Origin of the sequence: Bacillus sp. LNXM12-1, from assembly GCF_003004375.1 — a bacterium.
GTDB lineage: Bacteria > Bacillota > Bacilli > Bacillales > Bacillaceae > Bacillus.
In genome coordinates this window covers 865072-920686 of the sequence record NZ_PVWX01000002.1, presented here as the reverse complement: position 1 = coordinate 920686, position 55615 = coordinate 865072, and the positions used below count along the sequence as shown (strand labels likewise).

Annotated in this window: 66 protein-coding genes, 1 tRNA gene and 3 pseudogenes (2 of these 70 running past the window's edge); 11 read left to right on the top strand and 59 right to left on the bottom strand. The window is 41.7% G+C overall.

The annotated features are described in order from the left end of the window. Positions 1-825: the 3' portion of a rod shape-determining protein RodA gene (gene rodA / locus C6Y07_RS12205; protein WP_060597122.1), read on the top strand. It extends 330 nt beyond the left edge of the window; 825 of the gene's 1155 nt are visible here — the last part of the coding sequence; its start codon lies beyond the left edge, outside the window; the stop codon is at positions 823-825. A gap of 5 nt (positions 826-830) precedes the next feature. Further along, positions 831-1964 (top strand): putative lipid II flippase FtsW, encoded by a 1134-nt coding sequence (ftsW, locus tag C6Y07_RS12200; RefSeq protein ID WP_106156759.1) that lies wholly within the window; start codon positions 831-833, stop codon positions 1962-1964. Positions 1965-2194: 230 nt separating this feature from the next. On the opposite strand, the gene floT is transcribed toward ftsW, so the two are convergent. Together floT and C6Y07_RS12185 are read right to left on the bottom strand one after the other, a co-directional pair. Beyond that, positions 2195-3742 (bottom strand): flotillin lipid rafts scaffold protein FloT, encoded by a 1548-nt coding sequence (gene floT, locus C6Y07_RS12190; RefSeq protein ID WP_060597126.1) that lies wholly within the window; start codon positions 3740-3742, stop codon positions 2195-2197. An 11-nt stretch (positions 3743-3753) separates the two neighbouring features. Further along, positions 3754-4284 carry an NfeD family membrane protein gene (locus tag C6Y07_RS12185; RefSeq protein ID WP_060597128.1) on the bottom strand — a complete coding sequence of 177 codons (531 nt, stop codon included), beginning with the start codon at positions 4282-4284 and terminating at the stop codon, positions 3754-3756. Positions 4285-4488: 204 nt separating this feature from the next. Here C6Y07_RS12185 and C6Y07_RS12180 point away from each other — a divergent pair, with 204 nt between their 5' ends. Then, on the top strand, positions 4489-4968 hold the full coding sequence (locus C6Y07_RS12180; protein WP_189318369.1) for a DinB family protein: 480 nt from the start codon (positions 4489-4491) through the stop codon (positions 4966-4968). Between the two features lie 40 nt (positions 4969-5008). On the opposite strand, the gene gbsB is transcribed toward C6Y07_RS12180, so the two are convergent. Both gbsB and betB read right to left on the bottom strand, forming a co-directional pair. Next, positions 5009-6217, bottom strand: a complete 1209-nt coding sequence (gene gbsB / locus C6Y07_RS12175; protein WP_034659709.1) for a choline dehydrogenase — start codon at positions 6215-6217, stop codon at positions 5009-5011. A gap of 27 nt (positions 6218-6244) precedes the next feature. Then, positions 6245-7714 (bottom strand): betaine-aldehyde dehydrogenase, encoded by a 1470-nt coding sequence (gene betB / locus C6Y07_RS12170; RefSeq protein ID WP_060597130.1) that lies wholly within the window; start codon positions 7712-7714, stop codon positions 6245-6247. A 206-nt stretch (positions 7715-7920) separates the two neighbouring features. On the opposite strand from betB, the gene gbsR reads away from it, so the two are divergent. Then, positions 7921-8478 carry a transcriptional regulator GbsR gene (gene gbsR / locus C6Y07_RS12165; RefSeq protein WP_034659712.1) on the top strand — a complete coding sequence of 186 codons (558 nt, stop codon included), beginning with the start codon at positions 7921-7923 and terminating at the stop codon, positions 8476-8478. Positions 8479-8550: 72 nt separating this feature from the next. Beyond that, a tRNA-Ala gene (locus C6Y07_RS12160) sits at positions 8551-8623 on the top strand. A gap of 52 nt (positions 8624-8675) precedes the next feature. On the opposite strand, the gene C6Y07_RS12155 is transcribed toward C6Y07_RS12160, so the two are convergent. The 20 genes from C6Y07_RS12155 to C6Y07_RS12060 form a co-directional block, all read right to left on the bottom strand. After that, a complete protein-coding gene (locus C6Y07_RS12155) occupies positions 8676-8864 on the bottom strand; it encodes a hypothetical protein (protein ID WP_060597132.1) in 189 nt (62 codons plus the stop codon). Between the two features lie 112 nt (positions 8865-8976). After that, positions 8977-9786, bottom strand: coding sequence for a peptidoglycan recognition protein family protein (locus C6Y07_RS12150; RefSeq protein ID WP_106156747.1), 810 nt, complete (start codon positions 9784-9786; stop codon positions 8977-8979). A gap of 19 nt (positions 9787-9805) precedes the next feature. Further along, positions 9806-10069, bottom strand: coding sequence for a phage holin (locus tag C6Y07_RS12145; protein ID WP_034659731.1), 264 nt, complete (start codon positions 10067-10069; stop codon positions 9806-9808). A 12-nt stretch (positions 10070-10081) separates the two neighbouring features. Then, positions 10082-10294, bottom strand: coding sequence for a BhlA/UviB family holin-like peptide (locus C6Y07_RS12140; RefSeq protein WP_034659732.1), 213 nt, complete (start codon positions 10292-10294; stop codon positions 10082-10084). 36 nt (positions 10295-10330) lie between these two features. After that, positions 10331-10474, bottom strand: coding sequence for an XkdX family protein (locus C6Y07_RS12135; protein ID WP_060597134.1), 144 nt, complete (start codon positions 10472-10474; stop codon positions 10331-10333). Further along, entirely contained in the window at positions 10471-10791 is a 321-nt protein-coding gene (locus C6Y07_RS12130) for a hypothetical protein (protein WP_106030402.1), read from the bottom strand. The genes C6Y07_RS12135 and C6Y07_RS12130 overlap by 4 nt, the downstream gene beginning before the upstream one ends. Positions 10792-10804: 13 nt before the next feature. Then, positions 10805-12190 (bottom strand): hypothetical protein, encoded by a 1386-nt coding sequence (locus C6Y07_RS12125; RefSeq protein ID WP_106156746.1) that lies wholly within the window; start codon positions 12188-12190, stop codon positions 10805-10807. A gap of 7 nt (positions 12191-12197) precedes the next feature. Beyond that, positions 12198-12371, bottom strand: a complete 174-nt coding sequence (locus C6Y07_RS12120; protein ID WP_095285864.1) for an XkdX family protein — start codon at positions 12369-12371, stop codon at positions 12198-12200. Beyond that, positions 12368-12697 carry an XkdW family protein gene (locus C6Y07_RS12115; protein ID WP_095285863.1) on the bottom strand — a complete coding sequence of 110 codons (330 nt, stop codon included), beginning with the start codon at positions 12695-12697 and terminating at the stop codon, positions 12368-12370. The genes C6Y07_RS12120 and C6Y07_RS12115 overlap by 4 nt, the downstream gene beginning before the upstream one ends. 10 nt (positions 12698-12707) lie before the next feature. Beyond that, positions 12708-13586, bottom strand: coding sequence for a hypothetical protein (locus C6Y07_RS12110; RefSeq protein ID WP_106048276.1), 879 nt, complete (start codon positions 13584-13586; stop codon positions 12708-12710). 15 nt (positions 13587-13601) lie between these two features. Next, on the bottom strand, positions 13602-13985 hold the full coding sequence (locus C6Y07_RS12105) for a phage tail-collar fiber domain-containing protein (RefSeq protein WP_003212666.1): 384 nt from the start codon (positions 13983-13985) through the stop codon (positions 13602-13604). Positions 13986-13996: 11 nt separating this feature from the next. Further along, positions 13997-14920 (bottom strand): YmfQ family protein, encoded by a 924-nt coding sequence (locus C6Y07_RS12100; protein ID WP_106156744.1) that lies wholly within the window; start codon positions 14918-14920, stop codon positions 13997-13999. After that, positions 14904-15953: a baseplate J/gp47 family protein gene (locus C6Y07_RS12095; RefSeq protein WP_106156742.1), complete on the bottom strand. Its 1050-nt coding sequence runs from the start codon at positions 15951-15953 to the stop codon at positions 14904-14906. Before C6Y07_RS12095 ends, C6Y07_RS12100 begins: the two co-directional genes overlap by 17 nt. Further along, complete coding sequence (locus tag C6Y07_RS12090; RefSeq protein WP_060597150.1) at positions 15946-16368, bottom strand: DUF2634 domain-containing protein; 423 nt, start codon at positions 16366-16368, stop codon at positions 15946-15948. The genes C6Y07_RS12095 and C6Y07_RS12090 overlap by 8 nt, the downstream gene beginning before the upstream one ends. Positions 16369-16382: 14 nt before the next feature. Further along, entirely contained in the window at positions 16383-16649 is a 267-nt protein-coding gene (locus C6Y07_RS12085; RefSeq protein WP_106156740.1) for a DUF2577 family protein, read from the bottom strand. Then, the gene (locus C6Y07_RS12080; protein WP_106156738.1) at positions 16646-17656 is read right to left on the bottom strand and encodes an XkdQ/YqbQ family protein; all 1011 of its coding nucleotides are present in this window, start codon (positions 17654-17656) and stop codon (positions 16646-16648) included. Before C6Y07_RS12080 ends, C6Y07_RS12085 begins: the two co-directional genes overlap by 4 nt. A gap of 11 nt (positions 17657-17667) precedes the next feature. Continuing rightward, positions 17668-18336 carry a LysM peptidoglycan-binding domain-containing protein gene (locus C6Y07_RS12075; protein ID WP_106156736.1) on the bottom strand — a complete coding sequence of 223 codons (669 nt, stop codon included), beginning with the start codon at positions 18334-18336 and terminating at the stop codon, positions 17668-17670. Then, positions 18329-22438 carry a transglycosylase SLT domain-containing protein gene (locus tag C6Y07_RS12070; RefSeq protein WP_223254144.1) on the bottom strand — a complete coding sequence of 1370 codons (4110 nt, stop codon included), beginning with the start codon at positions 22436-22438 and terminating at the stop codon, positions 18329-18331. The genes C6Y07_RS12075 and C6Y07_RS12070 overlap by 8 nt, the downstream gene beginning before the upstream one ends. Beyond that, positions 22439-22576, bottom strand: coding sequence for a hypothetical protein (locus C6Y07_RS12065; RefSeq protein ID WP_095285871.1), 138 nt, complete (start codon positions 22574-22576; stop codon positions 22439-22441). 41 nt (positions 22577-22617) lie between these two features. Further along, complete coding sequence (locus C6Y07_RS12060; RefSeq protein WP_008344099.1) at positions 22618-23058, bottom strand: phage tail assembly chaperone; 441 nt, start codon at positions 23056-23058, stop codon at positions 22618-22620. A 152-nt stretch (positions 23059-23210) separates the two neighbouring features. Here C6Y07_RS12060 and C6Y07_RS12055 point away from each other — a divergent pair, with 152 nt between their 5' ends. Continuing rightward, positions 23211-23300 (top strand): putative holin-like toxin, encoded by a 90-nt coding sequence (locus tag C6Y07_RS12055; RefSeq protein ID WP_081311383.1) that lies wholly within the window; start codon positions 23211-23213, stop codon positions 23298-23300. A gap of 292 nt (positions 23301-23592) precedes the next feature. Here C6Y07_RS12055 and C6Y07_RS12050 read toward each other — a convergent pair whose 3' ends face one another. From C6Y07_RS12050 to C6Y07_RS11970, 18 genes are all read right to left on the bottom strand, one after another. Beyond that, positions 23593-24036: a phage tail tube protein gene (locus tag C6Y07_RS12050; protein ID WP_003213309.1), complete on the bottom strand. Its 444-nt coding sequence runs from the start codon at positions 24034-24036 to the stop codon at positions 23593-23595. 1 nt (position 24037) lies between these two features. Further along, complete coding sequence (locus C6Y07_RS12045) at positions 24038-25384, bottom strand: phage tail sheath family protein (RefSeq protein ID WP_060597153.1); 1347 nt, start codon at positions 25382-25384, stop codon at positions 24038-24040. A gap of 3 nt (positions 25385-25387) precedes the next feature. Continuing rightward, entirely contained in the window at positions 25388-25600 is a 213-nt protein-coding gene (locus C6Y07_RS12040) for a YqzN/YkzM domain-containing protein (RefSeq protein ID WP_106156734.1), read from the bottom strand. After that, a complete protein-coding gene (locus C6Y07_RS12035) occupies positions 25587-26042 on the bottom strand; it encodes a phage tail terminator family protein (protein WP_066030489.1) in 456 nt (151 codons plus the stop codon). The genes C6Y07_RS12040 and C6Y07_RS12035 overlap by 14 nt, the downstream gene beginning before the upstream one ends. 4 nt (positions 26043-26046) lie before the next feature. Further along, a complete protein-coding gene (locus C6Y07_RS12030; protein WP_106156733.1) occupies positions 26047-26544 on the bottom strand; it encodes an HK97 gp10 family phage protein in 498 nt (165 codons plus the stop codon). After that, on the bottom strand, positions 26541-26897 hold the full coding sequence (locus tag C6Y07_RS12025; protein ID WP_034659744.1) for a YqbH/XkdH family protein: 357 nt from the start codon (positions 26895-26897) through the stop codon (positions 26541-26543). The genes C6Y07_RS12030 and C6Y07_RS12025 overlap by 4 nt, the downstream gene beginning before the upstream one ends. Then, positions 26894-27277: a protein YqbG gene (gene yqbG / locus C6Y07_RS12020; RefSeq protein WP_060597160.1), complete on the bottom strand. Its 384-nt coding sequence runs from the start codon at positions 27275-27277 to the stop codon at positions 26894-26896. Before yqbG ends, C6Y07_RS12025 begins: the two co-directional genes overlap by 4 nt. A 13-nt stretch (positions 27278-27290) precedes the next feature. Next, positions 27291-28214: a phage major capsid protein gene (locus C6Y07_RS12015; RefSeq protein ID WP_106156731.1), complete on the bottom strand. Its 924-nt coding sequence runs from the start codon at positions 28212-28214 to the stop codon at positions 27291-27293. Between the two features lie 22 nt (positions 28215-28236). After that, complete coding sequence (locus tag C6Y07_RS12010) at positions 28237-29325, bottom strand: XkdF-like putative serine protease domain-containing protein (RefSeq protein ID WP_066030487.1); 1089 nt, start codon at positions 29323-29325, stop codon at positions 28237-28239. 38 nt (positions 29326-29363) lie between these two features. Further along, positions 29364-30821: a phage portal protein gene (locus C6Y07_RS12005; RefSeq protein WP_106156729.1), complete on the bottom strand. Its 1458-nt coding sequence runs from the start codon at positions 30819-30821 to the stop codon at positions 29364-29366. Next, complete coding sequence (locus tag C6Y07_RS12000) at positions 30818-32119, bottom strand: PBSX family phage terminase large subunit (protein WP_164847197.1); 1302 nt, start codon at positions 32117-32119, stop codon at positions 30818-30820. The genes C6Y07_RS12005 and C6Y07_RS12000 overlap by 4 nt, the downstream gene beginning before the upstream one ends. Positions 32120-32127: 8 nt before the next feature. After that, on the bottom strand, positions 32128-32772 hold the full coding sequence (gene terS, locus C6Y07_RS11995) for a phage terminase small subunit (RefSeq protein WP_060597166.1): 645 nt from the start codon (positions 32770-32772) through the stop codon (positions 32128-32130). 152 nt (positions 32773-32924) lie between these two features. Then, positions 32925-33443: a sigma-70 family RNA polymerase sigma factor gene (locus tag C6Y07_RS11990; protein WP_106071471.1), complete on the bottom strand. Its 519-nt coding sequence runs from the start codon at positions 33441-33443 to the stop codon at positions 32925-32927. Positions 33444-33569: 126 nt separating this feature from the next. After that, entirely contained in the window at positions 33570-33776 is a 207-nt protein-coding gene (locus tag C6Y07_RS11985; RefSeq protein ID WP_066030484.1) for an XtrA/YqaO family protein, read from the bottom strand. Continuing rightward, positions 33773-34171, bottom strand: a complete 399-nt coding sequence (locus C6Y07_RS11980) for a RusA family crossover junction endodeoxyribonuclease (protein WP_034659754.1) — start codon at positions 34169-34171, stop codon at positions 33773-33775. The genes C6Y07_RS11985 and C6Y07_RS11980 overlap by 4 nt, the downstream gene beginning before the upstream one ends. Before the next feature lie 50 nt (positions 34172-34221). Continuing rightward, positions 34222-34464: a hypothetical protein gene (locus C6Y07_RS11975; protein WP_081311382.1), complete on the bottom strand. Its 243-nt coding sequence runs from the start codon at positions 34462-34464 to the stop codon at positions 34222-34224. Next, positions 34442-34594, bottom strand: coding sequence for a hypothetical protein (locus tag C6Y07_RS18955; protein ID WP_164847178.1), 153 nt, complete (start codon positions 34592-34594; stop codon positions 34442-34444). The genes C6Y07_RS11975 and C6Y07_RS18955 overlap by 23 nt, the downstream gene beginning before the upstream one ends. Then, entirely contained in the window at positions 34591-34854 is a 264-nt protein-coding gene (locus C6Y07_RS11970; RefSeq protein WP_034659755.1) for a helix-turn-helix transcriptional regulator, read from the bottom strand. Before C6Y07_RS11970 ends, C6Y07_RS18955 begins: the two co-directional genes overlap by 4 nt. 158 nt (positions 34855-35012) lie before the next feature. Here C6Y07_RS11970 and C6Y07_RS11965 point away from each other — a divergent pair, with 158 nt between their 5' ends. The 3 genes from C6Y07_RS11965 to bioB all read left to right on the top strand — a co-directional run bounded on the left by C6Y07_RS11965 (position 35013) and on the right by bioB (position 37094). Further along, positions 35013-35390: a helix-turn-helix domain-containing protein gene (locus C6Y07_RS11965; protein ID WP_060597175.1), complete on the top strand. Its 378-nt coding sequence runs from the start codon at positions 35013-35015 to the stop codon at positions 35388-35390. Between the two features lie 196 nt (positions 35391-35586). Beyond that, positions 35587-35937, top strand: a complete 351-nt coding sequence (locus C6Y07_RS11960) for a hypothetical protein (RefSeq protein WP_034659757.1) — start codon at positions 35587-35589, stop codon at positions 35935-35937. 161 nt (positions 35938-36098) lie between these two features. Further along, positions 36099-37094: a biotin synthase BioB gene (gene bioB / locus C6Y07_RS11955; RefSeq protein WP_034659758.1), complete on the top strand. Its 996-nt coding sequence runs from the start codon at positions 36099-36101 to the stop codon at positions 37092-37094. Between the two features lie 41 nt (positions 37095-37135). Here bioB and C6Y07_RS11950 read toward each other — a convergent pair whose 3' ends face one another. From C6Y07_RS11950 to C6Y07_RS11935, 4 genes are all read right to left on the bottom strand, one after another. Then, positions 37136-37609, bottom strand: a complete 474-nt coding sequence (locus C6Y07_RS11950; RefSeq protein WP_060597177.1) for a hypothetical protein — start codon at positions 37607-37609, stop codon at positions 37136-37138. A gap of 377 nt (positions 37610-37986) precedes the next feature. Continuing rightward, entirely contained in the window at positions 37987-38820 is an 834-nt protein-coding gene (locus C6Y07_RS11945; RefSeq protein WP_106156756.1) for an undecaprenyl-diphosphate phosphatase, read from the bottom strand. Positions 38821-38947: 127 nt separating this feature from the next. Next, positions 38948-40090 carry an AI-2E family transporter gene (locus C6Y07_RS11940; protein ID WP_106048260.1) on the bottom strand — a complete coding sequence of 381 codons (1143 nt, stop codon included), beginning with the start codon at positions 40088-40090 and terminating at the stop codon, positions 38948-38950. A 65-nt stretch (positions 40091-40155) separates the two neighbouring features. Continuing rightward, a complete protein-coding gene (locus tag C6Y07_RS11935) occupies positions 40156-40548 on the bottom strand; it encodes a DoxX family protein (protein ID WP_106071469.1) in 393 nt (130 codons plus the stop codon). A 201-nt stretch (positions 40549-40749) separates the two neighbouring features. Here C6Y07_RS11935 and C6Y07_RS11930 point away from each other — a divergent pair, with 201 nt between their 5' ends. Then, on the top strand, positions 40750-41754 hold the full coding sequence (locus C6Y07_RS11930; RefSeq protein ID WP_106156726.1) for a Gfo/Idh/MocA family protein: 1005 nt from the start codon (positions 40750-40752) through the stop codon (positions 41752-41754). A gap of 61 nt (positions 41755-41815) precedes the next feature. On the opposite strand, the gene C6Y07_RS11925 is transcribed toward C6Y07_RS11930, so the two are convergent. The 8 genes and pseudogenes from C6Y07_RS11925 to C6Y07_RS19290 form a co-directional block, all read right to left on the bottom strand. Continuing rightward, on the bottom strand, positions 41816-42340 hold the full coding sequence (locus tag C6Y07_RS11925; RefSeq protein WP_060597185.1) for a type 1 glutamine amidotransferase domain-containing protein: 525 nt from the start codon (positions 42338-42340) through the stop codon (positions 41816-41818). A 90-nt stretch (positions 42341-42430) separates the two neighbouring features. Beyond that, positions 42431-43384 carry a methyl-accepting chemotaxis protein gene (locus C6Y07_RS19325; protein ID WP_374955726.1) on the bottom strand — a complete coding sequence of 318 codons (954 nt, stop codon included), beginning with the start codon at positions 43382-43384 and terminating at the stop codon, positions 42431-42433. Continuing rightward, positions 43376-44419 (bottom strand): annotated as a pseudogene (locus C6Y07_RS19320) (HAMP domain-containing protein); the annotation flags it as partial. The gene C6Y07_RS19325 and the pseudogene C6Y07_RS19320, both read right to left, overlap by 9 nt. A 165-nt stretch (positions 44420-44584) precedes the next feature. Continuing rightward, positions 44585-46561, bottom strand: a complete 1977-nt coding sequence (locus C6Y07_RS19395) for a methyl-accepting chemotaxis protein (protein ID WP_106039135.1) — start codon at positions 46559-46561, stop codon at positions 44585-44587. A gap of 176 nt (positions 46562-46737) precedes the next feature. Continuing rightward, positions 46738-47688 carry a methyl-accepting chemotaxis protein gene (locus C6Y07_RS19305; protein WP_374955724.1) on the bottom strand — a complete coding sequence of 317 codons (951 nt, stop codon included), beginning with the start codon at positions 47686-47688 and terminating at the stop codon, positions 46738-46740. Then, positions 47683-48573, bottom strand: a pseudogene (locus tag C6Y07_RS19300) (cache domain-containing protein); the annotation flags it as partial. The gene C6Y07_RS19305 and the pseudogene C6Y07_RS19300, both read right to left, overlap by 6 nt. Before the next feature lie 280 nt (positions 48574-48853). Then, a complete protein-coding gene (locus C6Y07_RS19295) occupies positions 48854-49681 on the bottom strand; it encodes a methyl-accepting chemotaxis protein (protein ID WP_407060619.1) in 828 nt (275 codons plus the stop codon). A 114-nt stretch (positions 49682-49795) separates the two neighbouring features. Then, positions 49796-50662: pseudogene (locus C6Y07_RS19290) on the bottom strand (cache domain-containing protein); the annotation flags it as partial. Positions 50663-51001: 339 nt separating this feature from the next. Between C6Y07_RS19290 and C6Y07_RS11900 the strand changes: the two are divergent. Further along, a complete protein-coding gene (locus tag C6Y07_RS11900) occupies positions 51002-51742 on the top strand; it encodes a protein-glutamine gamma-glutamyltransferase (protein WP_060597195.1) in 741 nt (246 codons plus the stop codon). 21 nt (positions 51743-51763) lie between these two features. Here the strand turns inward: C6Y07_RS11900 and C6Y07_RS11895 are convergent, their stop codons facing one another. The 5 genes from C6Y07_RS11895 to C6Y07_RS11875 form a co-directional block, all read right to left on the bottom strand. Next, the gene (locus tag C6Y07_RS11895; RefSeq protein WP_060597196.1) at positions 51764-52012 is read right to left on the bottom strand and encodes a hypothetical protein; all 249 of its coding nucleotides are present in this window, start codon (positions 52010-52012) and stop codon (positions 51764-51766) included. A 24-nt stretch (positions 52013-52036) separates the two neighbouring features. Beyond that, positions 52037-53068 carry a nitronate monooxygenase gene (locus tag C6Y07_RS11890; RefSeq protein WP_106156725.1) on the bottom strand — a complete coding sequence of 344 codons (1032 nt, stop codon included), beginning with the start codon at positions 53066-53068 and terminating at the stop codon, positions 52037-52039. 16 nt (positions 53069-53084) lie between these two features. Next, entirely contained in the window at positions 53085-53486 is a 402-nt protein-coding gene (locus C6Y07_RS11885; RefSeq protein ID WP_060597198.1) for a secondary thiamine-phosphate synthase enzyme YjbQ, read from the bottom strand. Positions 53487-53621: 135 nt separating this feature from the next. Then, on the bottom strand, positions 53622-54914 hold the full coding sequence (locus C6Y07_RS11880; RefSeq protein ID WP_034659775.1) for a hemolysin family protein: 1293 nt from the start codon (positions 54912-54914) through the stop codon (positions 53622-53624). 48 nt (positions 54915-54962) lie between these two features. Beyond that, a protein-coding gene (locus C6Y07_RS11875; protein WP_060597215.1) for a zinc metallopeptidase crosses the window boundary here: on the bottom strand, positions 54963-55615 show its 3' portion. It continues 22 nt past the right edge of the window; the window shows 653 of its 675 coding nt (coding positions 23-675); its start codon lies beyond the right edge, outside the window; it ends in the stop codon at positions 54963-54965.

Here is a 55615-nt window from a genome sequence, read left to right as displayed (position 1 = left end):
TTCATGAAAATTTTTGTGATCCTGCTGCTAGCGGCTGTCTTGAACCAATACAAGCATCAGCGATTTTCGTTTAAAGAAAGCATCATTCCTACAAGTAAAGTCGTTTGCTGGACCGTTGTCCCTTTTTTCCTCATCTTAATTCAGCCTGATTTAGGGACAGCGCTCGTGATATTATCCATCGCCTTTACACTGATGCTTGTGTCAGGGATTTCTAGCAAGATGATGGCCGCATTAATGGCTACTTTTCTTACACTTCTTGCATTTTTGGTCTACTTGCACAATGAACACTTTGAGCATTTTACAAAAATCATTAAGCCTCATCAGCTTGATCGCATTTATGGCTGGCTCTCTCCTGATGAATTTGATTCAACATACGGGTATCAGCTGAAACAATCGATGCTCGGCATTGGATCAGGTCAATTATCTGGAAGCGGTTTTACACAGGGGCATCAAGTACAAGGAGGTAATATCCCTGAAGCTCATACGGATTTTATATTTGCCGTTATTGGTGAGGAGTTTGGTTTTATCGGTGCCTCCCTTTTGATGTGTTTGTACTTAATGATGATTTACCGAATCATTCATGTGGCTATGCATGCTAATACGCTTTATGGATTGTACATATGTGCGGGAGTCGTTGGGCTGATCGTGTTTCAAGTTTTCCAAAACGTAGGGATGACAGTCGGTTTAATGCCTGTGACGGGACTCGCGCTTCCTTTTATCAGCTATGGGGGCAGTGCGCTTTTGACCAACATGATCGCCATTGGCCTCGTGTTTAGCGTCAATCTTAGGTCATCATCCTATATGTTTGGGCGCAATTGGAATTGAAGATGATGACATTTCTTCTATCTCATCTCAAAAGAGTCGACCGCATTCTTGTTGGAACGATTGTGTTCCTCTGTTTATTTGGTTTACTGATGGTTTACAGTGCGAGTTATCCTTTAGGAGAAGTGAAGTATGAAAAGGGTAGCTATTTCTTCATCAAACAATGGCAATGGCTCCTGATTGGGGGATTCTTTTTCTTCATTGCCGCTCTGTTCCCTTATCAGATTTATCGTAAATGGATTCGGTGGCTTGTTATGCTGTCATTGTTATGCCTGATCCTAGTCCTGCTTCCTGGAATCGGTGTTGTCAAAAACAATTCCCAGCGCTGGGTTCAGTTGGGCTCTCTCATGCTCCAACCTTCTGAAGCTGTGAAACTAGTGATGGTGATCTATTTTGCCTATGTGTACGCGAAAAAACAGGCGTACATTACATCTTTTAAAAAAGGCGTACTGCCGCCACTCATTCTTTTAGGTCTTGTTTTTTTGTTGATCTTAAAGCAGCCTGATTTAGGCACAGCTGTGTCTATTTTATTAAGCTGCGGCATCATTTTATTATGCGCTGGGCTGAAAACGCACCATCTCATTTTGCTAGGATCGACTGCGGCAGCAGGTATCACATTTTTTGCAGTGACAGCTCCTTATCGTTTGAAGCGGCTGACTTCTTTTCGTGATCCTTTTCAGTATGAAGATGGAGATGGATATCAGCTGATTCATTCGTATCTCGCAATGAATTCAGGCGGGCTGACAGGGAATGGCTTAGGCGGGAGCATTCAAAAGCTAGGCTTTCTTCCTGAAGCCCATACGGATTTTATCATGGCCATCATCAGTGAAGAGCTGGGAATCATGGGGATTTTGTTTGTGATTGGTGCATATCTACTCATCATGTATCGCGCTATGCGAATTGTGCAGGCTTTACACGACCCTTTTGGAAAGCTGTTAACGATCGGGCTCACGTTTCAAATCATGCTCCAAGCAGTCTTTAATTTAGGCGCTGTCTTTGGTCTTCTTCCAATCACAGGCATTCCGCTTCCCTTTATTAGTTATGGCGGCTCCTCCCTAGTGTTCATGATGATATCTGCTGGTATTCTCGTGAATCTTTCTTCATATGTAAAGAGGAATCCATATCAGGCGCATGCCAAATAGACACCTTCTGATGGAAGGTGTCTCTGGTTGTTGACAAAGGGCTAAAATGGGTTTTATTTTAGCCCTTTGTCTTCTATTCAGCGTGATAGAAAACCTTTAAAGTCTAGGAAGGACGAGTACTGGCGCGGAGCGAATTAGACATTCGTGAGCACCAGCGCGCAGGACTGACAACGAATGCAAGGGTTTGTCTACACGCTGAGACACCTTCTGATGGAAGGTGTCTATTATGTTTATTCTTCTATTTGATGATCAGCGATCTCTTTTTTTCTTGGCTGTTTGATTTCATTCGTTAGTTCCTGAATGCTTTGTTTCACATTGCCTTTACCGGAAAAGTTCTCAATAATTTCTTTGACATCAATTCCAGAGGATGCTTTCAGGCTTTCTTGCAGACTGGACATGAGGTTTGTAGCATAGCCAGTGACTTTATTGGCACCGCTGCCTTCGCCGTTACCTCCCGTATCCACAACAGTAATTTTATCAATGTTAGAAAGTGGTGCAGATACTTGCTTCGCATATTCAGGAAGCATTTTCACAATCATATCAAGGATCGCTGCCTGACCATACTGTTCGAATGCTTCAGCGATTTTCTCTTTGGCTTCGGCTTCCGCAAGTCCTTTCAGTCTAATGACTTCTGCTTCGGTTTCCCCTTTCGCACGATCAGCTTCCGCTTTGGCAAGCCCGTCAATTCGGACTTTCTCAGCTTCTGCCTTTGCCATTGCTTCAATGCTGTATTTCTTGGCATCTGCTTCAGCGAGGCGTTTCGCTTTTTCCGCCGCAGCTGACTGCTCAACAGCATAACGATCCGCATCTGCTTTCTTTTTCACTTCAGAATCGTATTGACGCTCACGACGCTGGATCTCTTTTTCTTCTAATTCAATTTGCTTCTGACGTTCAATGATTTTCACTTGCATTTCTTGTTCAGTTACGTGCTGACGGTTACGAGCTGTTTCAAGATCGTACGCTTGGTCGGCACTTGCTTTCGCTGTATCCTGTTCACGTCTGAATTCTGCTCTTTTCAGCTCATTGACCTTTTCTGCTTCAGCGATTTCAGTAGCACGCTCAAGCTCAGATTTCTTCGCATCTTTATCTGCTTCGGCACGTTTGATACGTGTTTCCTTATCCGCTTCAGCTGTTGCAATATCTGCATCGCGTTTCACTTGGGCAATTCTCGGTTTACCTAGTGATTCTAAATAGCCATTTTTATCACGGACATCTTTGATCGTGAACGACACAATGACGAGGCCCATTTTCGCTAAATCTTGAGAAGCGACACGCTGTACTTCTTGAGAAAATTTTTCTCTGTTTTTATAAATCTCTTCGACTGTCATTGATCCTAAGATGGAGCGAAGGTGTCCTTCTAGTACTTCTCTCGCTTCGTTTTCGCGGTCTTCTTTTGTTTTACCTAAAAATTGCTCTGCAGCAGTAGCAATTTCTTCAATCGATCCGCCAATTTTAATGATGGCCGTTCCGTCCGCCATGACCGGTACACCTTGTTCGGTATAGACTTCAGGCGTTGAAACATCTAGCTTGCTAGATAGTAAGCTGAGCGGCTCTGCTTGTTGAAAAACAGGGAGCACAAAGGTACCTCCGCCTCTTACAATCTTAATCTTGTTTCCACCTTCATCCACGTGGACATTTTTACTTCCTAGGTAACTTCCTGTGACAATTAACGCTTCATCTGGACCTGCTGTCCGGTATTTCGAAACAAATACACCAATAAGTGCAATAAGAATCACAAGCACAATTCCAATGATAATCAAAATGGTTGTTCCTGGCATAGCATTCCCTCCTAGATTTCTTCATTTGGTATAACTGATAAGACGCCTTTGTTCACTTCGACGACCAGCACCCGGGTTCCATATGGAATCTCCTCTTCGTCGAAACTGACGGCAGGCTTTGAGATTTTCCCGCTATTACTAATTAACAGCACTTCTCCAAACCCGTCTTTTGGAACAGATACAATGATCTCCCCAGTTCTTCCTTTTAAGTCGGCCTCTGTATATGAAAGAGATTCTTCAGCAGAGGAAAGCGGGACTAAGACAAATACATTCAAACAGGTCACAAGGACCACTGCGAGGATGGCAGATAATACTGCGCCAAGTCCACTCCCTACAATTGCTGTTTTTTCAGAGATAAACCCTCCAGCCGAGAAAAAGGTAAGAAATGCGAGGATCAATGTTGGTTGAAGGAATGAAACAGGAATCGCTTCAAACAATCCATCAAATACATCGCCGAAAAAGACGAAAACTAGTGTCAGGATTCCTGATATCATCAATATGTATAAATACAGCGTCTCAAGCGGCAGCCCGAACACATCCATCTTCCTCACCCTTTCTTCATGAAATGAACAGCCTTTGTTTCATTTAGACCATGCTCACCTCCAATGTATTCCTTCTAACAGGTAATACGAACCACTTTTGTAAAGGTTTCAAATTTCCTCACAATTCTTCACAGGAATTCCCCGATAGCTCAAGAATGATTGTCATGTACCACTATGTTAAAATTTGATCTTGAGGTGATGAAAATGAGTTTATTACATGAGGCAAGACAAGAATTGTGGCAAAAGCTGCAAGGTTTGAACGAAGAACAATTGAATCAAAAATTATCTGATGATACTTGGAGTATTCAAGAGGTGGCAGATCACTTAAAGAAGATGGACCTCATGGCAGCAAAACATCTAGCTGCTGAGGGAAAAAAAGCACCGATCAAGGAATATGAGCCAAAGCCGGTGGAAATGGCAGAGGACCGTTCTAGAAAAGCCACTGCGCCTAGAATTGTTGAGCCTGAACGCAAGCATGTGACACCTACACATTTAAAGGATGAGCTCGATACAGCACGTGAACAGCTCAATCAAATTTTATCAACGTTTACTGAGGAAGATTTCAAACGTGTCATTGCGCACCCGGTGTTTGAAGAGTTATCCCTTAAGCAATATCTTGATTTTATCGGCGCACACGAAAAACGTCATATTCATCGAATCAAAGAAATTAAAGAACAGCTATAAGACATAAAGAAGACTCCCTTTTGGGAGCCTTTTTTCATTGTTACACTGTTTTCGGTGTTAGATCAAAACAGCGAGCATAAATCCAGTTGTACGCTTTTTCATTTAGATCTCTTGGGTTTCCAATTGTTTGCGGATCTTTCATGGCTTCTTTAGATAAACGGTCAATCATATCTTTTGATACACCTTGTTCTTCTAATGAAGGAACTTCTAGATCTTCCACTAAATCATACATCCAGTTCACAGCAGCTTTTGCTGCTTCCTCTGTAGACATTCTGCTTGTATCAATGCCGAACGCTTGCGCAATACGAGCGAATTTTTCCGGATACCCTTTCCAGTTATACTCCATCACCGGTCCCATCATTGCTGCTACACACTGGCCATGCGCTACAGGAATAATACCTCCGAGTGTTTGACTCATCGCATGCGCAGCTCCAGCTGACTCGCTTCCATAAGAAAGCCCGGCAAGCATTGCAGCTTGTGCCATTCCATATCTAGCTTCTAGGTCCTCACCATCAGCAAAAGCACGGCGGATATAATGAGCAGCATATTCAATGGCCATGAGCGCTACCGCATCTGTAATAGGCTGAGCAAATTTCATCGTATAGCATTCGATAGCGTGAGCAAGCGCATCAATTCCAGTCATTGCTGTCACATGAGGAGGCATAGATACATGAAGCTCTGGGTCAATCACTGTGAGGTGAGCTGCAATGAGTGGTCCACCTGTGTTGAATTTAAATTCTCTTTCTTCATCCGTAATTACTGCCCACTGCGTAACTTCTGAACCTGTACCAGCCGTGGTCGGAATGGTGGTTAAAGGTGGGATTCTGTTTTCAAGCGGTTTTTTTCCCTCTGCCGCTTCGTAATCAAGGACTGAGCCTTTATGAGTCACCTCTACTCCGATTGCCTTCGCTGTATCCATTGAGCTTCCGCCACCTACAGCGACTAATCCATTACAGCCTTCTTTTTCATATAACGCAGATCCTTCATTCACTAAACGGACTGGCGGGTTTGGCTCTACTTTATCAAATAGGATCACATCGATTTGTGCTTCTTTTAATGAAGCAACCACTGGGTCTACTACGCCCGCTTGATAAATACCAGGGTCTGTTACAAGCAATACCTTCGAGACACCGTATGCTTTCACTTCTTCCCCAACATGTTTCACTGCACCGATGCCATGTTTGATGACAGTCGGGATTTCAAATGTGTGGAATTTCTGCATGCTTTCAATTTTCATATTTAATGTCATATAGAATCTCCTCCAAATGTGTGATGTTTATTTAAACCAATGAACCGCTTCAGGTTTCGTATTTCGATATACATGCTTCAGTTCCGTATATTCCTCAAGTCCGGTGCGTCCTAATTCACGTCCAAGACCTGACTGCTTATATCCACCCCAAGGTGCTTGAGCGAAATAAGGATGGAAATCATTGATCCAAACTGTGCCTAATCTTAATTGACGAGCCACTCTTTCGGCTTTTCCAATATCAGAAGACCACACAGCTCCTGCTAATCCATAAATCGTATCATTTGCCAGCTCGATCACTTCTTCCTCTGTTCGGAAGGATTCGACTGTCAATACTGGTCCAAAGACTTCTTCTTGGACAATCCGCATCTCTGACGTACAGCCTGAGAAAATCGTTGGCAAGTAGAAGAACCCATTTGAAAGCTCCTCTGCGTCAGGTCTTTTTCCGCCTGTTTCTAATCTTGCGCCTTCATCTAACCCAATGCTGACGTATTTCTCTACTTTTTCTCGATGCTCAGCTGAGATGAGCGGCCCGCTTTGGGTTTCTTCATCAAAGCCGTTGCCTAGCTTGATTTTTTTCGTACGCTTCACCAGTTCTTCTAAAAATTCATCATGAATGGATTCTTCCACTAGCAAACGTGAACCTGCTGAACATACTTGCCCTGCATGGAAAAACACAGCATTCATTGCCTGGTCAACCGCTACGTCTAAATCAGCATCTTGAAACACAATATTCGGATTTTTCCCGCCGAGCTCAAGGGCGATTTTCTTCACATTCCCACTGGCTCCCTGCATGATTTTCTTGCCTGTTTCAATACCGCCTGTAAATGAAATCAAATCTACATGTTCATTCACAGCAAGCTCATCGCCAACCGTTGCCCCTGGTCCAAGGACTAGGTTTGCAACTCCTGCTGGAATGCCTGCTTCTTCCATGAGTTGGAATATTTTGATCGTGGTGAGTGGTGTAATTTCACTTGGTTTTAAAACGATTGTGTTCCCTGCTGCAAGAGCAGGAGCGATTTTCCAGCTTGCTTGAAGCAATGGATAGTTCCAAGGAGTGATTTGCCCGCATACACCGACTGGCTCTCTGACTAATTCACTTTTTGAGTTCGGGATTGGTGACGCAATGATTTCCCCGCCATCTTTGTCAGCCAGACCTGCGTAATATTGGAACACGTTCGCAATATCGTCCATATCTGCTTTGCTTTCCTCTAATGTTTTACCAGTATCAAGCGATTCCAATTTGGCTAGTTCATCAAGATCACGTCTAATCAACTCAGCAATCTTAAACACCATATTTCCTCTTTCAAGTCCAGGCTGATTTGCCCAGTCCCCTTGATCGAAGGCTTTTCTCGCTGCTTTGATGGCTAGCTGCGCATCATTTCTTGATCCTTCGCTGACTGTCGCGATCACTTCTTGATTAAATGGATTGATGATATCCCGTGTGTCGCCACTTTTGGCGCCAACCCATTGTCCATCTATAAATAGTGTTTGACTCATAGAAGGAACCTCCTCTGATTCTCTTTGGTAAGTTTGTTAAATAAAAATTTAACGTTTTGAACATAATTAACTTATCATGTTCAAATTTTTCTGTCAAAGGGAGATAGGCTTCATTTATTTTGACATTTTGTATTCTTTCGTTAACATATAGTCCATAAAGATTTTTTTGAACGTATTGAATTCTCTTAATAGAAAGCAGGGACAAGATGAAAAAGCAGGAACAGCCACAAGCAGAAGATCGTATTTTAGCTGCTAAAGATCTAGTCATTGATTCCATAGCTGAAACGATGGATCTCTATGGCATTACACGAAGTGCAGGTATTCTCTATGGGACCATGTATTTAAATGAGGAAATGACGCTTGATGAAATGCGTGAAGAGCTGCAAATGAGCAAGCCAAGTATGAGTACGGGTGTGAAAAAACTGCAAGACATGAATATTGTCAAAAAGACGTTTCACCGAGGCCGAAGAAAACACAGCTTTGTTGCTGAAAAAGACTTCTTTAAGTTTTTCACGAACTTCTTTCCGCAAAAATGGGAACGAGAGGTCGAGGTCAATTTAGCGGCGATTGAAGAAGCGCAAGAGCGGCTTCAAGAGGTTGCTAGTGATGATCAGTTGGAGGAACATGTAAGAGAGGAAGCGCAGCAGCTTCTTGAACAGCTTGAAAGCTCGAAAGCCTATTATGACTGGCTGAGACGCTTAGCGGACTCTGTACAATCAGGGGAGATCTTCGACTATATTCCGATTGATCAGAAAGATAAATAGGCGATATGTTTGCGTTTTACAGCTTGAATTTTACAGGAGGATTGATTATAATAAATTATGTCGTCATACTTCGGGGCATTAGCTCAGCTGGGAGAGCGCTACGCTGGCAGCGTAGAGGTCAGCGGTTCGATCCCGCTATGCTCCATCCGAAAAACCATTCTTGAGAGATCAAGGATGGTTTTTTATGTATATATTTCTTAAAGTTGTGTTTGTTCTTTGTTTTTTCTTAACCTTATTATCTTTATGATTCGGTACATGATCACAGAGACATAAGCCGTGATGAGAATGATTGTGTAAGACACAGGAAAATCGCTCGTCATTCCGTGATAAACGAAATAGATGAGCAGCACTGACAGCATGATGACTTGGAACAGTTCCTTTTTCATTTTACTCTCCCCTTATGATAGATTCGGTCGATTATATCACAAATGATGTCATTTTTTATTAGCTATCAGCAAGGAAAAATCCCTTCACCTGCTGATAGCACTTTATGAATGATCACTTTTTCAGCAATTGTTCCATTTTGTTCTTCGTCTTTGGTCCGTATATCCCGTCTGCCGCTAAGCCGTTCATGAGCTGAAACCGCTTGACCGCATTCGCCGTTTTCGGTCCATAATAGCCATCAATCCCATTGTTTTTTGCTCCTTTGTCTGGGTAAAAATAGAGGGAAGATAAGGCTTTTTGCACGGCTGTCACTTGAGATCCTTTTGTCAAGGGCTTGGTTATTTTTAAAATGCCAGATGGCAAATTTGACGATTTCTGTTTGGTCACGGGTACTTTGTCTTTGTGGCTCAGGCTCTCTGTTCGGACTGGCTTTCTTGTGCTTTTGCTGTCGGTATGAGCTGTGGCTATTCCAGCTTTAAATTGATCCCATCGTCCGAGCAATTTCCTTGGACATTCTTTCCCACTCCAATGTTTATGGGGCACTACATTTGATAAAGGAATCCCCAAATCGCCCATCAGTTTCCGAATGAGCCATTGAGCATTTTCGACTGCTTGTTCAAAGTTGCCGTCTGTATTTTCACAAATTTCAATTCCGATTGATTTCATATTGCCATCGCCTCTGCCATCCCCTGCGTGCCAGCCGTTCTCGTTTAATGGTAAATGCTGATAAATGACCTGATCGTCGACAGTGTAATGCCAGCTGACCCCAGTACTTGAACGTGCAACAAACGCAGCGTGACTCCCCGCATTTGCACCTTTTGCAGTATTAGAGGTATTATGCACCGTAATATAGAGCGGCTTCATCCTATTTCCTGGTCTGTTGCGGTTGTGTTTTGGAATGTAGGCTTGAATGATATTGACCATATTGTTTCTCCTTCAACTATTATTTTGTTAGCCCTCTTTGTTTCAGGGTATCTTTTTGTAATTGACCTTTGTAGGTCACATAATTGTTTTTAAACCAAGCGATAACGGCTGTAACCATCGTAAAAATGGTGGAACCTGCTACATATAGTGCCTCACCGGCGGTTTGTACTTGCTCCTCACTAATCGGCAGTACCGTCTGTCCAAACATGACAAGCGTTTGATTGATGAGAGCAATAAAAAGAAGCACTGTGCGAATCACAGTGCCTTTGTCGAATGTTTTCATAATTTTTTCCTCCTATTTTAAATTCCGTTCAATTTTATCGAGTTTGTCGATCACGACGTCATACTTCTCACTAAACTTTGCTAACACTTCATTTTGCGCCTCGATTTGCTCATTGAGTTTACTTTCTCTTTCTTTTGTTGTATTAAGAACATAAAACAGAATCCAGCAAAAGAGAACGGCAAACGGGCCTTGTGTCATTAAGTTTTGGACGACATCTACTTCCATTGGAATCACCTTCTTTCTGGAAAAAAAATAAAGCCATTAGGCTTCGTATTTTTCTCCTGTTATGTCTTGATAGTCATCTGCCGAGATCCAGCCAATGCTTACATAAAATGCAATGTCCTCTGGACCGTAACACTGCCAGTCCCAAAATTTTTTAATATCTGCTACAGTTGGAAAGATCATTCTGAAGCCCCCCCTTTTTGCATAGTCAATAGCTGCGTTAATTGTTTTGATAATAAAGCATTTTGTTTCTTTAAAAGTTCTATATCACTTGGCGGGAGAGGGGCTGGTTTTAGGCTATCTATATACTCCTGTGTCGCTGATTCATACCATTGCTGTTTTTCCACATCAAATGCAGCTTTATAAAAAGAAGGATTATTGGGTGGTGCAATTGTTGTGCATTGATCTGGAATAACATAATTTCCTTCATCATCCCTCTCGAACACTTCTATAGGTCTGACCAATTCATATTTATGGTTGTATTCATAGGCTTGTATCATTTTTATCACTTCCTTAATTTAATGGGATGACTGTGTCTAAATAGTAGCCAGTTACCGCACTGTCATTTGCTGCTAGTAACCCAGTTAACTTTAGCTCTCCTGTCTTATATATAAGTAATTTACTATGACCCGTTGTACCTGATACTGGAACTGATACTACAAGACCTTTCTCCGGTAAACCCGCAGCTGGAATCCATCCACAAATGACTTCTCTATTTGCTTTTAGGTGGCCTCTCAGCAATAATAAATTTCCCCATTTCACATATTCAACTGCTCTATCCCCTATAGATGAACTTTTATCTAAGGTAACACTAAGCCACGTGACATTTTCAAACTCAGCATTTGTCATTAGCTGTTTCCATCCTCTGAAAACCCCATCTGTATGAGTAGTTCCGTACCAATGGCTATTATCGTAGCTTCGACTAACATGAAATGTTTTGCGGTTATTTCCCGTTTCTATAATATCTACATTAAACCACGAAGCATCGGTTGTTGATGGCATATTCACTGCGTTCGTTCCAGAGACATAATAAAAGCCAGATGGCAGCGTTAATATATCTGTACCAGTAGGGATAAGCATTCTATTTCCATTCGCCTTCAATAACGAATGCTCATTCAACCTCTTCCATCCGCTCCATTCTTGCTGAGTACCGGTAACATCTGTCGTGGATCGATTGATGTACACATCACCTGTATTGTTTGCCCCAATAATCCAGCCATAGGTATTTTCACTAAAGACTGATAAAGCTCTCATAGAACTTCTTGTGGGCAAATCAGGATGTGCTTCGTGGATATACCAAGAATGCACGCCCGGTAATTTGATGAGTTTATCTAAAATACTAGGATCGTTTGCATTAATTCTTTCGTATGCTTTTCCATCGTCAGCGGTAATTTTAGATAATTGCCCTGCGTCCCATTTATTTTTTTCATTTTGAGTAGGCATTTGCAGCCAATTGATCGCAATGTCATTCTCATGATAGGAAAAACAAAATACATTGCTTGATGTGTCAATTGCGATTCCTACGCCGATATTATTTTGACCTACTAGCTGAAAGCCTCTTAATGCAGCATTACCTATAGCAGGAGAATCGACTACTCCAGAACCCCCTGGGGCATAGAAAGAGCAGGCACCCAACGATTTAATCCCGTTATAAATGCTGCCGCCAGCTGGGATATTGATTAACTGGGATCCGTTATCATTTGTCAATTTATATAGCTGGGCTTGATTCCATTTCTTCTTTTCTGTTTCAGATGCATGTGCTCTCGCATCATTTGTATGTTTTAAGAACTGCTCTAATAATCCATGATCATTTTCAAGAAGTACTTTGACCATGTCATTAAATAAATCGGCATGTGCTTTATCATTTATCTTAAAAGGTTTGGGTTCTTTTATTTCCATTTAGTTTTCACTCCCTTTCTTTGAAGCTTGGTTTAATTTCTTGCAGCTGCTCTAGAGTGAGCATCCTTTGCTCGTATCCTGTATTTAGATCTTCCATTGAACAATCACCTAGTTCCACTGCTTGTTTGACCAATTCAGGGGTCACCCATTGAAAATATAATGCCATTACCCAATAATTCATGATTCACTCTCTCCTTTATATAAAAGGATCTCATTTTTTAACGCTTTTAGTTCGTTTGTTAGATGATCACATTGATGTTCAAGCTGTTTTCTCATTAGCTTTTCTTTGGCTACTTCTTGTGCTAGATAATCTAGCGGAAGAGGTGGTTGATACCTTGGATTGATTTGAGATTCCTCCCACCATTCTTTCAATTCTTCTGCCGTTGGCTTTGGCACATCTAAATGCCACTCGTTGATATACGAACCGTCGCCGTCATTTCTAAGTTCAAAATCCTTTTGCGGGTCCGCATCGGGGTATTTATACTTAATGGCTTCATATAAAATCATCAAAACCCTCCTACACTCTCAAGAAATTTCTGCCGCCTATTTCTGTGATGTCGAAATAGTTATACCAGCCTGAATTTTCAGATACATAACGGCTAACATCTCCGTCATATCCTACATATAGGTACATTTCTAAATAGTCCCCTTTATTAGCCGGTACATTGGCAGTACCATAAAGTCCCATACTTAAGCTCAACGTATCAGATGGGCTTGTTGGACTTTGTCTTTCATGTGCAATATTTTTATATCTTCTTCCATTTAAGTAGATCGATAATTCAAAGTTTGCGTATCGTTGAAAGCTTTCAATATAAACACCTGCATTCACTGAATACATTCCGCTCTCAGGGCAGATGAAACGATTATTTTTGATATCAAAATTGTTATGACTGTCTTTTATTTTTCGATTAAAAAGGACTTTTTGATACTCTCCTTTGGTTAATAACTGCTTCCCAGTTGTACCTATGTTGGCATGACAGAACCCAGAGATTTTGTGCCATTCAGTCCAGCCAGACCCCGTCCACCAATGACGGCACCACGTACCTGTGCTATCAAAATAACTGCCTGCTTCGTTTCCAGTCCCATAATAATATTGAACAAATCGAAAGTTACTATATTTTTCATTTTTCACAAAGCCAAATCTCGTAGGATATCCGGTATCATTCGCTTGTCCAATATCCATGAACGTAATGCCATTTGGATATTCCTCACCGCTGACTGATGCATCTTGAATGGCCTGATCGCCTGTTAGCTTAAATAAGCTTTCATTGGTGATTCCTTCTATCTGTCGGCTGAGCGCATTGTCATTCTCTACAAGTGTGTCGACCATCCGGTTAAATAAGTTGGCATGTGCTTTGTCAGAGGTTTCAAACGGTAAAGGTGATTTGATGTCCATTTCATTTCCCCTCCATTAATAAATATCATCAATCTCAAAAACAAATTCGATGTCGCCGTCTTTTTGTTTGTCTGTCATGGTGCGGATGGCGGTGAATTTGCCGGCTTCGTCGACAAGTGCTAGTTCGTTGATGACTTCTCCTGCAAGTTCTCCTTCGGCGATCGTGCAGGTGTAGCGGATTTTTGCTGGTTCCATGAAGGTAAACGAATCAATCTCTTTTTGGACGAGTTCTTTTTTCAGTTTTTGTTCAGTGCCGTCTAGTGAGATCGGTTTGCCATCCTTCGTCCCGCCGTTTCCAAATGCCATTTTGACGACTTTTGTGAGTTTTGTTCCCTCTGCTCTTGCCTTTGCCATTTGTTGACGTGCATATAATGTTGTTACGGTTAATTGATCAGCCATTGTGATCCTCCTTATAGCTCTATTTTTTGAGAAGTAGCTGCTAGCAATTTTGATCCGTCAAGCGGAACAGACCCATCGAGAATCCAGTAATGATCCTTGATCAGTAAGCTGCCGCCCTGTTCAGTTTGGACATGTACTGGCAATCGGAACGTCATCTTCTTTTTGGTTTGATGTGCCAGCTGGTTCTTTGTGCGTAAAGTCAGTGCCGCTTTTTGCCCTGTTTCATGTACCGCTCCAGTGATGACATAATTCATGCGATATGTGGTTTCTGACTTATGCTGAAGCGGCATTCTCATCTTCAACGAATGCCGAAAACGAGCAGGTACATCGGTTGAACCTCTTGTCCCGCTAAGATAAAACGTACCATTTAATACAAATTCACCATTCAGTAAAATCGGGATATGATCGAAAAAACCCACTCTGCTTCGCAGTGTGAGCCTCCCGTGATGATCATTTTTTTCATGTACATCGGTATGATGAAATGCAGTGAACGTATAAGCCAAATGAGCCGGCTTTAACGTTTCAAGTATTTCTACAATATATCTAGTGTTTTGCAGGTCATCTAGGTTCACACGTAAGGCGAAATGATAGCGATTGGTGGTGAGACGGATGATGGCACTTGGATTTTTGAGAAAGCGATTCACCGATTTCTCTAATGAAAGATACGTGATCGGTGGAATGTTTGACATCATATTGAGTAAGCGTGCCCTGCGAAGTTCAATGGAGTCACCTGATTCTCGCTGCACCTTCAGCATTCTTTCCCATCTATTCAATCCCCATGTCGCAGTTAAAGGGAAGAACTGATCCGTTAAATCGAAAATGGATTCATCCAATTGCTCAAACTCCGGTGCTTCTGTTTTGAGTAGATGATCTACTTCATAAATCTCTGTAAAATATGGCGGCAAGTAGTTTTTCATTTCATCCTGTTTGCTCAATAACCTTCACCTGCCTCAGACGCGGTATCTCAATGTCCTGTAACACTAAGTTTTTCGATTCCCCATTCAATAACACGTTTGCATAATCTGATACACTTTCTGAATGGTACAGAATGTCATTTAAGGCGGACATTCGAATGGTACTCTTTTCAAATGCGATTGATTTCAACAGCGCTTTGACCTTTTCTTCTATTTCTTTCTGCGCTCCTTCAAGGGTCCAGTCCATTTGAAGTTCGACGGCTACTTCTATGTCAATATCCAGCCATTTGGCGCTTTCGACGGTTGCTTTTGAACCGATAGGCGCTTGTCCTTCTCCTTCGCCTGGCTCAGGGTCGATATATTCCTGTACTCTTTTAACAAGCAGATCTGATGCAACATCTAGATTGCCGTCTGTGATGACAATTTTGACCGTCCCTTCTCCGTTCCAAAGCGGGAATACTTTCGCTCTGCCAACCCCTGTCACTTCCTCAGCCCATTTTTTATAATGCGCCTTGTTGGCACTGACAGCCTCCCGCCTAGCACGTATTAAGTAGCGATCATATAACGAAGCGTCATCTTCTTCTTCTTGTCCCGGTATCACCAAATCTTTCATGATAATCGATTCAAGCCCTGGGATTGTATCAAGTGAAAGCAGCGGCTGATCTGTTAATTGACCATTGCCGACCTTGCCAGGTGTCTCGCATTCTAGCGTGCCATCGTTCGAATATTGGAAATAGACATCTTCAATAAAAAACCGTGAACCAGCTGGGATGTTGATATCCTCCGGCTGAATAGCTGCGGACCATACCGCTTTAGTCGCTGGTTTTCTTTCAATTCCTACTTCAGCAGCCCGCCGATCTAGAAACTCTCCTTGTGCTGTATCTGCAAAGACCAGCTCGAATACTTGATCAAGCCAAATATAGGACTGGGCTAATTCAGCGGCAGCAGGTGCCAAGACATTCCAAATGACGCTGTTTTCTCTTTTATCTATGTCATCTGGCAGTCTGTCTAGCATTCTTTCCATTAATGCTTCGTACGTTTGTTCCTCAAACATCGCTCTCCATCACCTCCTCTATTTCTAATGTGCCTTCATCTGTGACAATAGCTAGCTTGACATGAAACGAGTCATTTTGCTTTGTGACCTCTAATTCTTCAATATGATCAATCCGTTCGTCCACAATCAATGCTTCCTCTAGCAGCCTCGGAATCTCCATTTCTTTGTATTCATCCGTGGCTTCTGTATCCGTCAAGAGCTCCTGAATTTCAGTGCCAATGTCGTGGCTGTAGATAGGATATGCATACCGCTCTGTCCTGAGTGTCATATAAACGAATTGACGAATTGCTTCAATGCCTGAAATGGTTTCACCTGTCAGTCTGCCAGTTTCAACATCTATTCGATACGTCGTCGAGGTTTCCACCTCTTCCTCTTCTTCTATTTCCTCGATTTCTTCCTCTGGTGAAAGTGCCACATTCATCACCTCCCTTACAATTTGTCGATGATGTAGAAGGACTGCCCTCCTGCCATTGCCAGCACCATAATGCTGTCTCCCCTTTTCAGTTCATCATCCTCACCCTTATTTAGGCGCTTTGGCCAAATCAGTAATTCTTCCGGAATGACTAGCTTATGGTTTTCATTTAACCGGATGCTTACAGGACAAACTGCCGTGACTTCTCCAACCACCAGATCAATTGGAGAGGCGGCATCTACAGCATTCACTGCTAATCGTTTAATCGCTTCACTTAATCTCACGCTTGATCACCCTTTGGGATGGAATTTTTCTCAACGACATCAATTGTCATGGTGTGTTTCACCCCACTGAATTCATGTTTGTCTTGATCGATCCAGTAGGTTTTTTTCACGTTGATTTCAGGGATTTTTAAATAGATTGGAAGACCGCTTTGCAGATCAGGAATGCCTAGCGCTTGTATGCTTTTGATTTCTTGCTTGACGCCTTTTTTCTCTGCCAGCCGTACTTTGGCTCTTTTTTGTAGCTGCGGCTGGTTGATTTGCCCTGTAACTGTCTCAACATGCTGTAAAATACCGTATTTACTCTGACCTGCTTTATCCTGTTCGACCACCACAATCTCTGATTTGCTGCCTTTTTTCTTATTCTTTCCCTGTTCATCTGCAGACGTGCGCAGTTTGACACGAGTGGCTGTCTCTTCAATCGAGGTGCTGTACTGATAACCAATGAGATTGACGCCTGATTCAATGACCCATACGTCCTCTTGATCTGGCCAAGCTCTCAGCCCCATCTTTCCTTTAGCAGAATAGATTTGATAGTTTCTACCAGTTTGACGCTTTGTTTCTTTTAACGCTTTCAGAATCATGTCATACAAACTCGTATCATTTTTAAACACTAGCGATTTTATGACATGACCGGTATTGGCGATGGAGGTCATGGGAATTTGAAAGTCAGCCCCAATCCGTCTCAAGATTTGATCTGCTCTCTGTTTTGAAAAAACATAGACATCTTGGTTTTTCACCAAATATTGAAGCATGTCGTATGCGGTAAAGGTCAGCTTCCCTTCAACAGGCGTACGGGAAAACACAATGCCTCTGAACAGCTCTTTTCCTTTCCATTTAAAAAGAACCGTGTCCCCTTCTGAGACACGGTAATATGTTTGACTGCCTTGTTTAGTGATAATATTTGCCTGAATAGAGCGAGGGGCTTGATACCTTTGCCCCTGAAGTGTCACACTCTCTGTGACAAGCTCATACATGGTGCCGCTTCTGATGGCAAAAAGCTCGATCAATGCAAGCCCCCCTATTGTGGTATTTTTAACCTTTGTCCAGGGAAAATCCAATACCCCGGCTGCTTAATATTGCGTTTGCTACGTTTAATCATCGCTAATTTATTGGCATTCCAAATACGCCGCCATTTTGTACTGTCGCCATAAAACCTGCCTGAAATGGCCCATAGCGTATCTCCTTTTTTGACAGTGTACATTTTTGGCGGTGTTTTTGAAGGCCTTTTCTTTTTCGTTTGTTTTGCTTTTTTCTTTCGTTTAATTTTCCTAGGCGATGCGGTTTTGTATTCCTTTAACTCGATCGTAAATTCACGATCGCCAATATCATATGACCCTTCTTTATGGGTGAAGCTTTCAATGCTGCACGTCATATTAATTTTTGTCCCCGTTACAATGAGCCGCACCGACTTCTTTGAACGCATCATTCGTTCTATTTTCGCTATCGCATTCTCTGGTGATGGAATGCTTTTATATTCAGCAATTGGTGAATATTTCTTAGGAAATAATGAAGTGAATGATACTTGCTTAGCCGATGGGACATCAATAAAGGTCAGTTCTCCAAAAGAGGCGACCTTTACCGTTTCATTTTGTACGTTATTTGTGATTTCAAGTTCGGATGGAAGGACAGGGAATCGCAACTTGTCCTTTCCTTGGGAAATCCACAATTGATACACTGATTTACCCATCGATCACGACCCCCTTCGTTCCTGTATGAAGCTCTACTTCCAGTTCATCTACGAGCATTTGTCTAATTTTTTCGACAAGCGATTGCTGATCTTGTCCATTATGGAAATGCTGATCCCCATTGAATTGAATGGTGATTTGCTTATTACTTGACGATGCTGTACGACTAGAAGACTGAGCTGAGGTGACTTGCTGCATTTGTGATTCTGGTAAAGGAGCAGACGCATTTGCTGGGTCATATACTTGCATCCCAAGTGCTTTGGCTGCCTGCGTTAATAAATATCTCCCTCGAATCCCTCTTTCTTCAGGAATAATCCATTCGCGTTTGTTTCCTTCTCCGACTCTAGCAACCTGCTCCTGAGTAATCAGTCCACCATTTGCGTAGCCTTTATAAGGCCCGCCTCTTCTCATACTTCGTAATCCCGGTGTATTGAAGACTGTTCCATATCTGCCCTTAATGTAGTTAATGGCGGCTACAGCATTATGAATTGGGTTCCAAATGTCATTCATACCTTTGCCTTTATTGGAGTTAAACGTCGGTCCAATGGTTTGCATTAAGCCTTTAGAAGGCGTTCCCTTTTTAGCGTTGGAATCCCATAAGTTGATTGCTCTCGGATTTCCATTCGATTCATGCTGTGCAATGGTCATAAGACCTGGAAGCCAGTTCATCGATGTGCCAGTTGCCATGAGAGCTGCCATGAGCCATTGCTGAACACTAAGACCTGAAACCCCCATACCACTGAAAGCTCCGATTAATGAACCAGCCTGATTTTCAGCAAACTTTTTCACATCCACTGAGTCGAGCCCTTTAACGACACCGATCGATGCAAATTTCCCAAGACTCATCATGACGCGTGAAGGGGAATGAATGTCTAATTCCTCTCTAAACGCCTGCTCTACTTTCTTCGCCATTTCTTTGGCAGCTTGTGTGACTTCACTTGCTTTTGAACGCATGCCGTTGTTAAAGGCATCCATCATTCCTGAGCCCCAGCCTGGTGATTCTTGTTTTGCTTGTAGGAATGGTTGTTTGATGTGCTGATCTACGTATTGGCTAGTACCAACTGATGTGGCATTTTGACCTGTGGCAAAACCATTAACTGTTCCAGAACCCCAAGTTGGTGATGCTGTCATCACTTGTTGGTATGGTGCTTTTACACGACTTTGCAAAAAGCTGTCTGTTCCTGTGGGTGTCACCTGCTGACCATTCGCAAAAGCAGCAACTGTTTGCTGACCATACTTACCTGAGTCTGAGGTCAATTGAGCAAAAGGTTGCTGAATATTCTTTTGCTTCCATTGATCAAGTGTAATCACTTTTTGATTTAATCCTTGTTCAAAATCCTTATTAAATTGCTCGCCTATGCTGGAGGCTTGAATGTTCCCAGTCATCGAGACAGATCCGTCTATTGAACCGACAGAAGATGATGAAGCTACTGCTGTAGGAGCTGGAGAGCTTGATACTTGATTTCCAGCTGCTCCGCTTGGCATAACAGACATTCCAAGATGAGAAGCAGCCTGAGCAAGCAGCATCTTCCCGCGTCCTCGGTTATTTTGAGTTGGAATAACAAATTCGTTACCTGCTTCTCCGACCCATGATAAGGTTGGCTGGGTGATATAGCCGCCTGTGGCATTGTTATCGGGTTTTTTCTTCCCAACAATCCAATTTATGACTACATCTACAATACCGCCTGCTTTGTCAAAAATCTTTTTAACCCAACCAAATGCTGCAGAAAACCCATCACTAATAGCTTCTGCTACTTTTACAATCGGCTTTTGAATGTTGTCCTCAAACCATTTGGATAATCCATCCCATATATCTGTCACGACTTTATACGCTTCTTCAAACTTTTTACCGAAACTATCTTTAATGGTTCCTACCGTATCTACAAGTGGGTTCCATACATTTTCCATAAACCATGACGATACAGCTCCAAAGATTGATTGTATCGTTTTCCATGCATTTGATAATGCTGTCCAAATCCCTGTAGCGACTGTAACGACTGTGCTGCTTAGCGGTGTCCAAACGTTTTCAATAAACCAACCCGCTACTGCACTGAACGTTTCTTGAATCCATGTCCAGGCATTCACTAAACTTGACCAGATGGTCGTTGCTACCGTAACAACTGTGTCGCTGAGAGGTGTCCAAACGTTTTCGATAAACCAGCCTGCTACGGCACTAAATGTTTCTTGAATCCATGTCCAGGCATTAACTAGACTTGTCCATATGGTCGTTGCTACTGTGACGACTGTATCGCTTAGCGGTGTCCATACATTTTCAATAAACCAGCCTGCAACTGCACTGAAGGTTTCTTGTATCCATGTCCATGCATTGACTAAACTTGACCAAATGGATGACGCTACTGTGACAACCGTATTGCTTAATGGTGTCCATACATTTTCTGTGAACCAAGCCGCAACTGTTGACCAAACTTCGACAATTTGATTTTTGATTTCAATGGCTTTTTGGCCAATCTTTTCAAATCCGCCGCCATCAAACCATTTTCCAATTGTTTCACCGATAGATTCTCCACCCATACTTCCAGCGATGCCGCCTACTAGACCGCCGATGGCTGTACCTACCCCTGGAACTACGCTTCCAATAGCTGCACCTGCTGCAGCACCTGCCATCCCGCCAGCGATTCCGCCTCCAGTCGTACCAATCTTTTCACCAGCATTCTCTTTGTTCATACCGATTAGATTTGTTGCACTAAGTACACTTCCTAGAATAGGTACTTTCTTTAATAACTTGCCGCTCCCTTTACCTATACTCTTCATCGCATTCCCTAATCCACTTAACCCCTTGCTACCTTTCACTAAACCCGTAAGTCCGCCAACTGAAGCTGCGATACCCGCACCTTTCTTTAGTCCACTAGGAATTTTTCCAAATAATTTACCTGCATTTGTTTTAAGTTTCCCTAATCTACTTGGAGGTCTTCTATTCATTTCGGTTCTTGTTGTGGCATTTGGGTTTGTGGATTGTCTTGGTGATTGACCATTTCTATTTTTAGTTTTAGTAGATCCTCCCCTGCTTAAACCTCTTGCACAACAGGGGCAACAACTATTGCGAAACAAGCCTTTTCCACCTCGCGGCTGAGGTTTCGTTTTGGGAGCTGGATTTGATGGTGTTGATGTTGGTGCTGTTGTTGGTACTGTTGTTGGTGCTGGAGTGGCACTTTCACTTGATTGATCACTTGCACCAAAGAGACGATCTAATCCAGTCTTCACCAATTGATCTAGTTTTTCTTCAGGATTAAATTTAATCTTCTCTTTAATTCTTCCGATCACATCTTGTTTGTAATCTTCCATTTTATTTTCAACCCAAGGAAGTGCTTTTTCATCCCAAAACTTTCTAGGACTCAATTTTTCCTTCACTTTGTCTGCAACGTCACCTGCATATTTTTGAATTTCATTTAATCCTTTATTGGCAAGGTTTTGAAGCCAACTCTGTTTAGATTCATCTGTTTTCACTGATGGACTAACAGCCTCAGGCTCTTTTTTTATGTTTTGTTCTTTCACAATCGACTCAGCCTGATCTCGTTTTTTCAACTTACTCTTTGCATTGTCTTGAACAGACACTCTGATTTCGTGTTTAGACATCGTCAAGCTTTTGAGTGTCTTTTTGATTCGTTGAATTGCAGCGGTGGCTTGGTCAACCATGTTTAATCTCATATAATACGTTCTGTTCATGAGCTGAAGGATAGATTTTTTGATCGATGACATTTTACCTGACAATTGATCGTTTAGTTTAAACGTCAGCAGAATGGGGCTTGTTCCCGCTTGTTTTAAACGGTTTATGCTGTATTTAATGACATCTAGTCCTTTCGCTTGAATGGATATGACCAGATGATTTGGGAGCATATTTAACTGATTGTTTAATGCTTTTAAATCACGATAGATTCCCTTATCCAGTCTCATGGAAAATACTGAAATTTTCCGAAGCGATAAACTGAAGTTTCTTAACTTCTTTTCATCTATTTCCAGGTTTATTTTCACTGGTTTTCTAAATGGTTTTAGCTGCTTCTCAAACGTTTGAAATCGTTTTTGAATGCGCATAAGCTTCTTCGATACTTTGTCTTCTAATTCAAATCGTGCAGTGAGTTTCGCCAATTATTTCCCTCCTTTCTTTGCTTCTTTTTCTAGCATGTCTAGTTTGTAGCTGATGAGTCCGAATAGGAATGCTTTGAACGGTCTTGGTGATTCGTATAAATCTAGGAGTTCAGATGGGGAGTAGTGAAGCTCGTGCATGGCGTAATATAAAAACACGGCTTCTTTATCCCCATCTTTTATTAGTTTTTTGCTGCGTCTTCTAAATCTTCAATTTCGTCTTCGAATCCGTTGATTTCAATGGCTTTGTTTAACCAGTTCGCATATTCACCGCCAACTGACAGGACGCGTTTTGCTACTTCAACTGGATCTTGTGTGCTGTAGGCTTCCCTTAATTCCTTTGAGCGGAAATCTGGATAAATGGTCGATTCAATCGCAATTCGTGCGTAGAAGCGCTGACTGTCTAAGTCCTTTACGCGGCCTCTGCCTTTGACATTTTTGAAGGTCGTATTTTCTTTTTCCAGTTCATCAATGCGTTCAGTTGTAATGGCTTTAAAGACAAAAGGAATGACATTCCCTTTTTTATCAACAAAACGCTTAGAAATCGGTACTTTGACCTCTTCCGCTTCTACTGTTTGTCCTGGCATAAAAAATGAAAGATCAAATGTTTGTTTTTCGCTCATGTTTAAAAACTCCCTTTGTTATGTTTTTTTGAATGCAAAAAAGCACATCCATTTTTTGAATGTGCTTTCCAATCTTTTCATGTATAATTTAATTTGTACAATTGAATGGCTTGCTCAAGGGTGTCTGGCTCATCCCCGATAGGAAGGGGGTGATGCTCATGTCAACATTTCAAGCGCTTATGTTAATGCTTGCATTCGGGTCATTTATCGTTGCCCTGTTGACGTATATAGACAAAAAATAGACTCCCCTTGAGCTTTGGACGGTTGAAGGGAAAGTCTATCCTTAAAACTATCTAATTGATTAGCCAGCCCCTTGAGGGCCTCATTGTACATTGCCGGGATGTTGACGCATCCTGGCTTCTTTTTATTTTATGCAAAGTTCTTTGCATGTAAACATATTTCTAAGAAACTTTTTGAGGTTACACAGTAACTCTTTTGTAGCTACTCTGTAACTATGAAAAATTATACCATATCGTTGAATAAAATAAAAATAACATATATTTTCGTCATTCGTAATGCCTTTTTCAATTGTAATTAGAAAGAATTCTTCAGCTTTTCAGGAAGATCAAAGTCCTCGAACGTAAACGGAACTTCTTCTTCAAGCGCCTCTGAATCAACATCCAGTCCAGCGATTTTAGCTGAATCAAAGTTGACATCAAATAATGTCACACGCTCAGTGCCTCGGCCTGATGACTTATCGTCAATTACAGCCTGAAGAGTGAAATATGGGTCTTCCCCTTTTTTCACATAGTTGAGCATTAATTGAACGAAACGTGACGTGACTTTATAGAATGTTGCCGTTCCTGTTCCGTTTGCCCCTGTTGTTTTATGACCAGTCATTCGGCGGCCCATCACATTGACTTCTGATTTGTTTTTCTCCACGTTTGCTTCAAACGTTTTGATAAAGGCAAGCTCCTCACCTTCTAAGAAAAGACGACCTTCTTTACCTGAAATTGTATTTTGCGCTTTAAAAGCCATCTTACTTCACCTCCACATTGAAATAGAATTTTTCTGCTGCATCTACTGGTTGAACCGCTAGATCGATGATAAATCCATCACGATCTTCATTGAGACCGATCACGATATCTGTTTCTGAGTTAAAGCCTGTAATGCCGCTGCCATCTTGAAGCTGTGTGAGATACTGAGTAATCAGTGTTTTCACAAGCTGCACCCCATCATCTGATGCTGGAATGTCATTGCCATTGGCTTTGCGTAATTTAATCAGATTTTTTAATTCGAACGTCAAATCATTGTTGATCGCATCAAGCACACGAATGATTTTGTTTTTCGCCATTTGCTGGTTCTTTTCAGCTGTAAAGCTTGTCAAGGAGTTAATATCTTTTTCAACACTCACGGTACGATCTCTCGCATCAAAGGTGAACAGGAACTCCCCTTGTGATAATCGGTATTCTACTTGATCATTATCAAGGCGTTCTAATGTATCCACTGCTCCTTCGTATTCTACAAAGGTCAGTGACTGATTGAAGTTTGCACCTGCACTTGCACCTGCGACCCATGCTGTTGCTTGAGCAGGCGTTAGTTCTGTTCCATCTTCCAGCACAACACCGCTTGTCACATTGATGATGCCTTCTTGGTCAGCTGCATAGTTGGCCACAACTCCTTGCACCTTACGTCCTTGCTTATCACGTAAACGCTCGATAAATGAAGCGAAGGTCGCTTTTAATTGCTCACTATTATCGATCGGGAGAGCAATAACATCAAAGTATTCTGTTTCTGCTGCTTCTAGGAAAGCTGTATAATCTGCGACACTTGCCACACCATTTTTCCCGCCGCTTAGTGCCACACCAGCCGTGATGACGGCTTCACCTTCACCAGAAAATTGAACATATTTGTTTTTCACAAGATCTTTGACATCCGTGACAACCTGCTTATCCACAATATCTGTTCCAAGATAAGTGATGACGTCACGCTTTGTGCTATCAAGTACATTTTCTGCCACTTGTACAGTGATCTCATTTCCTTTTAGACCGCCATAATTGGCTGTGACCACAAAGTTTTCTGCGATTTCAGCTTTGGCCGTCTCCCCTTCATTTAGGCGGTAAAGCAAGACCGTTTGTGCTTTTTTCTTTGCTTCACGGAAAAGAAGAAGTGACTTGTCATCAATGTTGAGTCCAACCTTTTTATTTAAGTCTTCCATATTGGAAACGGAAATAAAGGTTTTTGGTTCTCCCCAGCTCATCACAAGAGGAAGTGCCACCGTACCTCGATCGCCTAAAGTAATTCGCTGCTCTGCTGTTGTTTTAAAATTAAAGTAAATGCCAGGACGCTTTTTCTCTGTACCTGGTGTAAATGTGCCTCCGTTCATCCTTTAAACCTCCTTGGACAAAAAAGCATCAATGTGCTTTTTCGCTTCTGTTTTTGGAATTGGTTGATGTTTGATATAAAAAAGAGCACCTTCAAGGATTTCTGGTTTAACCCCAAAAAGATCCTTACTGTGCTCCTTTAAGGCTTCAAATGAAAAGCCAAATTCTTTTTCTTCGCCAGCTGTTTGAGCGGGCTCTGCTTTTTTAGTCTTGCTCACGTTTGATCACTCCATCTGAAAAGTTGATATCTTCAAGGCTTGCTTGTTTGTCTCGGTTGTACCAATAACTGCTATCCCACGTCAGGACAATCGCTGCTACGCCTTGATCTATCATTCTGGTTTCCACTCTTTTTATGCGGACATAATCATCAAGCACCTCTCCATCTTCACTCATCATCTGAATCATTTGACGATCAGCAAGCAATGCATCAACAATTGTTTCTGCCGCGTCATGCGCTTTTCCTGTATCCATATGAAACACTTTTACTTGCAGCGAATAAGATTTCATAAACGTAGATACCGTATCTGGACCGCTGATGACTGTTACGGGCGGCACATAAACGGATGGCACTTGAAAACGCTCTGGCAAAAGTCGATCATACATTGTCACAGGAAAGTGTGTGTAAATATAATGCATGATTGCCCCGACTTCTTGATTCATTTCATCACCTCCCAAAATGTCGATCGAACCAGCTTTGAAGCTTTCGATCCAGCGACTGTTCAAACATTTGCTCATAGAGCATGACAGCATGATCCCAGTAGCCATTTCCATCTATCCATTGAGAGGCAAGCATCATTCCTGTCTTTGCATTCGGATCATATTCAAAGCGGCTGCCAGCCCATCTGCCAGGCACCCAACTTCGCTCTCCACTTGAAGAAGTAGCATGTCCGTCATTAACATAGGAGGCATATTCAAGCTGCGTTCCCACTTCAAGCGTGAGACCACCTTTTGACATAAGAAAATGATTCTCCTTGTCTCCTTGCGTAAAGGAGCTTAGAAGCCGGCCTGTATCGACAGCATTCTCCTTGATTAGCTCATCCTGAATGATGTCCAAAAGCTCTAGGCCCATGTCTTGCAACAAATCTTGATATTCTGCTTTTAAGCCGCTGGCACACGCTGTTTCCAGCTGTGAAAGCAGCCGGTCAAGTCCATCAATTTTCATAGATTTTCCTTCCTGACTGCCATCACTTCAATGTGATGATTTTTCACTATTTTGGGCTGCTGCAACTTAAGTGAGACGCCGTTCCACACCATTTTGTCATGCAGGCGAATATCACTTGCTAAAGGGAAATGGACAAGATAGGACTGATAAATAACTGTATTCGGCTCTTCTTGCACAAGGGACTGATTCTTTTCTATGACATAACAAGCCAGATCTGTCAGGCTAGGAGCATCGGGATAGGAAAGAGTCATTTGTAAGTCATCAGCTGGAACCCCGAATTTTCCTCGGGAAGCCTCCTGATGTTCAAGGTGAAAAAGATCACAGCGGTCTGTTAATAAAGAGTGATAACTCATAATGATCTCACCTTTAATTTGGTACTGCCGCCAGTTAATGATGGTTCAATGTAATCGACAAGCAGGGCATATACATAAGGTTTGCCTTTCACTTGATCAGCTGCCTTCGCATATGAATAATCACCCATTTTTTCTGACGTAAAGCCTTTCATCATAGATTCGTCATCATTCAGCATGGCAAAATATTGGGCCATTTTTAATAATGCGATTCTTGCTTTTTCAGGAAGGGGCTGATATTTTTCGCTTGAGAAATCATGACCTACGATCTGAAATACCGCAGCTTCGGCTTCGATAATATCTGCTGTCAGTCTTTCTACAGATCGATTTTTCACACGCTCAAATACAGAATAGGCTTGCAGTTCTTCAGGAGAAATAATCATGGCCTGCCGTCACCTACTCTTTCACTTTCATCACTTTTGCTACAGCATCCTCTTCCTCAAATTTGCTGTCTAGCTTCGCTGTCAGGACAATAATAAATTTACGGCTGCGAATATCTTTTTCTACTTCAATTCGAATATTACGAGAAAAACCTACGATAATATTTTTAGGGTGTGTCAGCAAAATATCTGATACGTCTGTTCCCGCTTCGTCATATGGCTGCATATTGGCAAGACCTTTGACTGGCACACCGAATGCAGAAGAAAGTCCGCCTTGAATGACCGCATCTCCGAGATTTGTCTGACGGTTTGCTACTTGATCCTTCCACTCAACCTCTAAACTTGGGGATGTGTAGAAACGGAAATCCTGAGGTACACGTAAATATTTTGACGGCATCGCTTTATAGGCTTGTTTAAACATTTGGCGGCTAATTTCCGCTCCATTTGCATCAACAATATGAGATTCTGCTTGTTTTCTCACGCCATCCATTTGGGCTAAAAATGGATCTGATGAAGTCGTATCCCCATTGACGATGAGCTCTTCAATATCGACCGCCGCTCGTTCAGCCAGCATTTGCATAATTGTCTGCTGGATTCCGTCTTTTTCAATATTGTTTTCAATACTGTCGTAGGTCATGTGAATCTCTGCAATGACCTCTTTCGCATTTAGCTGGACAGTGCTTGTCGCTGGGACAACACGGTCTTTTGCATCAAGCGCTTGGCCTTCTTCTGCTGGGCGCAAAATACGCTGGCCAAAGCCGATTTTTTCGATTTTTTGTGAATCACTTTCCATCGGAATGATGCGTGCATCATTTAAAACGGTTGGTGTGTTTTGCATCATTCTAATGAATGTGTTGGATTGGGTTGCGTTCATGAGACCGCCGGTTTTTAAGCTGGCAAGTGTCATTTCAGCCTTGCGAATCAACTCTTGATTTCTCACACTGTTTCCTCCTTATTTAGGCTTATAGTAAGCCATCCCATATGGGTGTTGTTGTGTCGTTTTGTGTATCGTGGATTGTTTGTTTTGACATGCCCCGCGCCTTTTCAAGCATGTGAATCCGCTCTGAAATAGGCAAAAGCTGCTGCTCAAGCACTTCCTGCACCGCTGCTTTTTCTCTGCTGGCTGATTTCTCTAAGGAAGAGAGCTGCTGACGAATCGGTGCAACGACTTGCTCGAGCACTTTTTGGACAGGTTCTTCCCCGGTTTGATCTGTTTCTTGTTGTTCAGCCTGCTGTAAGACGTTTTCGATGGCCTTTTTTGCTTTTTCGAGCTCTCGTACTTGATCTGTCGTCAAAGCAGCATCTTCCTTTTGTACGGCGGCTGGCCTTTCACCAATCGTTTGAAGTACATCCTCTGTCTTCAGGATATCCTGCATGATTGGAATGAGCTGTTCTAAGGCAGCTCTTACATCCGCCTCATCACCATCACTTGACTGTAAAGTTTCCAGCAGATGGTCTAAAACGTTCCAAAATGATTGTGACATGTTTGCACCTTCCTCTTTTAAAAAGAAATTTTTCAGCAAAGAAAAAAGCCCTCTCTCATTCGTGCCTTGAGATAGAAGCTGATCTTGTTCTTCTATGGCGACGATGTCCGCCGTTCCAGCCATTGAATAGCCTGTAATGTGGCCCTTCTGAATTTGATCCCAAATCTCTTGGGAAGCTTTTGTCACAAGCACCCAAGACCCTTTTCGAATCAGCTCCCCGCCTACCTCTACATCAGCCGGAGCAATATACGATTCAACCACTTCGCCAACACCATCCTGAAAATCATGCTGCTTGTCAATATGACGGGCATCCTTCATAAAGCCGTGTGCCGCTCTTTCAATTTCCTTGGCTGTCATAAAGTCTTGATGTGCATCAGGTGTATTCGGCTCATACACGACACCGTACACGAGGCGATGAGCATCTTCTGCCTTTGTCAGGACACTGACCTCCTTTTGAAAGTCAGGCCGCTTTTTCTTTGCTTTCATCAAAAAGAATTTCTTCTTGTTCGCTGCTTTGTCCACGTAGGAAACATGCGTAATTTTAGCGTTTTTTAGTTCTCTTGGCATATGTTCACCCCCTTTCAAAAAAGTGCACGCGCTTCTGTTTATTTCGTCAGCTGGTCCGGCTCTGGTTGAGACTTTTCTTCAGCTGATTTCATGCGGCTTTCTAAAGGTCGGTGATATAGTTCCTCAGGCCATTCTTCTAGCGTTTTTCCGAGAATTCTTCCTGCTAGATCGCGCAAATCGTTAGGTGACACTGCCCCCGCCTGAATAAATGGCGTCAGTACCTTGGCAATCTCTAATGGGTCTCTAAAATCAGGACCTTTTAATAGAAAACGGACATGCCAAATATCAAGATCCGGCAGGAAAAGAGTATTGAGTTTTCCTGTGATGAGATGCCGTTCCGGCTGAAATACCTGCTCTTCTGTTGTTTTACGCGCCGTATCTGCTGTCGCTTTGTTATAGTCTTGAGACTCACCTGTGTAAATTGGAGGAAGGCGAAACGCAGAGCGGATTTTGTTTCTTGTTTTTTCATCGTATTCTAAAAAGAGCGCATCTTCTTGCAGGATCTCGGCTAGGGATTTAAAGTTCACTTTGACATTTGAGACATCTTCTTCTCCCGTTAACCCTTTTTCTGTCGGTAGACCTTCAACTTCAAGCAATAGAAACTTATGTGCATGATCAGATCCTTCAATATCGTCCATATAATCTTGAAGCTGCTGATAAGAGGATTCTGACAGCATGCCATTTTCGACAATAATGGCACCTGGTACATGCCGCCCTTGTTTAAAATAAAGGTAGTTCAGCTCCTCTGCCTTGCGTGCTCCGTACATATTGACGATGTTGCCAATCCAGCGGGGAATCCCATACGTTCCACTGCCAATTTTAAAATGAATCACTTCTGTTGCGCGAAGCGGCTCTGGTGTGGTGTCATCGTATTTGCCTGTTTCACAGTGCAAAATGCGCGGATCACCATACTCCTTGAAGAAGACTTTCTTTTCGTTGATCACCTGTACATATTTACGGAATCGTTTCTTTCGATTCATTGTCTTCATTTCGCCATTTTCGGTGTACCTGAATTCGACGTCGACTGGCTCACTAAGCTTGCAAATGCGGATATGAAGCGCATCTAAATACTCGATTCCTGCCGGCTTTCCTTGTCCATCTCTCAGCACCTCTAAAAAACCATTGCCCGTTTTCTCTCGGTCTTCGAGGACATAGCCAAGAATCACATCAGCGGACTCATCATAGTTCATGTACTTCGTAAACTCTTCAAGTCTTGTCCATTCCTTCTCTGCGGCTTTCTTTTTTGCCGGTTTTACACCTTCTGCATTAAAGTCAAAGGCGTATTCTACCCCAAACCCAAAGCCTAAAATATTGGTTTTGTACGCATCAATACATTGCTGAAGAATGGTTGAATATTCTGCCATGCTTTTTAATTCATTGATGTTGTAAGGCGGGGGAACAATGTCATCTTTTTCGTAGGAAAATTCATCTGCATACATTTGTTTTGTATGATCAGACATGTTTGCCTTCATAATCGTTGCTTTCAATTGTTTCATTGTATAGACCTCCTCTCTCTGTTTGGGCGGACACGCTCCGAGGCGGTCTGTTTCAAATCCGTCACTTCATAATCATCCAGCGCATACCAAATGGCTGATAATGTGTGTGGATCGATTTGAAATTCATCTTCCTCTAAACGGCCATCCTTATCTGCCTTATAGGTCAGTGATTGAAGTTCATAGATTGTGTACGGACAAGCATCAGAGCAAATGATTTTCTTAAACCGTTTGATCTTTTTCGTATACTGCAAACGTGAGCCTTGGTATTTATGTGCAGCCACCATTTGAAATCCACGCTGCCGAAAATAGTGAATGGTTTTAGGCTCGGCTGCGTCAGCTTTGATGAGTTCCTTTGATTCAATGAACTCTTTTAGATCAACGGCTGTTTCATCATCTGTTTTTCCGCGGTCGTAATATTCCCAGTAAATATATAAGTACTTTTTTTCATGATCGACGGCTAATCGAATGAGCGCATTGTACGATTCAACAAATCCAAAATCCATGCCTGCTCGTTTCAGCGGCCTGTCAATCTGCTGAATCGCTTCTAATACATCAGAATGATTTCTCACCTCAAATTGAGGAAAAACCTTTGTTCCATTGATGCCAAAATAGCCCTTCCTCGCAATTCGATAGAGGTCTGGGTCGTATTCTTTCAGCTCATCCAGCTGCTTCACATAGCTTTTAGGGAGAAATAGATTATCTTCCGCTGTGGAGTGATGGTAGTACGTATCCTTGATGACAACGGTGCGCTTTTTGTATAAGGTTTCGTCATCTAGGACAAATCGCTTCAGCTGTTCATCTCGAAAGAAATGTCTGTACGTCCAATTATCTTGACCAACAGGATTGGTCGATAACATCATATAAAGCGGTAAGGACGGATGCCTCAGCCTTCCAAGCAGCTCTTTAAAGCCTTCATAAGAAACCTCTGAACACTCTTCAATCCAAATGATCGAGATGTTGTTGATCGATTTCAATTTCTCAGGCTTGTCCAGTCCTTTGAATAAGATGCTGCTGCCATTTCGAAACGTCAAGGCAAGCGGCGAACTTCGGCACTTCACCACACGATCGATGTCAAGATCGCTGACGATCTCTTGTAATAGAGAAAATGTTGATTCACGGTGCGTATCATATACTTCTCGAATGACAAGTGCTGTCCGTTTTTCTTCCAGCAGCTTTAAAATGAGTTTTAACGCAATGTGATAGCTTTTGGAGGAGCCGTAGCCGCCTACTAAAAATTGAAACTTCTGATTCCAATCGAATAGAAAGTGTTCAAAGTGAGGATTGACTTCTTTTTCAATCAATGGCGTCATGAGTTATCCTCTTTCCGCTTAATCATGATGTGAAGATCTTCCTCTTTTTCTTCACGCACTGCTTTTTTTGTTTTTTCGATGGTCAGTTCAATTTGCTTTAGCCTTAATCTTCGTTCATCCTTCGCATGTGCGAGCTCTTCAAACTGTTTAATGAGACGCCTGAGCTCTCCCATTGCACGGGATTGGGCATTTAAAAAGGTGGCATGCCGATCCCACGAAAATTGAAACGAATATTCTTCTGTGCTGATTTCTTGTTCTGGCTGAATGCCTTCTACTGTTTCTTCTAATGAAGAAGGCTTGTATGCCGCCTTTTTCAGCTCTTTGATCATGTCCTCTTGATCTGACACATACATGATGCGCTGCGCCCGAATAATGGCAGCATATTGAATTTGAATTTGATCCCAGATTAAATCAAGCGATGTACGCCCGCCCATTTTCTCCATGATTTCAATCGTTTCATCTGACAGAAACTGATTGAAGATCGAGTGTGCCTGCTTTGACGAATCTTTTTGCCTTTGCCATCCGTATCGTCTTTTCCATGATTTCACGGTATGGATCGAGACATTGTAATGATCAGCAATTTGCTGGTACGTCATCCCTTTCATATAATCTTGCTTGGCTCCTATCCGTTTATCTTTCATTTACATTCACCTGCCGCCTCCTTTTAATTCGAACGATTTCCTGTGAAGGAATCATTTGTGTAGGGCTAGCAAACATCCGTTTGGTCTTTCTAACTATAGGTGGCAACTGTAAGACAAGTGCTGCTCCATTTATTTTGTAAAAGAAAAAACGCCTATTCAGCTGCTTCGAATAGGCGTTCTTGTACTTTTTTGGACATCTTTGTCCGAGCTCTCTCCATATGTTTTTGGACAGTTCCTTTTTTCACATCCAGCATAATCGCAATCTCACTAAACGATAATCCTTGTGTTGTGTGCATGAAGAATACATCCTTTTCTCGATCCGTTAAAACGGACAAGGCTTCGTCAATTCGTTTCTTGTCCCGCTCACTGAATTCTCTTTCATTTTCTTGGATGAGTGTATATTCATATGATAAAGCCTCTAACACTTCTGGATTTGCTAGAATGGTACGCTGATAGACTGAACGTCTGTCTAATCCTCTGCGTGCGCCTGGCTGTCTGCCGATTTGAAGCCATTCCACGACGTATTCGAGATCGCTGACCATACTGGCGATAATTTTTTTATCATGCTTCTCTTGATCTGAAAGCTGTTTGTCTTCTTTTTCTCTATATGGTGCATATCTTTTTCTAGCATCCTTTAATGCCCGTTTGTATTCGATAAGTAAATCTTGCATATTGGCTCTCTCCCTTTTTTAAGAAAATAAAAAACGGACACCAATCAGTCCCCTTTTCATAGGGTCTTGATCAGTGTCCGCAGGCTTTCCGTCTTGGACGTATGATGTTGTGATTTGTTCAGTGATCTAGCTGATTTTAAAACCAATCTCGTGATCTACTCTTGCAAAATGACCTTTTGCCGTTTGTATAATGGTTTTTCCATGTTCAGGTACATCCATCTTATAAGCCGTTCCTACATTCCCATCTAACACGATGACTTGAATTTTTCCTGTTTCCATCTCACCGACAAATGTCTGGTTTTCTTGAATGAGTAATTGTTTTGGCTCGTTCATATGCTTGTCTCCTTATTTGGTGAGGATTTCGTGCCATCACCTATCGTATTTAAAATGATTTCAATTCTTGGACGCATACTATAAAACTGGGAAACTCTTAAATCGACAATCTGTAGAGGGACCTTATCCGCAATAGAATGAAGTGCTTCTTGAATATGTTGTAGTCTTGGCTGAAAGATGCTGACGTGCACCGGGCGTATCAAACCTTTTTCTGCGTATGTACGCTTGTTTTGACAGTCAGCTATGTCAAGCGGCATGTCGTCAAATAAGCGAATCTCGAGTGATAGTGCGCCTTTTATTTTATGCGGGCATTGTGCTTTTGCAGCTGCTCGTATTCTTTTTATCAATGTATCTTTTGTTAAAAACTCTGCCTCAATGATGAAATGGATGACCATGTTAGGATCTCCCGTCATCCTTTTCCCACTGACGGATGTCTTGTTCGTTTTTACTCGCTTTGAGCAAGCATTTGAGGATTGTCATAATTTGCTTCCATCGTTTCACGTCGCCTTGATTCCTCCTTTTTTGCTTCAGCGAACTTTTCCGCCAAGAGGGTCATGTATGTTTGCTTGTCTTCTGCTGTGGAAAAAACAAACACCGGTTTCTGATGATGAAAGGTGATCCAGCCGCCAGCTTGGACTAAACAAAGCTGCGCTTCCTTTCTGGCATCAAACGTCATCTGATGTTTCATCTTCTTCAAACCCCTCCAGACTGTCCTCAATCTCTGTTTGATATCCATAACGTTTCATGTCATATGACCAGTAGCTTTTTGGATATCCAAAGTCATTCATCTGCGCTACCATTGGATGTTCAATATTCATTTTGTTCGTCTCCCCTTTTCTAAGAAATGCTCTTCCTTTAGAGAATTACTCATTTCGTGTAACTTTTGGTCAAAAAAAAGCTCTTGAACACCCCTATTCAGCAGATCTGCAATATGCTTTGCGATTTCTAAGCTAGGCTTCGTTCTGCCCATTTCTATATTTGCATAGCCGCTCGTATACTTATATCCTAACTTTTTCGCCATATAGGTTTGTGTTTTTCCTTGTAAAATGCGTTCTTCTCGTAAATGTTCAAGTTTCATCTTTCCACCTCTTACTCAATATGTGTAAGTTATATTCATTATGATAATATACACGAAACGAGTAAGTCAATCATTTTTTATTCTTTTTGTGTAATTATTTATCTTTTCCGTGTAATTCATGATAAAATTTACTCATAACATGAAAAAAGGTGTTTCCAATGGATAATTTGACTGGAAAGATTTTAACTGAATTAAGAGAGAAGCATGGATGGAGCAAGTCAACGGTTGCTAAAAAACTCGGATTAAAGGCGATGTCCACTTATGCAAATTGGGAATATGGCTTGAGAAAGCCTGACGGTGAGATGATTGTGAAAATCGCCGAGTTATATGGGGTCTCAACGGATTATCTTCTCACAGGTAAGGACAAAGGCGGAACTGATGCCGACCTTGCAAACGATCCTGATTTGCAAATTGCGTTTAAAGCTGCCTCCGATTTTTCCGAAGAAGCGCGAAGACAAACCATCGATTTTATTCACTACATTAGAGAAAAAGAGAAGCTAAAAGGCCGTCAGCCAAAACAGCGAGACGACGATTGATGATCTCTTTTCATAAAGCTTTACATTGCTGGGATAGCCCAGCTTTTTTTATGCCTCTTTTTCCCTAAAAAAGAGAAGACATATGAATAATACATGGCAATTTTCACCATAAATACTCTTTTTTCTACATAATTTTATTGACATATAATTCTATTATTATTAATATATGTATATACCAAAAAAAGGAGTGTTACCGATGAAAAAATTAATGAAAGCTTGTACATTGTCTTTAGCTGCTTTAGGTGCTCTTACGTTCTTCCAAACTGAAGGTGCTCATGCAGCTGCACAGCCAAAAGAACCAGTCATAGCAAAAGCTCCTATTATGAATAAAGTGATTACGTTGACCCGTACGCTTCCTGTAGGTTCTTCGATCGCCGTCTCTCTTCCAGCAAGCCAAATTACTGTGACGGGCGCAACTTATGCGATTCAATTAGATCAAACAGCTCCAAACTTCACTTGGATTCGTGCCGTACAACGCGGTTCAGTGACGGTTTCTTACTATAATTCACTTGGAGAACGTGTGATTAACTATATTACTGTTCGATAAGCATATTGCTTTACATATGAAAAGGCGATGACTTCATGATCATCGCCTTTTTGTGTGTCTACATGTATATTCATAGACTTCATTTATCCAATGCTTGCCAACGACCATCTCTTATGTTAACTTTTAATAAAAATAAGTTAACATAATGAGAGGAGCTTATGATGGGAAAACAAATATCTTTGTCTTGGGAAGCGATGGCGGAGAAAGCGCTGAAAAATGAACGGATCACGCTGCAAGAAGGTCTAGACATTCTTGCAGCTGACGATAAAGAATTATTATCTATGATGCATGCAGCCTATCAAGTACGATTTCATTTTTTTCAAAACAAGGTGAAATTAAATATGATTTTTAACGCAAAAAGCGGTTATTGCCCTGAAAACTGTGGTTATTGTTCACAGTCGATCATTTCAAAAGCACCGGTTGAAAGATATACAATGCTTGATCAAAAAACGATTGTGGCTGGCGCGCGTGAGGCGCTCAAGAGAAAAGCGGGGACTTATTGTATTGTCGCAAGCGGCAGAGCACCTTCTCACAGAGAGTTAGATGAGGTGACGGCAGCAGTAAAAGAGATCACTGAGACCATGCCTTTGAAGGTGTGTGCATGTCTTGGGTTATTAAATGAAGACAAAGCGAGGCGGCTGAAGGAAGCAGGGGTTCATCGGTATAATCACAATATCAATACACATCAAGATCATCATGCTCACATTACGACAACTCATACATATCATGATCGTTTGTCGACCCTTGAGGAGGTCAAACAGTCCGGCATGTCACCTTGCTCAGGGGTTATTATTGGGATGGGTGAAACCAACCAGCAAATTGTCGAAATGGCTTTTGCGCTCAGAGCCCTTGATGCGGATTCCATTCCAGTCAACTTTCTTCATGCAATCGAGGGAACACCGCTTGAGCATCAAGAACGAACACATCCGATCAAAGCATTGAAAGTGTTAGCACTCATGAGATTTGTCAATCCAACCAAGGAAATTCGAGTATCTGGAGGCAGAGAGTTCAATTTACGGACGCTTCAGCCGCTTGCCCTTTATGCGGCAAATTCCATTTTCGTAGGCGATTATTTAACAACAAAAGGCCAGCAAGTCCAAACGGATCATCACATCATTGAAGATTTAGGTTTTGACATAGAAGAATGTGCGTTATAAAAAAAGTCTGCCGGTGAATCGGCAGACTTTTGGCAATAAGATTAGAATCTTTTATGGAAATCGACAGTGCCGCTTCCTTCCTCACGGTCAAAGCTGCCAACAAATGTCCAGTTAATATAGCCGCCGTCACCATTGTTGACGAACGTACCATCTTCAAATACCCAAATACCAAACGTAATACCATCATATTCAACACTATCATAGTAGACAACATTGTTCAGTCCGCTAAAGTCATGATCTTGGCTTAAGTTTTGGACAACTACGTTATAGTTTTGACCTGCTTCATAGAAGGCACTGTACGCCGCATTTTTTACAAATCCATCACGATTTTGAGATGATTTTACTGCTTGTTCAATTTTATCGGCAATGGCTACTGGATCAATAGAGACACTTCCATCAACACCTGTTGTCGTAGCAGCTTCAGCCGTTTGACCAAAAGTCGTAAGAGATAGAGGGACAGCAACCATTGACGTAGCAATCATAGAACTAACAACAAATTTGCTTGTTTTTCTCATTATTTCTAACTCCTCCTTTAATTGGTATGTTTATGTACTACCCCTTCCTCTGTCTCTTAAACACTAAATTATGAAAAAACTTCTTTTTCTACCAATTAAGAGGGTGATTTTACTGTTTAAAAGAGCTGAAACAACAAAAAAACTACTCTTTTATAAGAGTAGTTTCAGATTGTTGACAAAGGGCTAAAATGATCTTTATTTTAGCCCTTTGTCTTCTTTTCAGCTCAGCGTGTTTGAAAACCTTTGCAGTCTAGGAAGGACGAGCACCGGCGCGGAGCGAATTTGACATTCGTGAGCACCGGCGCGCAGACCTGACAACGAATGCGAAGGTTTGTCTATACGCTGAAACTACTCTTTTATAAGAGTAGTTTACAGCATTACATGAACAGGATAAATAAAATCACACCTAGGATAATTCGGTATATCGCAAAAGGCACAAGTTTGATTTTATTGATCAGTTTTAGGAAGAATCGAACAACAAAGAGAGCCACAACAAATGCACTCACAAAGCCGACGATAAAGAATGGCAACATGTCTGTTGTTAAATATTCGGCATTTTTCACAAGTGTTAACAAGCTTGCGCCTGCCATAATCGGCATCGCCATGATAAATGTAAAATCAGCTGCAGCACGGTGATTCAAACCAAGAATAACCCCGCCTGCAATCGTCGAACCTGAGCGAGAGAAGCCTGGCCATAATGCCAAACATTGAAACAGTCCGATATAAAGCGCCTGTTTGTACGTCATGTTATCGACAGAGCTTGTTTCTGTTTTACGTTTATTGATCCAGTCAGCGACAAGCATCAACACTGCGCCTAAAATCAAACCGACAGCGACTGTTCTCAAGTCAAACAAGTATTTATCAATATAGTCTTCAAATAAGAATCCTAAAATGACGGCTGGGACGAGTCCTACTGCAATTTGAGCAATGGTCAGCTTATGCCCGCTGCGCTTTTGTTCTTCGGTGATATTTTTCTTTAAGCCTAACAAGTTCAAAATACGATCCTTGAACACAATCATGACTGCTAAAATAGAACCTAACTGAATCACGACTTTAAATGTGTTTGCCGCCTCTGGCGTAATGATTTCCTTTGATTTTAACCATAGATCATCGACTATGATCATGTGACCTGTAGATGAGACAGGTGCATACTCTGTTAATCCTTCGACAATTCCTAAAACCAGTGCCACGAATAAATCCCATAGATTCATGATTTTCTTTCCTTTCAATTCTGATCTTTTGAACAGTCCAACCATCTATGTCCACATAAAGACAAGCTTTCTTCATCGAAAGCTCGTCTTTATGATACTATATTTTTTTCAAAAAAAGATTATGACATTAAACCTTTTCTTCTTTGTACAAATTGGATCGCATTTTGAACCAATCAAACAAGTGGGTCGTGATGACCTTCAGGACGGCATATGTTGGAATCGCGACAATGATGCCGACTACGCTGAACAATTTACCTGCTGTTAATAGAACAAAAATAATCGTGATCGGATGGATATGAAGGTTTTTCCCCATGACCTGAGGTGAAATAAATTTCCCTTCAATGAGCTGAACCACTGTCCAGACAATGATGAGTTTTAAAAGCATCACTGGTGATGTCACAAGCGCAATCACAATCGCTGGTGTAATCGCAATCGTTGGACCAAGGTAAGGCACCACACTTGTACATGCCGCAATGATCGCCAGCAGCAACGCATAGTCAAGTCCAATAATCAGATAACCGATTAAAAGAAGAACACCAATACAGAAGCTGACAATGATCTGTCCGAGAATATAAGAGCTCAGGCGATGGTTCATTTCGTGAAGCACGATATGTGTATGATCTCTAAACTTATTCGGAATAAATTTCAGGAAATAGTCAGGTAATTTTTTGCCGTCTTTTAATAAATAAAACAGAATGAACGGAACGGTCACGATCGAAATGATGATTTCGGTGAGCGCCCCTAAGAAAGTCCCCACTCCGGTAAAGGTGCTTTCCAAAATCTTCGTCGCTTGACTTGACGCTTTACTCACCAATTCAGAGACGTTAAAATTCATCGCTTTCTGCGCTTGATTAATAAAGTTGCTTCCCGTTAGTTGGCGAATCTGTTCTTCTACCGTATCAACATATTTCGGAAGGTTATGAAACAGACTCATCGTTTGTGCTTGTAAAAAAGGAATAATAGACACAATGGTCACTGTAATGATACCAATAATGACAATATATAAAAGCAAAATTGAAAAGATCCGTTTGACTCTAAACCTCTCTAACAAGTTGACAATCGGATTTAATAAATAATACACGACCCCCGTTAAAATAATCGGTAAGGCGATGGTTTTGACGAGTACAATGAGCGGTGTGAAAATAAAAGATGTTTTCATGAAAACAAGGATATTCAATCCAATTAATAGCAGGACGAGTAAAAAGAGAACAAACTTGTTATCAAGAAAAAATTTTTTAAATCGACTGCTCCACATTTGCATAGAATTCATATCGTTCCTCCAAACTCGAACTATTTTATTAATAAATTGTACACTACCTGATCATGATATGGTGGTCATTGTTTCAGCTTTTTTTCCCATTTCGCAATGGACATCGCCCATATAATGAGAATCGGCTGTCCAATAAGCCTTATCCATAGCAAGGCCTGCTCTGTGCTTTTTTGACCTGGAATTGGAATTCCCTCTCGTGCAGCAAATAAGTTTGCAGGGAAAATGAGTACAAGATAGACAGCCATGATTTTTGCTGCTGCAATCCTGACATTTGGCAGAAGCAGCAAAACAGCCATCAGCCATTCAAAGCATGCAGTCGCATAGACTATCACATATGGAAATAGCCAGCCTGACATCATACGGGCAAAGCCGCTCGGCTCTATCACATGAAAAATACCGGCTGCTATGAATAAAAGCGCAAAGACGTATGTACTTCCTATATGCAGGGTGCGCTTCATGTTCGTTTCCTCCTCTCCCTTCTATCAGAGTATTACCCGAATGAAGGAAGAAACTACCCACTTTTCGTACATTTATATCCTTTATGTAAGACGCATCAGCCTATATAAAGGTTTCATCCGCTCTTCAATAAAAAGAATGTTCTTTCATACAAACGCTTTCAAAGGATGTATAATCAGAGAAAAGCAGAAGGAGGGAATGACATGATTCGATTTGCTGTCATCGGAACGAACTGGATTACAGATCGATTCTTACAGGCCGGTGAAGGAACAGCTGATTTTACATGTACAGCCGTCTATTCACGGTCCGCTGAAAAAGGCCAGGCATTTGCCGAAAAATACGGTATTGATACAGTTTTTACGAACTTACATCAAATGGCGGAAAGTGATGCGTTTGATGCCGTGTATATTGCAAGTCCAAATGCCCTTCATAAGGAGCAGGCCATGTTGATGATGGAGCACCAAAAGCACGTTTTATGCGAAAAACCATTCGCCTCTCACCGAAAAGAAGTGGAAGAGATGATTGCTGCAGCGAAAAAACATCAAGTGTGTTTAATGGAAGCGATGAAAACGACATTTCTGCCAAACTTCCTGCAAATCAAACAGCATCTTGATCAGCTCGGGCCCATTCGGCAAGTGGTCGCTCATTACTGTAAATATTCCTCAAGATACGATGCTTACCGAAATGGCGAGATTCCAAATGCTTTTAAGCCTGAATTATCCAATGGTTCTTTAATGGATATCGGTGTGTATCTTGTCTACCCGGCGATCTATTTATTTGGTCTGCCGAATCAAATCACCGCGAGAGGCTATAAGCTTTCTTCTGGTGTAGATGGGAGCGGCTCTGTCCTTTTACAATATGACGGGCATCAAGCACTCCTTTTTCATTCTAAAATTTCAACGTCTCATTTATCTGCGGAAATTCAAGGAGAGGACGCCACGATGGTGATTGATCAATTCCACCGTCCTTCGCGTATCACGATCCACGATCGTCAAGGACATCAAACCGATATCTCTCTCAAAGATGATCAGCCAGCCATGTATTATGAAATCTGTCATTTTATTGAGTGTATTCAGCAAGGAATGGGGCAGTCTCCAGTCAATACATTTGCCTTATCTGTTCAAACCATGTCCGTCATGGACGAGGCGAGAAAACAAATGGGCGTGATGTATCCTGCCGATAGACAAAATGAATGGGGCATGAAATGATGAACAAAGGGCGAACATGATGTGCAAGTTCGCCCTTTGTTTTTTGTTTGGGATCCTTTGTTTATGTTGCCGCTAACACATCCGCAAATGCTTTCACATATGGAGGGAGATCCGGCGGACGTCTGCTCGAGACGAGGTGGCCATCTGTAACGACTGCTTCATCAAACCAGTCCGCTCCAGCATTTGTCATATCATCTTTAATACCAGGTGTACTTGTTACTTTTTTGCCTTGCAGGATTCCTGCTGAAATCAGCACCCAGCCAGCGTGGCAAATTTGCCCGATTGGTTTTGCCTTTGCATCAAATGAACGAACAATGTTTAACACTTCTGGATAACGGCGCAGTTTATCTGGTGCCCATCCACCAGGGACAAGCACAGCATCATATTCATCCGCTTGAATGGAATAAAAATCTGCATCAGATACAGCCGGCACACCGTATTTTCCGATGTACTCATGATTTGCTTTTTCTCCTACAAGATGCACAGTTGCCCCTTCTTCTCTTAAACGCAGAACCGGATACCATAGCTCTAAATCTTCAAAATCATCACTGACAAACGCAATGACCTTCTTATCTGATAAACGCATAACATCTCTCCTATTCTTTCGATTTCCTCTATTGTACGAGATGACCTCTTAAAAAGAAAAGCGGTTCCCCTTGAGGAGAACCACTTGATCTTATTCGCTGATCTTGAATCTTTTAATTAAATCACGTAATTCTTCCGCCATTTGGGAAAGAGTCGTAGATGAAGAACTAATCTCTTCCATAGAAGCAAGCTGTTCTTCAGCAGATGCGGCGATATCTTGGATGCTTGCTGAACTCTCTCGTGATACATCGGCAATTTCATTCACCGCTTTAGAAATTTGCTCTGATCCTTTTGAAAGCTCGCGTACTGTTGTATTCATTTCATTGATTCTTGTTGCGATTTCCGCTGTTTGCAGATTAATTTGTGAGAAGCTTTCTTTCGTTTGATCTGTAATGGAAAGACCATTCTTCACTTCTTCATTCACTGATTTGAACATATTTTGAGATGTTTCGATTTCAGATACGATTTCTTTCACAAGCTTTTCAATCTCTTTTGCTGAATCCGATGATTGAACTGCAAGTTTACGCACTTCTTCTGCGACAACAGAGAAGCCTCTGCCTGACTCACCTGCACGTGCTGCTTCAATGGCAGCATTGAGTGCAAGTAAATTCGTTTGATCCGCAATGCCGTTAATCACGCCTAGGATGTTTGTGATATCTTTTGATTTATGCTCCAGCCCGTTGATCACCCCTTCAGCTTCTTTCACTGAATGGTCGATCGTCTTCATTTGGCCAACGGTTTGCTCCACAAGCTGCCCGCCTGATTCCGCTACTGTTTTTGATTGAATAGATGACGCTGTGATGACATCAGACGTTTCTGCGACTTCGTTCAGTCCTTCGTTCATTTGTTTTAAATGAGACGCACTTTGTTCCACCATTTCGCTTTGATTTTCGTTGCCGTTTGAGAATGATTCAATAGATGATGTAATATGTTCGGTTGCTTTTGTTGTTTGACCTGCACTTGCCGTCAGTTCTTCAGATGAAGAAGCCACGTTTTCTACAGATGTTTGTACAGCTTGAATGACATCTCTTAATGACTCACTCATTTCATTAAAGCTTGTGCCTAGCTGTCCAATTTCATCTTTTGACCGGACATCAATTTTTTCTGTTAAATCTCCCTCACTGATCTTCCTTGAGGAAGAGACAAGTATAGAAAGTGGTTTTGTAATGGAACGGATGATCAAGAAGATCAGAATCCCGCCAATGATGAGCGCGCCTGCTAAAATGATAGCGGCCATGTTAAAGACTGGCTGTGCAGCTTCTTCTACTTCCGTCACAAACATCGTACCGACAATTTTCCAGCCAGTCGCTTTGTTTGTGGTGAACTCCATTTGCTTTTCTTTTCCTTCAAACATATAACTCATAGAACCTTCATCTTGTGAATAAAGCTTTTCTAGCCATTCACCAGATAATTTGGATCCAGCTTTTTTCGTTGGATGGGCAACAAAGGTACGATCCGGACTTCCGATAAAGGCATAGCCTTGTTTCCCAATGTTTATGCTATTTGATTCTTTTACTAGATTCGCAATGTCTAGGTTCATTGCAATGACTCCTGATCCGTCCTCTAACTTTTTAGAGATTGTGACCACAAGCGTACCGGTTGAAGCCGTTGGATACGGTGCTGAAACAGACAGCTCCCCGTTTTTCGCCCAGCCGTCTTTATACCAATCCCGCTCCGTTGCGACATAGTCAGCAGGCATTTTTTTATTAGGATATCTTGAAAACACTTTGCCATCACTTGAAGCGACAAAAATGCCTTCTGTGTCATCATTCATACTCATGAACTGCTCAAAGCGCCCTTGAATATCTGTCGTGCCTTTTTGCTTAAGCTTTTTCTCCGTGATCCATTTGCTAAAAAAATCGGCTGCGTCTGTTTTCACTTTCACAACCTTCGTAATATTTTTATCTAGCTGCTCTACGTTCTCCTTGGCGCTTTGCATGATTTGATCATTTAAGGAGGTGCTCGCCGTATGATATGAAGAGAATGCCAATACAATGATTGGGCATAAGAGAATAAATAAGAAAGAGAATACGAGCTTTTTTGAAATAGATGGCTTCCTGAAATACTGTATGAATTTCATAAAAAAGAAAACTCCTTTTAGTAAGATAGTATATATATCGGAAGTACTACTAGGTTGTTTACTTTTTTAATTTATTAAAGTCTAAATAAGTCCAAAACACCCAAATTATATGCATCGAATGGAAAAACACCTGACGTCAAAACGTCAGGTGCTTCCCTATATCTCTTACATTTTAAATTGTTTAATGAGCTCTCTTAGCTCTTCTGCCATCTGAGATAACGTGGCAGAGGATGAGCTGATCTCTTCCATAGATGCCAGCTGTTCTTCTGCGGATGCTGCGATATCTTGGAAGCCTGCGGAACTTTCTCTTGAAAGCTCTTTGATTTGATTCACCGCATGTGAAATATCATTTGAGCCATGCGAGAGTTCTTTGGCGGTTCCGTTCATTTGTTTCATTTGTTCTGTCATTTCTGATGTTTTATCGGTGATTTTCTCAAAGCTGACTTTCGTTTCATCTGTAATGTTTAATCCAGCTTGTACTTCACCTGCTACTTGTTTAAACATTTTCTGTGACTTTTCAATTTCCTCCACAATCTCGTTCGTCAGGCTTTCAATTTCCTTTGAAGAGCTTCCTGATTGCTCTGCCAGCTTACGAACTTCTTCTGCAACAACAGAGAAACCTCTGCCTGCTTCTCCTGCCCGAGCGGCTTCTATCGCAGCATTTAAAGCAAGGAGATTGGTCTGGTCAGCAATGCCGTTAATGACACCCAGAATGTTAGTAATATCCTTTGATTTCTGCTCTAAGCCTTGAATAACAAGCTCTGCTTCTTTCACTGCCTGCTCGATGGTTTGCATTTGACCTGCTGTTTTTTGAACGAGTTCTCCACCAGCCTGAGCCGTTTTGCTCGAATCAATCGACGATTCCATCATATGTGAGGTCGTATCGACCATATGGGATAAGCTGCGATCCATTTCGTTCAACTGGACTGAGCTTTTTTCGATCATATCATTTTGGTGTTCAGTGCTGTTTGAGAACTGTTCAATAGATGATGTGATATGCTCAGTCGCTTGGGTGGTCTGTCCTGCACTTGCTGTTAACTCTTCAGAAGAGGAGGCCACATTTTCAATGGAATTCTGAACAGCTTGAATGACGTGTTTCAGCTTTGCTGACATCTCGTTAAAACTCTGCGCAAGCTTCCCGATTTCATCGTGTGTACGAACTTCAATATGCTGGGTCAGATCACCCTGACTGATTTTCTCAGCCGATTCAGAGAGCTCTATCAGTGGCTTTCGAATCGATTTAATAATAAAATAAATCGCGATTCCGCCTATGGCAATCGCAGCTGCCAGTATGATCATTGTTAAATCGAGAACTGGCTGTGCAGCTTCTTTGACTTCGCCCGTATACATTGTTCCAGCAAGCTTCCAGCCTGTTGCTTCATTTGTGTCAAAAAACATTTGCTTCGGCTTTCCATTGTATTCATATTTGAAGCTGCCTTGTTTTTTATCATACAATTTCGATATGAAATCACCTGTCAATTTCGCCCCAGGCTTGTCTGTTTTATGGGCAATATAATGCTGATCTGCAGTCGCGACAAACGCATAGCCTTCTTTGCCAATTTTGATGCTGTTTGTATCTTTCACGATCGTGTTCAAGCGCACATTGATCCCAATCACACCAGAACCATCTGCTAATTGTTCTGATATTGTGATGAGCAGGTCATCTGATGACTTGCCGACAAAAGGATCTGAAATGATGAGTTTCTCATCTCCCATCGATTGTTGAAACCACGATTCGTTTTTTGCGCTCGAGGCACTACCTTTGTGAATCTTGGAATATTCGGTTAGTTTACCATTTTGATCTGCAATGAATACTTCCACCACATCTTCATCTGTTTCCGATAATTGCTCTAATTTTACCTTGAGTAAATCCTTGTTTTTAGAAGCCAATTCACTCTTTTTTACCGATTTGGCTAAATAGGAAACGATATCAATTTTAGGCTGTACATCTTTATTAATGAGTTCGTTTAATTGCTGAACACCATTTGCAGCACTAGACATAATCTCATCATTGAGAGACTTTGATGCCACTTCATAAGAAAATGCTGCCAATACGAGAATTGGCACTAGGAGAATCGCTAAGAATGCAGTAATTAATTTCTTCGACATTGTAAAGTGCTTAAAAAAGTTGATTTTTTTCATGACTCTACTCCTTTTGAATTATGATTTGTGGTCTTTCCCTTCTATTCTTAGGTAATAAGAATTATTTTTCAAGACTTAATGTTCGAAAATTAATCAAAATGATTAAATTCACCTATTTCTTTTGGTTTACTCAATGAAAAAAGAGCCCTCTAGCTGTAGGACTCTTTTCATTATGTCTATTCGACTTTAAATTTGCTGATCAAATCACGCAATTCTTCTGCCATTGATGAGAGCGTAGCAGAGGATGAGCTGATTTCTTCCATTGATGCCAGCTGTTCTTCCGCTGAAGCCGCAATGTCTTGAATGTTTGCGGAGCTTTCACGTGAGACGTCTGCAATCTCACGGACAGCCTCTGACACATGGGCAGAGCCATTTGAAAGCTGGATAACCGTTTGATTCATCGTTTGAAGCTGGTCAGAAATTTCTTTTGTCATTTCGAAAATATTATGGAAGCTGACTCTTGTTTGTTCAGTGAAGCTTAAGCCTGATTGAACTTCTCGATTCACCGCAGTGAATACTTCCTGTGATACATCGATGTCTTGAACGATCTCTTTAATCAAATTCTCGATTTCTTTCGCCGAATTGGCTGATTGAACAGCCAGTTTTCTTACTTCTTCTGCTACAACGGAGAAGCCTCTGCCAGATTCCCCAGCTCTTGCTGCCTCGATTGCTGCATTTAGCGCAAGTAAATTCGTTTGGTCAGCGATTCCATTGATGACACCTAGAATTTGTGTAATGTCTTTTGATTTACTTTCAAGAGCGCTGATGACATTCTCTGCTTTTTTCACGGACTGATCAATCACATTCATTTGAGAAGCGGTTTTTTCCACAAGCTGTCCGCCTTCCCCTGCGATATCTGTTGATTTGATCGATGAAGCAGTAATGGATTCAGCCGACTCATTCATGTGCTGAAGGCCTCGGTTCATTTCTTCTAACTCGTCTGAGCTGGATTCGACTTTGTCATTTTGACTTTCATTTCCATTGGAGAATTGTTCAATGGATAGTGTAATATGCTCTGTTGCTTTACTTGTTTGCCCTGCGCTGGCGGTCAGTTCTTCTGATGAAGAAGCGACATTTTCGACCGAGGTTTGGACGGCACCAATGAGGGTTCTTAATGAGTCAATCATTGTATTAAAGCCTTTCCCAACTTGGCCAATTTCATCATCTGATTGGATCTCAAGCTTATCGCGCAAATCACCTTCGCTGACTTTTTTCGAGAAGCGGGCAAGGTTGGATAATCTTTTAGATATAGAGCGGACGATAAAGAAGATAAGGGTACCTGCTACGATAAGTGTCACACTGAACACAATAATGGCTGTATTGAAAACGGGCTTTGCTGCATCTTCTACTTCTGATACGAGCATCGTTCCACCGATTTTCCAGCCGGTTAATTCATTGGTCACATACGCAACCTTTTTATCTATTCCTTTGAGTGTGTAGCTGCCGTTTCCTTCTTTGTTTTTAAAAATAATATTCGCCAGATTCTCATTTACCTGACTTCCTGGCTTTTGGGTCGGATCTGCTAAAACTGTTTTATCCTTCTCCATGATAAAGGCATAGCCTTTTTGCCCAATTTTGATTTCTTTTAATTTTTGCAGTAGGGTGTCAATTTCTAAATCAATTCCAATAACACCTGAACCATCTTTCATTTTTTGAGTAATGGTGATGACCATTTTCCCTGTGGAGGCTGCTACGTATGGTTTTGTGATGACTTGTTTGCCGTTTTCTGCATTGAGTGCCTCTTGATACCATGGACGCTCTCTTGGATCGTAGCCATCAGGCATCTTTTGAACAGGATATTGCATAAACAATCCCTTTTCGGAGCCTGCATAGATAGCAGAAACATCTTTTTCATTAATTTTTCCAAATTGCTGCAATTCTTTAATGGTCGCATTTCTATTTTTTTCTTGAAGATTAGACGCTTTGAGTGTATCTGTAAACAGGGTCACAGCATCTGCTTTGTTTCCTATATTCTCATTGATTAAGGTATCAAATGCATTGACTTGACTCATCGCACTGCCCATAATCTGTTTGTCTAGCTCTGTCTTTGATGTAAAAAATGCACTAATTGTCAGTGCAGTGGTTGGCAGGATAAGGACTACCAAAAAGGCAATAATTAATTTTTTTGAAATGGATGGTTTTTTTAACCATTGGATCATTTTCCCCATTTTCTCTTTCCCCCTTTACTTCTCTAAAGTTATTATCGGATGAAAGGTTTATTTTTACAGGCTGAAAACGATGTTTAAACATAAAAAAATACCCAGACAATTCTGGGTATTTTCTCATCATTTTTTAATCAATTTTAAATTGACTTGTGAGCTCTTTTAGTTCCTCTGCCATGTTAGCAAGTGTCACAGAAGAAGATGAGATTTCTTCCATAGATGCCAGCTGCTCTTCAGCAGAAGCCGCAATGTCCTGAATGTTTGCCGCACTTTCTCTAGAGACTTGGCGCATCTCCTGCATAGCTTGTGAGACAAGCTTTGAACCGCTCGATAGATCAATCGCTGTATCGTTTAATTGAGTCAGTTTTTTCGACATTCCTTCTGCCGCCTCATAAATGTTCTGGAAGCTTTCTTTTGCTTCTTCTGTCATACCGAGTCCTGCATGTACTTCTCGATTGACCGTTTTGAACATATCTTGAGATTTAGCAATTTCTAACACAATTTCTTGAATGAGCTTTTCAATTTCTTTCGCTGAATCTGCGGATTGGACAGCTAGTTTTCTCACTTCTTCTGCAACGACGGAGAAGCCGCGTCCTGATTCACCTGCTCTTGCTGCTTCGATGGCTGCATTTAGCGCAAGTAAATTCGTTTGATCTGCAATGCCGTTAATAACATTTAAAATGCTCGTAATATCTTTAGACTTGTATTCTAATTGTTTCATGACTTGTTCTGCTTCTTGTACAGATGTATCAATATGTTTCATTTGGCTCGCTGTGCTTTCAACAATTCGGCCGCCTTGACCAGCAGCCTCTGTCGATTGAAGTGAGACAGCAGCCACTTCTGATGACGTATGTGACATGTCTTGTAACCCTTCATTCATTGCCACAAGCTGATTCGTACTAGATTCGACTTTCTCGTTTTGTGCTTCATTTCCATTTGAAAATTGTTCAATCGACATCGTGATATGTTCAGTTGCTTGACTTGTTTGGCTGGCACTTGCCGTCAGCTCCTCGGAAGCGGAAGCCACATTGTCGACAGATTGCTGTACCGCTCGAATGACGTCACGGAGGGATTCACTCATTTTGCTAAAGCTTCTTGTCAGCTCTCCTATTTCATCCTTCGATTTGGTTTCAAGGGTTTCGGTTAAATCCCCTTCACTCACTTTGTTTGAGAAATCAACAAGCTTTCGAAGTCCAATTGTGATGGATCGAACGATAAAGAAGATCGCAACGCCGCCAAGGATAAATGAAGAAATTAAAAGAATAATGGCAGAATTCCAAACTGGCTGTGCTGCTTCTTCTGTTTCTGATACAAACATCGTTCCAGCAATTTTCCAACCTGTTAAATCATTTGTCACAAAAACAAGACGCTTTTGTTCTCCTTTATTCTCATAAGTTGACGTTCCTTCTTTTCCGCTGTAAAGGATAGATGAAATATTTTCAGTGACCTTAGATCCTGACTTTTCTTCTGGATGAGCCACAATTTGTTTATTTTTATTCGCAATAATTGGATATCCTTGTCGTCCAATTTTAATCTCTTTTATTTTATTGACAATGTCTTGCACATCAATGTCAATTCCGATCGCTCCCGACCCGTCCTTCAGACGCTGGGCAATCGTGACAACCATGCCGTTTGTTGTGGCAGAGATGTATGGATTAGTAACAACTGGCTTACCACTGTCATCCTGCATAGCTAGTTGATACCAATCACGCGTTGTTGGATCATAGCCTTTTGGCATGTCTACTTTAGGAAACTGAATGAAATCACGCTTTTTACTTGCTGCATAAAAGCCAACCACATCATCTTCATTGATTTTACTGTATATCTCGAAATGCTCATACAGTTCGTCCTGGTTGTTCTTCTTAAAGTCTGCAGCAGTAGATGTTTCAGTAAAGAGTTTTACTGCGTTTTCCTTATTGATAAGCTTTTGCTGAATCATGTCATTCAGTTCATTGACTCTTGTGTTTGCTCCGTACATGATTTCATGATCTAATTCTTCTTTGGCAATCTGATATGAAATCGTACTGAGTGTAATAATTGGCAAGACAAGAACGAGCGTGAATGAAATAATCAGTCTCTTAGAAATCGATGGTTTTTTCAACCATTTTATTGCATTTTTCATGTTTTTCCTCCTTTTAAACGATATGTTATATATCGGACATCTTCATATTATTTTCATGTTTTTCAATTAAAAAGGATGCCTTTTTGTTTATTTTCACAAATTGATTCCTTGCCCAAGCATCCTGCATACGCTAATACAAAAGGGGGCGCTTTTCATATGATTATTCTTTCAGGACAGCCAGTGACAAATGAGCAGCTGGCTTCATTTCAGCTAGAGGGACAAAAGCGGATCATTTTGATGCAGTTACAAGCCTCAAATGATACGTTCCGCTACAGGCAAGCATCTGATTTGTTATTTGAGGTCACATTGAGATCGAACATTATGAATGCTGCAAGAGATTTGCATAAAAGTGGTGCCTCATTTGCCATCTTCCAAAAATCTCGTGCAAATGATGCCTTTTGGCGTGTATCGGAAGCAGGAGCACTAGAGCTGCGCTATCAAGTGGAACCATCTAGAGGAATTAAAGACATTTTTGAAAATGGCTCACAATATGCATTTGAATGTGCCACAGCCATTGTGATCGTATTTTATATGGGGGTCTTGCAAACGGTAGGAGACGAGAAGTTTAACCGAAGGCTTCGCAGCTTAACCCTGTATGACTGGCATTATGATACATTGTCGATTTATACAGAACGCGGGAATGACTTTATCTATGGGGATTGCTTATATTTTGAAAATCCAGAGTTTAGCTATCAGCAGTCACAGTGGCGCGGGGAAAATGTGATTTACTTAGGAGAAGATCAATATTACGGACATGGACTTGGGATTTTAACAGCGGCAGAAATTATCGACAAATTGAATAAGAGAAGGCGGCCAGGTGCTGTTCAATCTGCTTATCTATTGCCGCAGACCACCCGGATGGATGTGATTTATCTCAGGCAAATGTTTGGCAGCTAAAAAAAGCCTCTTGTCTATTGGTTATGACAAGGGGCTTTTGTATGCCTTGCGTTTACGATAATCTTGCAGCGTGCCAAGCATCGTGTTCGCAAGGATCTCCATTTTTTCTAAGTCTTTTCTTGTGACCGGCGGATCGTGCCGGCTCCATTTTACGTAACGAACAAAATAGTAATGACGAATGGGCGTAAGGACGGCAGAAGAGTACGGAAATTCATCAAACCAAAATTCAATTTGTCCTTTTTTTCGGTATGAATGCTTTAAGATGTCCATCCTTTCACACCACCCAACATGAATTTATATATGCGTCAGTTCATGCATGATCTCCTCAACGGTTAAAATCGAGTGAATACGGCTAACGCCCTGTCCTGCCCAAAGAGCCATTTGATCAGGGCTTCCTGCAGCCGCGGCTGCTTTTCGCATCGGTGTCGTCCATACATGCTGAACCGGATAAGGAAGAACCCTATCTTCATTCTGTCTTTCTTCCTCCATCCACTGATTCACAATTCCTCTTGCTCTTTTCCCAGAAAAAAGCCTCGTGATCTTTGTTTCACTGCTTTCTGCCTGTAAAATCGCCTTTTTGTATACGTCTGCCGCAGCACTTTCCTGGCTGGCTAAAAATCGTGTGCCGATTTGAACCGCATCCGCTCCAAGCGCTAGAGCGGCTTTCACACCTGCTCGTTCTGTGATCCCGCCTGCGGCGATCAATGGCACATGACAGAGCGGCTTGACGTCAGAGATCAGACTAAAGAGTCCCACCAGGGCATCTCCTTTTGCAGGTAAAAAGGTACCTCGGTGCCCCCCTGCTTCACTTCCTTGCAGAACAATGGCATCCATCCCTTTTTCCTCTAAAAGCAGTGCTTCCTCTTTTGTTGTGGCGGTTCCAATTAAAAAGATCCCCTTTTGTTTTAAGCGATGAATCGTTTGTTCATTTGGACAAGCGAAGGTAAAGGAAACGACCGGTACGTCTTCTTCCTGAATAATGTTGATTTTCTGTTCAAAATCATCCCACAATTCCTCTTGGCTCGGCAGCCTATCAGCGGCTGGTCGTGCAGGCAGTCTCTTCTCCCAAAATGCCACATCCTCTTTTTTGACTTCTGGAATTGGCTCTGGTACAAATACATTGACCTGAAACAGGCGAGTTGTCAGCTGTTTGACCTGTCTGATCTGCTGCCTCAAATTGTCAGGCTGCACATATCCACTTGCCAAACTGCCAAGTCCCCCGTACTGTGAAACAGCGGCTGCCAGCTGCGATGTCACGGCGCCTCCTGCCATTGGCGCTTGAATAATTCCATATTTGATTTGCAGTAATTTCGTGATATCTCCCATTTATTTCCCCCATCTCTTATTCGTTTGAAGACACCTGTATATAAAAATGGCGATGTCTCGGCCCGTCAAACTCACAGAAATAGATTCCCTGCCACGTGCCAAGTACAAGATCACCATGATTGATGAGAACATGCTGCGTAGCACCCATATAGCTCGCTTTCATATGTGCGGCTGTATTTCCTTCCATATGGCGGTCCTTCGGATGTTCCCACGGAAAGACTTCGTCAAGCCTCCGGAGCATATCTCGTTTCACATCTGGGTCCGCATTTTCATTAATGGTCATCCCTGCTGTCGTATGAGGACAGTAGACGATGACGGTTCCGTTTTGAATACCTGTTTCCTTGACATATTGATGGATCTCGTTCGTCACGTCGATCATCTCATCGCGTCTATTTGTTTGTACATTGATTTTTTTCATATGAGCGGCTCCTTTTTGTCATTTCTATAAAACCATACCCTTTTTATGTGAAATAAATCACTGCTTATCGGCAGAAGGCATTCTCTTACCTAAAGTTTACCAACTAAAAAAACCTCGTCAAGTGTTACGAGGTTTTTAGAAAAAGTGAACCTTTTTGATTTCAATGGTCCGAATATGATGGTCTTCTGCATCTATGATGGTAAATTCACAGCCTTCTGCTTCAATCGTATCTCCAATCTCAAAATCAAATTTATGTGTCATCATCCAGCCAGCAATTGTATCAACATCATCATTCTCAATGGCTAAATCCAATAAATCATTTACTTCATCAATCAAGGCTTTCCCATCCATTACATAGTGGAAGTCACCTTTTTTGACGATATGAGGTGTTTCATCTTGATCATATTCATCCCGAATTTCGCCCACGATTTCTTCTAAAATGTCCTCTACTGTGACAAGACCGGCTGTTCCTCCATATTCGTCTACGAGCACTGACATATGAATTCGTTCCTTTTGCATCAAAATGAGCAATTCTTGAACAGGAGTACTTTCAATCACCCGAATCACCGGACGCATTAAGTCTTCAATCGTCACATCTTGATTCAGGAAGCTCGCCTTAAACACATCTTTGCTATTGATGACACCAATCACATGATCTTTGTCTTCTTTAATAACAGGGTAGCGTGTGTATCTTTCGTTCAGCATATAATGCGTCATGTCTTCAAGCGTCTGTTCAACCTCTATGGCTGAAATTTCTGTACGAGGGATCATGATCTCTCTCGCCACCCGGTTATCAAATTCAAAAATTTTATTCACATATTTGTACTCAGATTGGTTAATTTCGCCCTTCTCATAGCTTTCAGATAAAATGAGACGCAATTCTTCCTCACTGATCGCCACTTCATGTTCTTTGACAGAATGAAAACCGAATAATTTCACAATGCCTCGTGCCGCCCCATTTAATGCTTTAATAAACGGGTACATGACTTTATAGAAAAAGATGAGTGGCTTTGCTGTCACAAGGCTGACGGCCTCTGCCTTTTGAATGGCAATCGTTTTAGGCGCCAGTTCTCCCACAACGACATGTAAAAACGTAATGATCACAAATGCGATGATAAACGATAGGATGTCGGTTAATGCGGAATGAAGCCCTAATTCCTCAAACAGCGGATGCAGAAAATGTTCCACCGTCGGCTCGCCCAGCCACCCTAAGCCTAAAGCGGTGATGGTAATTCCGAGTTGACAGGCGGATAAATATTCGTCGAGATTTGATATGAGCTTTTGTACGTGGATGGCTCTCTTATCACCGCTTTCAATCAGCTGATTGATTTTAGAGCCTCTAATTTTCACAATCGCAAATTCAGTGACAACAAAAAATGCTGTCGCAGCAATAAGTAATATGACTAAAAATACGTTTAAAATATACAAAAAAACCCTTACCTAACAATGGTAAGGGCTCACCTCCTCTGGCATCAATTAATCATTACGGCCATTTAGGAAGATCATTACAAAACGGAGCAATTCAAACAAGGAAACAAGGGCCGCTGCGACGTACGTAAGAGCTGCAGCATTTAACACCTTGTTCACGCCTCTTTCTTCACTGCTTCTAATGATTCCTTCTGAAACAATGATATCTTTTGCACGAGAACTTGCATTAAACTCGACAGGCAATGTCACAAGCTGAAAAAACACAGCCGCTGAGAACAAAATGATCCCAAGCCCGATTAAGTTAAGGCTGCCGAGCAAGATTCCTCCAAGGAAAAGAAGCGGGGCAACACCAGATGCAAAGTTCACGACAGGGAAGATCTTATGTCTCAAGACAAGCGCACCATAGGATTCCTGATGCTGCAAGGCATGTCCAACCTCGTGTGATGCGACTGAAATGGCCGATATGGAATGACCGTAGTACACAGGTTCAGATAAGCGAACCACACGCTGCGTCGGGTCGTAATGATCAGTCAAAGTTCCTCTTACCGGTTCAACAGGCACGTCATATAACCCGTTGTGATCTAAAATATGTCGAGCGGTTTCCGCACCTGTTTTCATACTGGATGCTTCAACCTTTGAATACTTTTCAAAATTATTCTTTACTTTAAATTGTGCCCAAAATGACAATCCCAATGCGGCAA

Bases quoted from the DNA above. Each gene is read 5' to 3' on its own strand.
- ftsW (WP_106156759.1), top strand. From the start codon at position 831: ATGACATTTCTTCTATCTCATCTCAAAAGAGTCGACCGCATTCTTGTT.
- floT (WP_060597126.1), bottom strand. From the start codon at position 3,742: ATGCCAGGAACAACCATTTTGATTATCATTGGAATTGTGCTTGTGATT.
- C6Y07_RS12185 (WP_060597128.1), bottom strand. From the start codon at position 4,284: ATGGATGTGTTCGGGCTGCCGCTTGAGACGCTGTATTTATACATATTG.
- C6Y07_RS12180 (WP_189318369.1), top strand. From the start codon at position 4,489: ATGAGTTTATTACATGAGGCAAGACAAGAATTGTGGCAAAAGCTGCAA.
- gbsB (WP_034659709.1), bottom strand. From the start codon at position 6,217: ATGACATTAAATATGAAAATTGAAAGCATGCAGAAATTCCACACATTT.
- betB (WP_060597130.1), bottom strand. From the start codon at position 7,714: ATGAGTCAAACACTATTTATAGATGGACAATGGGTTGGCGCCAAAAGT.
- gbsR (WP_034659712.1), top strand. From the start codon at position 7,921: ATGAAAAAGCAGGAACAGCCACAAGCAGAAGATCGTATTTTAGCTGCT.
- C6Y07_RS12155 (WP_060597132.1), bottom strand. From the start codon at position 8,864: ATGAAAAAGGAACTGTTCCAAGTCATCATGCTGTCAGTGCTGCTCATC.
- C6Y07_RS12150 (WP_106156747.1), bottom strand. From the start codon at position 9,786: ATGGTCAATATCATTCAAGCCTACATTCCAAAACACAACCGCAACAGA.
- C6Y07_RS12145 (WP_034659731.1), bottom strand. From the start codon at position 10,069: ATGAAAACATTCGACAAAGGCACTGTGATTCGCACAGTGCTTCTTTTT.
- C6Y07_RS12140 (WP_034659732.1), bottom strand. From the start codon at position 10,294: ATGGAAGTAGATGTCGTCCAAAACTTAATGACACAAGGCCCGTTTGCC.
- C6Y07_RS12135 (WP_060597134.1), bottom strand. From the start codon at position 10,474: ATGATCTTTCCAACTGTAGCAGATATTAAAAAATTTTGGGACTGGCAG.
- C6Y07_RS12130 (WP_106030402.1), bottom strand. From the start codon at position 10,791: ATGATACAAGCCTATGAATACAACCATAAATATGAATTGGTCAGACCT.
- C6Y07_RS12125 (WP_106156746.1), bottom strand. From the start codon at position 12,190: ATGGAAATAAAAGAACCCAAACCTTTTAAGATAAATGATAAAGCACAT.
- C6Y07_RS12120 (WP_095285864.1), bottom strand. From the start codon at position 12,371: ATGAATTATTGGGTAATGGCATTATATTTTCAATGGGTGACCCCTGAA.
- C6Y07_RS12115 (WP_095285863.1), bottom strand. From the start codon at position 12,697: ATGATTTTATATGAAGCCATTAAGTATAAATACCCCGATGCGGACCCG.
- C6Y07_RS12110 (WP_106048276.1), bottom strand. From the start codon at position 13,586: ATGGACATCAAATCACCTTTACCGTTTGAAACCTCTGACAAAGCACAT.
- C6Y07_RS12105 (WP_003212666.1), bottom strand. From the start codon at position 13,985: ATGGCTGATCAATTAACCGTAACAACATTATATGCACGTCAACAAATG.
- C6Y07_RS12095 (WP_106156742.1), bottom strand. From the start codon at position 15,953: ATGTTTGAGGAACAAACGTACGAAGCATTAATGGAAAGAATGCTAGAC.
- C6Y07_RS12075 (WP_106156736.1), bottom strand. From the start codon at position 18,336: ATGGGTAAATCAGTGTATCAATTGTGGATTTCCCAAGGAAAGGACAAG.
- C6Y07_RS12065 (WP_095285871.1), bottom strand. From the start codon at position 22,576: ATGCACGAGCTTCACTACTCCCCATCTGAACTCCTAGATTTATACGAA.
- C6Y07_RS12060 (WP_008344099.1), bottom strand. From the start codon at position 23,058: ATGAGCGAAAAACAAACATTTGATCTTTCATTTTTTATGCCAGGACAA.
- C6Y07_RS12055 (WP_081311383.1), top strand. From the start codon at position 23,211: ATGCTCATGTCAACATTTCAAGCGCTTATGTTAATGCTTGCATTCGGG.
- C6Y07_RS12050 (WP_003213309.1), bottom strand. From the start codon at position 24,036: ATGGCTTTTAAAGCGCAAAATACAATTTCAGGTAAAGAAGGTCGTCTT.
- C6Y07_RS12045 (WP_060597153.1), bottom strand. From the start codon at position 25,384: ATGAACGGAGGCACATTTACACCAGGTACAGAGAAAAAGCGTCCTGGC.
- C6Y07_RS12035 (WP_066030489.1), bottom strand. From the start codon at position 26,042: ATGAATCAAGAAGTCGGGGCAATCATGCATTATATTTACACACACTTT.
- C6Y07_RS12030 (WP_106156733.1), bottom strand. From the start codon at position 26,544: ATGAAAATTGATGGACTTGACCGGCTGCTTTCACAGCTGGAAACAGCG.
- C6Y07_RS12025 (WP_034659744.1), bottom strand. From the start codon at position 26,897: ATGAGTTATCACTCTTTATTAACAGACCGCTGTGATCTTTTTCACCTT.
- yqbG (WP_060597160.1), bottom strand. From the start codon at position 27,277: ATGATTATTTCTCCTGAAGAACTGCAAGCCTATTCTGTATTTGAGCGT.
- C6Y07_RS12010 (WP_066030487.1), bottom strand. From the start codon at position 29,325: ATGCCAAGAGAACTAAAAAACGCTAAAATTACGCATGTTTCCTACGTG.
- C6Y07_RS12005 (WP_106156729.1), bottom strand. From the start codon at position 30,821: ATGAAACAATTGAAAGCAACGATTATGAAGGCAAACATGTCTGATCAT.
- terS (WP_060597166.1), bottom strand. From the start codon at position 32,772: ATGAAAGATAAACGGATAGGAGCCAAGCAAGATTATATGAAAGGGATG.
- C6Y07_RS11990 (WP_106071471.1), bottom strand. From the start codon at position 33,443: ATGCAAGATTTACTTATCGAATACAAACGGGCATTAAAGGATGCTAGA.
- C6Y07_RS11985 (WP_066030484.1), bottom strand. From the start codon at position 33,776: ATGAACGAGCCAAAACAATTACTCATTCAAGAAAACCAGACATTTGTC.
- C6Y07_RS11980 (WP_034659754.1), bottom strand. From the start codon at position 34,171: ATGGTCATCCATTTCATCATTGAGGCAGAGTTTTTAACAAAAGATACA.
- C6Y07_RS11975 (WP_081311382.1), bottom strand. From the start codon at position 34,464: ATGAAACATCAGATGACGTTTGATGCCAGAAAGGAAGCGCAGCTTTGT.
- C6Y07_RS18955 (WP_164847178.1), bottom strand. From the start codon at position 34,594: ATGAATATTGAACATCCAATGGTAGCGCAGATGAATGACTTTGGATAT.
- C6Y07_RS11970 (WP_034659755.1), bottom strand. From the start codon at position 34,854: ATGAAACTTGAACATTTACGAGAAGAACGCATTTTACAAGGAAAAACA.
- C6Y07_RS11965 (WP_060597175.1), top strand. From the start codon at position 35,013: ATGGATAATTTGACTGGAAAGATTTTAACTGAATTAAGAGAGAAGCAT.
- C6Y07_RS11960 (WP_034659757.1), top strand. From the start codon at position 35,587: ATGAAAAAATTAATGAAAGCTTGTACATTGTCTTTAGCTGCTTTAGGT.
- bioB (WP_034659758.1), top strand. From the start codon at position 36,099: ATGGGAAAACAAATATCTTTGTCTTGGGAAGCGATGGCGGAGAAAGCG.
- C6Y07_RS11950 (WP_060597177.1), bottom strand. From the start codon at position 37,609: ATGAGAAAAACAAGCAAATTTGTTGTTAGTTCTATGATTGCTACGTCA.
- C6Y07_RS11945 (WP_106156756.1), bottom strand. From the start codon at position 38,820: ATGAATCTATGGGATTTATTCGTGGCACTGGTTTTAGGAATTGTCGAA.
- C6Y07_RS11940 (WP_106048260.1), bottom strand. From the start codon at position 40,090: ATGAATTCTATGCAAATGTGGAGCAGTCGATTTAAAAAATTTTTTCTT.
- C6Y07_RS11935 (WP_106071469.1), bottom strand. From the start codon at position 40,548: ATGAAGCGCACCCTGCATATAGGAAGTACATACGTCTTTGCGCTTTTA.
- C6Y07_RS11930 (WP_106156726.1), top strand. From the start codon at position 40,750: ATGATTCGATTTGCTGTCATCGGAACGAACTGGATTACAGATCGATTC.
- C6Y07_RS11925 (WP_060597185.1), bottom strand. From the start codon at position 42,340: ATGCGTTTATCAGATAAGAAGGTCATTGCGTTTGTCAGTGATGATTTT.
- C6Y07_RS19325 (WP_374955726.1), bottom strand. From the start codon at position 43,384: ATGAGTGAGTCATTAAGAGATGTCATTCAAGCTGTACAAACATCTGTA.
- C6Y07_RS19395 (WP_106039135.1), bottom strand. From the start codon at position 46,561: ATGAAAAAAATCAACTTTTTTAAGCACTTTACAATGTCGAAGAAATTA.
- C6Y07_RS19305 (WP_374955724.1), bottom strand. From the start codon at position 47,688: ATGATTGACTCATTAAGAACCCTCATTGGTGCCGTCCAAACCTCGGTC.
- C6Y07_RS19295 (WP_407060619.1), bottom strand. From the start codon at position 49,681: ATGTCGATTGAACAATTTTCAAATGGAAATGAAGCACAAAACGAGAAA.
- C6Y07_RS11900 (WP_060597195.1), top strand. From the start codon at position 51,002: ATGATTATTCTTTCAGGACAGCCAGTGACAAATGAGCAGCTGGCTTCA.
- C6Y07_RS11895 (WP_060597196.1), bottom strand. From the start codon at position 52,012: ATGGACATCTTAAAGCATTCATACCGAAAAAAAGGACAAATTGAATTT.
- C6Y07_RS11890 (WP_106156725.1), bottom strand. From the start codon at position 53,068: ATGGGAGATATCACGAAATTACTGCAAATCAAATATGGAATTATTCAA.
- C6Y07_RS11885 (WP_060597198.1), bottom strand. From the start codon at position 53,486: ATGAAAAAAATCAATGTACAAACAAATAGACGCGATGAGATGATCGAC.